Annotated in this window: 55 protein-coding genes and 2 pseudogenes (2 of these 57 cut by a window edge); 13 read left to right on the top strand and 44 right to left on the bottom strand. The window is 67.9% G+C overall.

Annotation, left to right across the window (positions count from 1 at the left end):
* Nucleotides 1-378: the 3' portion of a nucleotidyltransferase family protein gene (locus AC1RJ9_RS07640; protein WP_492837791.1), read on the top strand. Its footprint begins 243 nt before the window's first position; the window shows 378 of its 621 coding nt (coding positions 244-621); the start codon falls outside the window, past its left edge; it ends in the stop codon at nucleotides 376-378.
* A 48-nt stretch (nucleotides 379-426) separates the two neighbouring features.
* Here the strand turns inward: AC1RJ9_RS07640 and AC1RJ9_RS07635 are convergent, their stop codons facing one another.
* The 7 genes and pseudogenes from AC1RJ9_RS07635 to AC1RJ9_RS07605 all read right to left on the bottom strand — a co-directional run bounded on the left by AC1RJ9_RS07635 (nucleotide 427) and on the right by AC1RJ9_RS07605 (nucleotide 4,717).
* On the bottom strand, nucleotides 427-651 hold the full coding sequence (locus AC1RJ9_RS07635; RefSeq protein WP_492837792.1) for a hypothetical protein: 225 nt from the start codon (nucleotides 649-651) through the stop codon (nucleotides 427-429).
* The gene (locus tag AC1RJ9_RS07630) at nucleotides 629-1,057 is read right to left on the bottom strand and encodes a hypothetical protein (RefSeq protein WP_492837793.1); all 429 of its coding nucleotides are present in this window, start codon (nucleotides 1,055-1,057) and stop codon (nucleotides 629-631) included. Before AC1RJ9_RS07630 ends, AC1RJ9_RS07635 begins: the two co-directional genes overlap by 23 nt.
* A gap of 147 nt (nucleotides 1,058-1,204) precedes the next feature.
* The gene (locus tag AC1RJ9_RS07625) at nucleotides 1,205-1,339 is read right to left on the bottom strand and encodes a hypothetical protein (protein WP_255414587.1); all 135 of its coding nucleotides are present in this window, start codon (nucleotides 1,337-1,339) and stop codon (nucleotides 1,205-1,207) included.
* The gene (locus tag AC1RJ9_RS07620) at nucleotides 1,336-1,638 is read right to left on the bottom strand and encodes a hypothetical protein (protein WP_492837813.1); all 303 of its coding nucleotides are present in this window, start codon (nucleotides 1,636-1,638) and stop codon (nucleotides 1,336-1,338) included. The genes AC1RJ9_RS07625 and AC1RJ9_RS07620 overlap by 4 nt, the downstream gene beginning before the upstream one ends.
* Before the next feature lie 124 nt (nucleotides 1,639-1,762).
* Nucleotides 1,763-1,942 (bottom strand): annotated as a pseudogene (locus tag AC1RJ9_RS07615) (LuxR C-terminal-related transcriptional regulator); the annotation flags it as partial.
* Between the two features lie 62 nt (nucleotides 1,943-2,004).
* A pseudogene (locus AC1RJ9_RS07610) lies at nucleotides 2,005-4,190 on the bottom strand (xanthine dehydrogenase family protein molybdopterin-binding subunit).
* Complete coding sequence (locus tag AC1RJ9_RS07605; RefSeq protein WP_492837794.1) at nucleotides 4,187-4,717, bottom strand: (2Fe-2S)-binding protein; 531 nt, start codon at nucleotides 4,715-4,717, stop codon at nucleotides 4,187-4,189. The pseudogene AC1RJ9_RS07610 and the gene AC1RJ9_RS07605 overlap by 4 nt, the downstream one beginning before the upstream one ends.
* A 201-nt stretch (nucleotides 4,718-4,918) precedes the next feature.
* Here AC1RJ9_RS07605 and AC1RJ9_RS07600 point away from each other — a divergent pair, with 201 nt between their 5' ends.
* Together AC1RJ9_RS07600 and AC1RJ9_RS07595 are read left to right on the top strand one after the other, a co-directional pair.
* Complete coding sequence (locus tag AC1RJ9_RS07600) at nucleotides 4,919-5,233, top strand: MliC family protein (protein WP_492837796.1); 315 nt, start codon at nucleotides 4,919-4,921, stop codon at nucleotides 5,231-5,233.
* A gap of 14 nt (nucleotides 5,234-5,247) precedes the next feature.
* A complete protein-coding gene (locus AC1RJ9_RS07595; RefSeq protein ID WP_492837797.1) occupies nucleotides 5,248-6,141 on the top strand; it encodes an NAD(P)-dependent oxidoreductase in 894 nt (297 codons plus the stop codon).
* Here AC1RJ9_RS07595 and AC1RJ9_RS07590 read toward each other — a convergent pair.
* The 4 genes from AC1RJ9_RS07590 to AC1RJ9_RS07575 all read right to left on the bottom strand — a co-directional run bounded on the left by AC1RJ9_RS07590 (nucleotide 6,138) and on the right by AC1RJ9_RS07575 (nucleotide 13,882).
* On the bottom strand, nucleotides 6,138-7,778 hold the full coding sequence (locus AC1RJ9_RS07590) for an MFS transporter (RefSeq protein WP_492837799.1): 1,641 nt from the start codon (nucleotides 7,776-7,778) through the stop codon (nucleotides 6,138-6,140). The two genes, AC1RJ9_RS07595 and AC1RJ9_RS07590, sit on opposite strands and share 4 nt — an antisense overlap.
* Before the next feature lie 85 nt (nucleotides 7,779-7,863).
* Nucleotides 7,864-10,572: a PAS domain-containing hybrid sensor histidine kinase/response regulator gene (locus AC1RJ9_RS07585; protein WP_492837800.1), complete on the bottom strand. Its 2,709-nt coding sequence runs from the start codon at nucleotides 10,570-10,572 to the stop codon at nucleotides 7,864-7,866.
* A 99-nt stretch (nucleotides 10,573-10,671) separates the two neighbouring features.
* Complete coding sequence (locus AC1RJ9_RS07580) at nucleotides 10,672-11,355, bottom strand: Fe2+-dependent dioxygenase (protein ID WP_492837801.1); 684 nt, start codon at nucleotides 11,353-11,355, stop codon at nucleotides 10,672-10,674.
* Nucleotides 11,356-11,542: 187 nt separating this feature from the next.
* Nucleotides 11,543-13,882 carry a TonB-dependent receptor gene (locus tag AC1RJ9_RS07575; RefSeq protein WP_492837802.1) on the bottom strand — a complete coding sequence of 780 codons (2,340 nt, stop codon included), beginning with the start codon at nucleotides 13,880-13,882 and terminating at the stop codon, nucleotides 11,543-11,545.
* A gap of 239 nt (nucleotides 13,883-14,121) precedes the next feature.
* Here AC1RJ9_RS07575 and AC1RJ9_RS07570 point away from each other — a divergent pair, with 239 nt between their 5' ends.
* Nucleotides 14,122-14,820, top strand: coding sequence for a ribonuclease T2 (locus tag AC1RJ9_RS07570; protein WP_492837803.1), 699 nt, complete (start codon nucleotides 14,122-14,124; stop codon nucleotides 14,818-14,820).
* A 40-nt stretch (nucleotides 14,821-14,860) separates the two neighbouring features.
* Here the strand turns inward: AC1RJ9_RS07570 and AC1RJ9_RS07565 are convergent, their stop codons facing one another.
* The 6 genes from AC1RJ9_RS07565 to AC1RJ9_RS07540 form a co-directional block, all read right to left on the bottom strand.
* On the bottom strand, nucleotides 14,861-15,364 hold the full coding sequence (locus tag AC1RJ9_RS07565; RefSeq protein ID WP_492837804.1) for a universal stress protein: 504 nt from the start codon (nucleotides 15,362-15,364) through the stop codon (nucleotides 14,861-14,863).
* 47 nt (nucleotides 15,365-15,411) lie between these two features.
* A complete protein-coding gene (gene trpS / locus AC1RJ9_RS07560) occupies nucleotides 15,412-16,461 on the bottom strand; it encodes a tryptophan--tRNA ligase (RefSeq protein WP_492837805.1) in 1,050 nt (349 codons plus the stop codon).
* 90 nt (nucleotides 16,462-16,551) lie between these two features.
* Nucleotides 16,552-16,599 carry a hypothetical protein gene (locus tag AC1RJ9_RS07555; RefSeq protein ID WP_370450218.1) on the bottom strand — a complete coding sequence of 16 codons (48 nt, stop codon included), beginning with the start codon at nucleotides 16,597-16,599 and terminating at the stop codon, nucleotides 16,552-16,554.
* Between the two features lie 32 nt (nucleotides 16,600-16,631).
* Nucleotides 16,632-18,275 carry a murein biosynthesis integral membrane protein MurJ gene (gene murJ / locus AC1RJ9_RS07550; RefSeq protein WP_492837806.1) on the bottom strand — a complete coding sequence of 548 codons (1,644 nt, stop codon included), beginning with the start codon at nucleotides 18,273-18,275 and terminating at the stop codon, nucleotides 16,632-16,634.
* 914 nt (nucleotides 18,276-19,189) lie between these two features.
* Nucleotides 19,190-19,726, bottom strand: a complete 537-nt coding sequence (gene thpR / locus AC1RJ9_RS07545) for an RNA 2',3'-cyclic phosphodiesterase (protein WP_492838824.1) — start codon at nucleotides 19,724-19,726, stop codon at nucleotides 19,190-19,192.
* 13 nt (nucleotides 19,727-19,739) lie between these two features.
* Nucleotides 19,740-20,807, bottom strand: coding sequence for an aldo/keto reductase (locus tag AC1RJ9_RS07540; protein WP_492838825.1), 1,068 nt, complete (start codon nucleotides 20,805-20,807; stop codon nucleotides 19,740-19,742).
* Between the two features lie 246 nt (nucleotides 20,808-21,053).
* On the opposite strand from AC1RJ9_RS07540, the gene AC1RJ9_RS07535 reads away from it, so the two are divergent.
* A complete protein-coding gene (locus tag AC1RJ9_RS07535) occupies nucleotides 21,054-21,806 on the top strand; it encodes a Bax inhibitor-1/YccA family protein (RefSeq protein WP_492838826.1) in 753 nt (250 codons plus the stop codon).
* A gap of 138 nt (nucleotides 21,807-21,944) precedes the next feature.
* Nucleotides 21,945-22,289 (top strand): hypothetical protein, encoded by a 345-nt coding sequence (locus AC1RJ9_RS07530; protein WP_492838827.1) that lies wholly within the window; start codon nucleotides 21,945-21,947, stop codon nucleotides 22,287-22,289.
* 3 nt (nucleotides 22,290-22,292) lie between these two features.
* Here AC1RJ9_RS07530 and AC1RJ9_RS07525 read toward each other — a convergent pair whose 3' ends face one another.
* The 3 genes from AC1RJ9_RS07525 to acnA all read right to left on the bottom strand — a co-directional run bounded on the left by AC1RJ9_RS07525 (nucleotide 22,293) and on the right by acnA (nucleotide 26,785).
* Nucleotides 22,293-22,625 carry a DUF2794 domain-containing protein gene (locus AC1RJ9_RS07525; protein WP_492838828.1) on the bottom strand — a complete coding sequence of 111 codons (333 nt, stop codon included), beginning with the start codon at nucleotides 22,623-22,625 and terminating at the stop codon, nucleotides 22,293-22,295.
* 570 nt (nucleotides 22,626-23,195) lie between these two features.
* Nucleotides 23,196-23,927 (bottom strand): DUF1223 domain-containing protein, encoded by a 732-nt coding sequence (locus AC1RJ9_RS07520; protein ID WP_492838829.1) that lies wholly within the window; start codon nucleotides 23,925-23,927, stop codon nucleotides 23,196-23,198.
* A 167-nt stretch (nucleotides 23,928-24,094) separates the two neighbouring features.
* The gene (gene acnA, locus AC1RJ9_RS07515; RefSeq protein WP_492838831.1) at nucleotides 24,095-26,785 is read right to left on the bottom strand and encodes an aconitate hydratase AcnA; all 2,691 of its coding nucleotides are present in this window, start codon (nucleotides 26,783-26,785) and stop codon (nucleotides 24,095-24,097) included.
* A 183-nt stretch (nucleotides 26,786-26,968) separates the two neighbouring features.
* On the opposite strand from acnA, the gene ccmA reads away from it, so the two are divergent.
* Together ccmA and ccmB are read left to right on the top strand one after the other, a co-directional pair.
* Nucleotides 26,969-27,598, top strand: coding sequence for a heme ABC exporter ATP-binding protein CcmA (gene ccmA / locus AC1RJ9_RS07510; RefSeq protein WP_492838833.1), 630 nt, complete (start codon nucleotides 26,969-26,971; stop codon nucleotides 27,596-27,598).
* Entirely contained in the window at nucleotides 27,595-28,260 is a 666-nt protein-coding gene (gene ccmB / locus AC1RJ9_RS07505; RefSeq protein ID WP_492838834.1) for a heme exporter protein CcmB, read from the top strand. Before ccmA ends, ccmB begins: the two co-directional genes overlap by 4 nt.
* A gap of 112 nt (nucleotides 28,261-28,372) precedes the next feature.
* On the opposite strand, the gene AC1RJ9_RS07500 is transcribed toward ccmB, so the two are convergent.
* Nucleotides 28,373-29,266: a DMT family transporter gene (locus tag AC1RJ9_RS07500; protein WP_492838835.1), complete on the bottom strand. Its 894-nt coding sequence runs from the start codon at nucleotides 29,264-29,266 to the stop codon at nucleotides 28,373-28,375.
* A 239-nt stretch (nucleotides 29,267-29,505) separates the two neighbouring features.
* Here AC1RJ9_RS07500 and AC1RJ9_RS07495 point away from each other — a divergent pair, with 239 nt between their 5' ends.
* The 4 genes from AC1RJ9_RS07495 (at nucleotide 29,506) to AC1RJ9_RS07480 (ending at nucleotide 31,677) form a co-directional block, all read left to right on the top strand.
* Nucleotides 29,506-30,138: a Spy/CpxP family protein refolding chaperone gene (locus tag AC1RJ9_RS07495; RefSeq protein ID WP_492838836.1), complete on the top strand. Its 633-nt coding sequence runs from the start codon at nucleotides 29,506-29,508 to the stop codon at nucleotides 30,136-30,138.
* A 107-nt stretch (nucleotides 30,139-30,245) separates the two neighbouring features.
* Nucleotides 30,246-30,989, top strand: a complete 744-nt coding sequence (ccmC, locus tag AC1RJ9_RS07490) for a heme ABC transporter permease CcmC (protein WP_492838837.1) — start codon at nucleotides 30,246-30,248, stop codon at nucleotides 30,987-30,989.
* Nucleotides 30,986-31,168, top strand: a complete 183-nt coding sequence (gene ccmD / locus AC1RJ9_RS07485) for a heme exporter protein CcmD (RefSeq protein WP_492838838.1) — start codon at nucleotides 30,986-30,988, stop codon at nucleotides 31,166-31,168. The genes ccmC and ccmD overlap by 4 nt, the downstream gene beginning before the upstream one ends.
* Nucleotides 31,165-31,677, top strand: a complete 513-nt coding sequence (locus AC1RJ9_RS07480) for a DsbE family thiol:disulfide interchange protein (protein WP_492838840.1) — start codon at nucleotides 31,165-31,167, stop codon at nucleotides 31,675-31,677. The genes ccmD and AC1RJ9_RS07480 overlap by 4 nt, the downstream gene beginning before the upstream one ends.
* 45 nt (nucleotides 31,678-31,722) lie before the next feature.
* Here the strand turns inward: AC1RJ9_RS07480 and AC1RJ9_RS07475 are convergent, their stop codons facing one another.
* The 14 genes from AC1RJ9_RS07475 to rimP form a co-directional block, all read right to left on the bottom strand.
* Nucleotides 31,723-32,559 (bottom strand): alpha/beta fold hydrolase, encoded by an 837-nt coding sequence (locus tag AC1RJ9_RS07475; RefSeq protein WP_492838841.1) that lies wholly within the window; start codon nucleotides 32,557-32,559, stop codon nucleotides 31,723-31,725.
* Between the two features lie 125 nt (nucleotides 32,560-32,684).
* Nucleotides 32,685-32,948, bottom strand: coding sequence for a hypothetical protein (locus AC1RJ9_RS07470; RefSeq protein ID WP_492102370.1), 264 nt, complete (start codon nucleotides 32,946-32,948; stop codon nucleotides 32,685-32,687).
* 126 nt (nucleotides 32,949-33,074) lie between these two features.
* Nucleotides 33,075-35,213: a polyribonucleotide nucleotidyltransferase gene (gene pnp, locus AC1RJ9_RS07465; protein WP_492838843.1), complete on the bottom strand. Its 2,139-nt coding sequence runs from the start codon at nucleotides 35,211-35,213 to the stop codon at nucleotides 33,075-33,077.
* 313 nt (nucleotides 35,214-35,526) lie between these two features.
* A complete protein-coding gene (gene rpsO / locus AC1RJ9_RS07460; protein ID WP_099581985.1) occupies nucleotides 35,527-35,796 on the bottom strand; it encodes a 30S ribosomal protein S15 in 270 nt (89 codons plus the stop codon).
* 14 nt (nucleotides 35,797-35,810) lie between these two features.
* A complete protein-coding gene (truB, locus tag AC1RJ9_RS07455; protein WP_492838846.1) occupies nucleotides 35,811-36,743 on the bottom strand; it encodes a tRNA pseudouridine(55) synthase TruB in 933 nt (310 codons plus the stop codon).
* 2 nt (nucleotides 36,744-36,745) lie between these two features.
* Nucleotides 36,746-37,243 (bottom strand): 30S ribosome-binding factor RbfA, encoded by a 498-nt coding sequence (rbfA, locus tag AC1RJ9_RS07450; protein WP_492838848.1) that lies wholly within the window; start codon nucleotides 37,241-37,243, stop codon nucleotides 36,746-36,748.
* Between the two features lie 109 nt (nucleotides 37,244-37,352).
* Complete coding sequence (locus AC1RJ9_RS07445; protein ID WP_492838849.1) at nucleotides 37,353-38,138, bottom strand: dienelactone hydrolase family protein; 786 nt, start codon at nucleotides 38,136-38,138, stop codon at nucleotides 37,353-37,355.
* A gap of 103 nt (nucleotides 38,139-38,241) precedes the next feature.
* Complete coding sequence (locus AC1RJ9_RS07440) at nucleotides 38,242-38,598, bottom strand: YciI family protein (RefSeq protein ID WP_492838851.1); 357 nt, start codon at nucleotides 38,596-38,598, stop codon at nucleotides 38,242-38,244.
* A gap of 95 nt (nucleotides 38,599-38,693) precedes the next feature.
* Complete coding sequence (locus AC1RJ9_RS07435) at nucleotides 38,694-39,260, bottom strand: hypothetical protein (RefSeq protein WP_492838853.1); 567 nt, start codon at nucleotides 39,258-39,260, stop codon at nucleotides 38,694-38,696.
* Nucleotides 39,257-39,772 carry a DUF2939 domain-containing protein gene (locus AC1RJ9_RS07430; protein WP_492838854.1) on the bottom strand — a complete coding sequence of 172 codons (516 nt, stop codon included), beginning with the start codon at nucleotides 39,770-39,772 and terminating at the stop codon, nucleotides 39,257-39,259. The genes AC1RJ9_RS07435 and AC1RJ9_RS07430 overlap by 4 nt, the downstream gene beginning before the upstream one ends.
* Nucleotides 39,773-39,902: 130 nt before the next feature.
* Entirely contained in the window at nucleotides 39,903-42,992 is a 3,090-nt protein-coding gene (gene infB, locus AC1RJ9_RS07425; RefSeq protein ID WP_492838856.1) for a translation initiation factor IF-2, read from the bottom strand.
* A gap of 295 nt (nucleotides 42,993-43,287) precedes the next feature.
* Nucleotides 43,288-43,935: an RNA-binding protein gene (locus tag AC1RJ9_RS07420; protein ID WP_492838858.1), complete on the bottom strand. Its 648-nt coding sequence runs from the start codon at nucleotides 43,933-43,935 to the stop codon at nucleotides 43,288-43,290.
* 98 nt (nucleotides 43,936-44,033) lie between these two features.
* Nucleotides 44,034-45,722, bottom strand: coding sequence for a transcription termination factor NusA (gene nusA / locus AC1RJ9_RS07415; protein ID WP_492838860.1), 1,689 nt, complete (start codon nucleotides 45,720-45,722; stop codon nucleotides 44,034-44,036).
* Nucleotides 45,723-45,724: 2 nt separating this feature from the next.
* Nucleotides 45,725-46,300, bottom strand: a complete 576-nt coding sequence (gene rimP, locus AC1RJ9_RS07410) for a ribosome maturation factor RimP (protein WP_492838862.1) — start codon at nucleotides 46,298-46,300, stop codon at nucleotides 45,725-45,727.
* Nucleotides 46,301-46,657: 357 nt separating this feature from the next.
* Between rimP and ppa the strand changes: the two genes are divergently transcribed.
* Nucleotides 46,658-47,191, top strand: a complete 534-nt coding sequence (gene ppa / locus AC1RJ9_RS07405) for an inorganic diphosphatase (protein ID WP_013077233.1) — start codon at nucleotides 46,658-46,660, stop codon at nucleotides 47,189-47,191.
* A gap of 47 nt (nucleotides 47,192-47,238) precedes the next feature.
* Here ppa and trmB read toward each other — a convergent pair whose 3' ends face one another.
* From trmB to AC1RJ9_RS07360, 9 genes are all read right to left on the bottom strand, one after another.
* The gene (trmB, locus tag AC1RJ9_RS07400) at nucleotides 47,239-47,919 is read right to left on the bottom strand and encodes a tRNA (guanosine(46)-N7)-methyltransferase TrmB (RefSeq protein ID WP_492838864.1); all 681 of its coding nucleotides are present in this window, start codon (nucleotides 47,917-47,919) and stop codon (nucleotides 47,239-47,241) included.
* A 90-nt stretch (nucleotides 47,920-48,009) separates the two neighbouring features.
* Nucleotides 48,010-49,233 carry a methionine adenosyltransferase gene (metK, locus tag AC1RJ9_RS07395; protein ID WP_492838866.1) on the bottom strand — a complete coding sequence of 408 codons (1,224 nt, stop codon included), beginning with the start codon at nucleotides 49,231-49,233 and terminating at the stop codon, nucleotides 48,010-48,012.
* Between the two features lie 113 nt (nucleotides 49,234-49,346).
* Nucleotides 49,347-49,781, bottom strand: coding sequence for a helix-turn-helix domain-containing protein (locus AC1RJ9_RS07390; protein ID WP_492838868.1), 435 nt, complete (start codon nucleotides 49,779-49,781; stop codon nucleotides 49,347-49,349).
* 40 nt (nucleotides 49,782-49,821) lie between these two features.
* Nucleotides 49,822-51,402: an apolipoprotein N-acyltransferase gene (lnt, locus tag AC1RJ9_RS07385; protein ID WP_492838870.1), complete on the bottom strand. Its 1,581-nt coding sequence runs from the start codon at nucleotides 51,400-51,402 to the stop codon at nucleotides 49,822-49,824.
* On the bottom strand, nucleotides 51,399-52,304 hold the full coding sequence (locus AC1RJ9_RS07380; RefSeq protein WP_492838871.1) for a hemolysin family protein: 906 nt from the start codon (nucleotides 52,302-52,304) through the stop codon (nucleotides 51,399-51,401). The genes lnt and AC1RJ9_RS07380 overlap by 4 nt, the downstream gene beginning before the upstream one ends.
* Before the next feature lie 8 nt (nucleotides 52,305-52,312).
* The gene (gene ybeY, locus AC1RJ9_RS07375; protein WP_492839138.1) at nucleotides 52,313-52,780 is read right to left on the bottom strand and encodes an rRNA maturation RNase YbeY; all 468 of its coding nucleotides are present in this window, start codon (nucleotides 52,778-52,780) and stop codon (nucleotides 52,313-52,315) included.
* A 36-nt stretch (nucleotides 52,781-52,816) separates the two neighbouring features.
* On the bottom strand, nucleotides 52,817-53,761 hold the full coding sequence (locus tag AC1RJ9_RS07370; protein WP_492838873.1) for a PhoH family protein: 945 nt from the start codon (nucleotides 53,759-53,761) through the stop codon (nucleotides 52,817-52,819).
* Nucleotides 53,758-55,125 carry a tRNA (N6-isopentenyl adenosine(37)-C2)-methylthiotransferase MiaB gene (gene miaB / locus AC1RJ9_RS07365; RefSeq protein WP_492838874.1) on the bottom strand — a complete coding sequence of 456 codons (1,368 nt, stop codon included), beginning with the start codon at nucleotides 55,123-55,125 and terminating at the stop codon, nucleotides 53,758-53,760. The genes AC1RJ9_RS07370 and miaB overlap by 4 nt, the downstream gene beginning before the upstream one ends.
* Before the next feature lie 63 nt (nucleotides 55,126-55,188).
* Nucleotides 55,189-55,257: the 3' portion of a Fur family transcriptional regulator gene (locus AC1RJ9_RS07360; protein WP_125158899.1), read on the bottom strand. 339 nt of this gene lie beyond the right edge of the window; only the last 69 of its 408 coding nucleotides appear in the window; the start codon falls outside the window, past its right edge; its stop codon occupies nucleotides 55,189-55,191.

The following is a 55,257-nucleotide window of genomic DNA, read 5'->3' as shown; positions in this document are numbered from 1 at the left end:
CAGGTCGAGGACGCCGATGAGGGCATGGGCGCTTCGCTGAGGGCGGCGGTGTCGGCCCTGCCCGACGACACGGCGGGCGTCTTCGTGTTCCTGGGCGACATGCCGGCCGTCGATCCGGCCACGCCGGCGCTGCTTGCCCGGTCCCTGAAGAGCCCATACGACATCGTCGCGCCCACGCATCTGGGCCGTCGCGGCCATCCGGTGCTGTTCGGCGCGACCTGGCTGCCGGCCCTGCGGGCGCTGTCCGGAGACGAAGGCGCCCGCGCCCTCCTGGAGAACGCGGGCGCCCGGTTGGCGCGGATTCCCGTGCAGAACCCAGGGATCCACCTCGACGTGGATCGACCCGAGGACCTTGCCCGCGCCCTCGAAGGCCGCTGACGCCGGGGCTCTCCCCCGAGACCCGGCCACGACCTTCGCCCGTTAGGTTCAGTGCAGCGGCTCCTCCTCGCCGATGACGATGCGCTTGATCTCCGCGATCAGCCGCAGGGCGGCCGCGCAGTCGCCGCGCTCCTGCAGGGCGGCCAACCTGGGCAGCAGCACCCGCAGGATCCGGCGATGGTCGGCATTGACGCCGACCAGGTTGCGCTTGAACTCGGCGGTGTCCTCGGCGTCGGCGATCGCGTCGAGGTCAGGATCGAACTGCTCCCTCATCGGCCCGTCCCCGGGCGCGCACGGTCAGCACGGTGGCGACGACCATGACCGCGAGGAGCAGGTAGCCCAGCACATTGTAAGCGCTCTGCCAGTAGAACCGGTGGAAATGCGCCGGGTAGGCGACAAACGGCGTCAACACCTGCAGGAAGCTCAGAGCGACCATCACGGTGCTCCACAATCGCCGCCACCGCAGCGAGATCCAGGTCAAGGCAAGCGTGGCGTTCAGGTCGACGACGATCGTCGGCAGGTTCCAGCCCTGCCACCAGTGGCTGACCAGCGGCGTGATGCTCCAGAAGAAGATGCTGACCGCCGCCGTCGCCTTGAGCGGTCGGTCGCCCAGCCAGAAGGCCACGCCGCAGATCGCCCACATGAGGACGTAGGTGACTGACGCGAGATATTCGAACAAACGCTGATCCCGAAGAGCACCACACCCCGTGGTCGCGGAGGGCCGATGATCTGGCGCTAGACCGTTTCATGCAAAGGAAATCCTGTCGCGCGGCGCCGGCCGCGCGTTGGAGACGCTGGGATTTCGGAGAGACGACCGGACAGGCGCCTAGCTGTAGTGCGGCGCCATGATCCGTTCGACCGCCTTGATGAACTGGTGCAGCCCGATGGTGGTCACCGCCAGCAGCACCGCGGTCACGGCAGTCACCACGAGGATCAGGCCGAGCCATTGGACGTTGGTCAACTCATGGCGCCAATCCCGCCCATTGGCCCGCCCATTGGCCCGCCCATTGGCCCGCCGAGCGGCCGGTCGTCCGTCAGGAACGCCGTCGCCGCCAGGACCCTCAACAAGGTCCGCGAAGACGGCTCGCCAGTCGCCTGGGCCTTGCGCAGCGCCGACACCGTCTCCGGCACCAGGGCGCCTCGCTCCGGCGTGACCGCCAGCAAGGTCAGGCACGCCTCCAGCGACACCCAGCTGGCCACGAAGCCGGTCGTGTTCGCCGCGTGTCGAGGGGTTAGAAAACTCAGGTCTTGGTCGTGCATCGCCGCTCCCTGCCTCTCGCTCAGAAGGCGGCAGGCCGGCAAGCGCTGCCAGACCGTCTGGCTGCTTACGGTAGTCATTGCCGGGGTCGCCGCCCTCCCAGGCCACGAAGGCCAGGGCGGCGTCGCGGCGGCTCAGGCCCGACAGGCGGCGGCGGGCGCTGAGCACGTGCATCTCGACGGTCTTGGGCGACAGGCCCAGCGCGCGGGCGATCTCCTTGGACTGGAGATGGCCCGCGACCAACCGCAGGATTTCCCGCTCGCGCGGGGTAAGCTTTTCGAACGCGGTACTGACGCCCTGAACCATGCGCCTAGGATGGGCGGCCCAATTGTTCCCGTCTAGCGAGCGAAACGGGTAATTGCAGTGGATCAGGTTTCCGAGCGCACGAACGGCAGGCGGGTGGTCGCCGTCTTGTTCAGGGCGAACAGGGCGTTGGCCACAGCCGGACCGATCACCGGCGTGCCAGGCTCGCCGACTCCGCTGGGCGGATTACCGGACGGCACGATGTTGGTCTCGACCATCGGCGCTTCGTTGATGCGCAGCACGCGATAGCGGTCGAAATTGGTCTGGTCGACCTGGCCGTCGGTCAGGGTCACCTCGCCGAACAGCACCGCCGAGAGGCCGTAGCAGGTCCCGCCCTCCATCTGCGCCGCGATCTGGTCGGGCGAGATGGCGACGCCGCAGTCGATGGCGGTCACCACGCGGCCGACGCGCGGGACGCCGTCCTCGAGCTTGACCTCGGCCACCTGGGCGACGACCGAACCGAAGCTCTCGTGCACGGCGACGCCGCGCGTCCAGCCGACCGTGGGGGTCGAGGCCTTCTCGACCGCCAGGTTCAGGGCCGCCAGGTGCCGGTCGGCCCCGGCCTTGGTGTAGAGGGCCCGGCGGTACTCGATCGGGTCCTTGCCAGCCTTGGCGGCCAGCTGGTCGATCGTGTGCTCCATGACGAAAGCGGTGTGGGTCGCGCCCACCGAGCGCCACCACAGCACCGGCACCCCGACATCGGGCAGCGCCACCTGGGCGTCGACGATCGGGGTGGCCTTCAGGTACGGCGAGCCGGCCGTGCCCTCGATCGCCGTCTGGTCGGGGCCTTTGCCGCCCATCGGCGAGCCCTTCATGATCGACTGGCTGACGATCCGATGGCGCCAGGCCGCTGGATAGCCGTCCTTGTCCAGCTGAACCTTGACGGCGTGGATGGTCAGCGGCCGGAAATAGCCGGCCCGCATGTCGTCCTCGCGGGTCCAGACCAGCTTCACCGGCCGGCCCTTGCCGACCTTCTTGGCGATGTGGACGCACTCGGCCACGTAGTGGACTGGAAGTTGGCGCGCCGGCCGAACGAGCCGCCGGCGAACAGGGTCTCGATCTCGACCGAGCCCGGCAGGCAGCCGACGATCTTGGCGGCGGCCAGTTGGTCCAGGGTCTGGCCCTGCGAGCCGAAGGTCAGCTTGACCTTGCTGCCGTCCACGGCCGCGACGCAGTTCATCGGCTCCATGGTCGCGTGGGCCAGATACGGGAATTCGTAGGTGGTCTCGAACACCTTCTCGCCCTTGGCGGACGCGAGCGTCGTGGCGTCGCCGCGCTGATCGAAGGCTTCCCACTTGGTCTCGGTGTTCTTGCCGGCGGCGACGTCATGGAAAAGCTGGGCGATCGCCGCCGAACCGCGCTTCTCGGCCTTGTCCTCGTCCCACTCGAGCTTCAGCGCCTCGCGGCCCATGCGGGCGGCGTAGGTGGTCTGGGCCACCACCGCCACGCCGGTCGGGATCTCGAAGACGTCGACCACGCCCGGCACTTTCTTGGCGTCGACGGCGTCCAAGCTCTTCACCTTGGCGCCGAAGCGCGGGCCGTGGGCGACCACCGCCGTCAGCATGTCGGGCAGGCGGACGTCCTGGGTGTAGCGGGCCGTGCCGTCGCTCTTGATCTGGGCGTCCTTGCGGCGCACCCGGTCGGTGCCGATCAGGGTGAAGGTCTTGGGATCCTTCAGCTTGACGTCGGTCGGCGGGGGAACCTTGGCCGCGTCGGCCAGCAGCTCGCCGAACCCGGCGGTCTTGCCCGAGGTGTGGGTGAGGACGCTGTCCTTGACCGTGATCTCGCCGACCGCGACGTTCCACCTGTTGGCGGCGGCCTGGACGAACATGGCCCGTGCGCCGGCGCCGGCCTTGCGCAGCTGGTCCCACGAGTTGGCGATCGCCGACGAACCGCCGGTCAGCTGCGCGCCCAGGGCGCCGTTGGCGTAGAGCTTGGCGTTGGCCGGGGCCTGCTCGACCTGGACCTTGGTCCAGTCGGCGTCCAGCTCTTCGGCGACGATGGCCGCGAGACCGGCGTGATTGCCCTGGCCGAACTCGATGTGCTTGGAGATCACCGTCACCACGCCATCGGGCGCGATCTTGATGAAAGGCCCGAAGGCCCCGACCTCGACTTTGGAGCCGGCGCTCATGATGTCGGCCGGCGAGCAGCCGACCAGCAGCGTTCCGCCGACCAGGGCGGAGGCCACGACCACGTCGCGGCGGCTGGGCCGGGCCTGGGCGAGGTCCTTGGGACTGACGGGCGCGTTCATCGGCCAGCTCCGCGATTGGTCGCGCCCGAGGCGGCCACGATGGCCTCGTCGATGTCGGCGTGCTTGTCACCCTGCGGCGGGCCGAAGTCGGCCGCGTCCTTGATCGCCGCGCGGATGCGCTGATAGGCGCCGCAGCGGCAGATATTCCCGGCCATGGCGTTGTCGATGTCCTCGTCGGAGGGCTTGGGCTTCTGGGCCAGCAGAGCGCAGGCCGACATGATCTGCCCCGACTGGCAGTAGCCGCACTGCGGCACGTCGTGGCGCACCCAGGCCTGCTGCACCGGATGCTGGCCGCCCAGGCCCTCGATGGTGGTGATCTTGGCTGTTCCGACCGCCGCGATCGGCGTCACGCAGGAGCGGATCGGCTGGCCGTCCAGGTGCACCGTGCAGGCGCCGCACTGGGCCACGCCGCAGCCGAACTTGGTGCCGGTCATGCCCAGTTCGTCGCGCAGGACCCACAGCAGCGGTGTCTCCGGCGCGGCCTGGATCGCGGTCGGCTTGCCATTGATATCGAGCGTCACGGCCATGCGTCTTCGTCTCCAACGATAAGGTCTCGCCGATATCGAAACCTAACACCGTTCACTCCGGGCTTGACCAGGGGATTTCGCCAGGGGGGCGGGCAGGGAAACGCGCGGCATTGTAAAAACGCTTCCGCGGATGCGAAGGCGGGCGGGCGCCGTCTTCGAAACCCGCTATGCTTTGGCCGCACCCGTGTGGAGATCTCCGTCTTGCGCCGCGTCCTCGTTTCCTTCGCCGTCCTGGCCGTCACCCTGGCCGGCTGCGCCACCGTGGCTCCGATGGACTCCACGGACGCGCCGATCCGCTACAGCTGCAAGGCCGGCAAGCGGTTCACCAGCGCCTACGCCTTGCACGGCAAGACGGTGGTGGTCACCGCCGGCGGCGCGACCAAGACGCTGAAGCTGGCCCGCTCGGCGTCCGGCGCGCGCTACGCGGCCGGCGAAGCCGAGCTGTGGAGCAAGGGCGCGGACGCCATGCTCAAGGGCTTCCCCGGCGGTCCTTACGCCGATTGCCGCTCGCAATAGTTCCGAGGTTCCCGTTGGATTCCTTCCCCGCCTATTTCCCCCTGGCCGGCCGCAAGGTGGTGATCGCCGGTTCGGGCGACGCCGCCGACGCCAAGGCCCGCCTGTTCGAGGGCTCGCCCGCCACGGTGATCCGCCTGGACGGCCATGAGGCCTATCTCCCCGGGTCCTACACCGGCGCGATCCTGGCCTTCGTCGCCAGCCAGGACGAGGTGTTCGTCCAGGCCGCCGCCAGCGCGGCGCGGGCGGCGCGGGTGCTGGTCAATGTCGTCGACCGGCCCGAACTCTGCGACTTCAACACCCCCGCCGTGATCGACCGCGGCGAGGTGGTGGCGGCGGTCGGCACCGGCGGCTCGGCCCCGGTGCTGGCCACCATGCTGCGCAACAACATAGAGGCCCAGGTGCCCGAGGGCATGGGTCGTGTCGCCGCCCTGCTGCGGAAGTTCCAGAGCGAGGTGCGCGGCGCCCTGCCGGCCCTGCACGAGCGCCGGGCCTTCCTGCGCGACGCGGTGCTGGGCGAAGCCGCCCAGGCCGCCCGCGACGGCGATATGGAAAAGGCCGGCCAGCTGTTCCGCGAGGCCCTCGCCAAGGGCACGGCCCGCAAGGGCGTGGTGCGCTTCATCGCCGGCAAGGGTCCCGCCGATCTGCTGACGCTACGCGCCAGCCGGGCCCTCGGCGCGGCAGACGTGCTGGTCCTGGATGGCGACGCCGAGCCGGAGGTCGTGAAGATGGCCCGTCGCGACGTCGAACGGCTCGACCCGTCGCAGGCCGACGCCGATCACCTGGTGCAGCTGGCGCGCGAAGGTCGCCAGATCGTGCGGCTGATCACCCACGCCATCGACCCGGCCCTGGTCCATGCCTTGACCCAGGCCGGCGTCACGGTCGAGGTGCTGCCGGCGGCGACCGCCTAGTCCAGCGACCGTCCCCTCGTCTCCGGCAGCAGAAAGGCCGTGGTCAGCACGCTGATCAGGGTGAAGGCGATCGGATACCAGAGGCCGGCATAGATGTTGCCGACCGCCGTGACGATGGCGAAGGCGAAGAACGGCACGAAGCCGCCCACCCAGCCCGTGCCGATGTGATAGGGCAGCGACAGGGCCGTGTAACGCACCCGCGTCGGGAACAGCTCGACCAGGCAGGCCGCCAGCGGGCCGAACAGGGCCGTCGCCCCGAGCACGAAGACGAACAGCACGCCCAGCATCAGCGGCTTGTTCATTCGCGCCGGATCGGCCTTGGCCGGATAGCCGGCCTCGGCCAGGGCGGCCTTGATCTGGGTTTCGACGCCGGTCTTCACCGCCTTCACCTCGGCCTTGGGCAGGCCCTTGGCGCTCCTGGAGGCGATCTCGGCGCCGCCGATCTTCATCACCGCCACGGAGCCAGCGGGGGCCTTCTGGTTGGCGTAGGAGACGCCCGCATTGGCCAGAGCGCTCTTGATGATGTCGCACGAGCTGACGAAGGCGGTCTTGCCGACCGGATCGAACTGCAGCGAACAGTCCTTGGGATCGGCCACGACCACGACGGGGGACTTCGCCGAAGCTTCGGCCAGGGCCGGGTTGGCGGCCTTTTCCAGCAGGTGGAAGCCGGGGAAATAGAACAGCAGGGCCAGGGTCATGCCGCCCAGCATCACCGGCTTGCGGCCGATCCGGTCCGACAGCCAGCCGAAGACGACGTAGAACACCGCGCTGATCGCCGTGGCGGTCATCATCACGCCATTGATCGTCGCGGCGTCGACCTTCAGGAACTTCTCCATGAAGGTCTGGACGTAGAAGAAGCTGGTGTACCAGACCGCCCCCTGCGCGCACATCATCGACAGGAAGGCCAGGATGACGAGCTTCAGGTTCTTCCACTGGCCGAACGCCTCGGCATAGGGCGCCTTGGAGGCCTGGCCTTCTTCCTTCATGGCGGCGAAGGCGGGGCTCTCGGTCAGCTTCATGCGCATCCAGACCGACACGCCCAGGAGGCCAATCGAGACCGCGAAGGGGATTCGCCAGCCCCAGGCGTCGAAGGCTTCCACGCCGACGGCCGCGCGCGCGCCCATGATCACCAGCAAGGCCCCGAACAGGCCGAAGGCGGCCGAGGTCTGCACCCACGAGGTCGACCAGCCGCGCTGGTTCGGCGGCGAGTGCTCGGCGACATAGATCGCCGCCCCGCCGTATTCGCCGCCCAGGGCGAAGCCCTGCACGCAACGCATCAGGATCAGCAGGATCGGCGAGATGATGCCGGCCTGCTGATAGGTCGGCAGGAAGGCGATGGCGAAGGTCGCGCCGCCCATCAGCAGCACGGTGGCCAGGAACGCGCCCTTGCGGCCGGCCTGATCGCCGATCTTGCCGAACACCAGGGCGCCCAGCGGCCGGAAAGCGAAGCCGACGCCGAACAGGGCCAGCGCCGCGATATAGCCGGCCGTGTCGTTGAGGCCCGCGAAGAAGGTCTTGGAAATGACCTGGGTCAGGCTGCCGAAGATGAAGAAGTCGTACCATTCGAAGGCCGTGCCGGCCGACGAGGCCGCCACCACCGTGCGCATCGAGGCGCGTCCCTGATCGGCTTCGGCCATCTCTGTTCCCCCGTATTTTGACCCTGCTTAGCGTGGTTCAGGGCCCAGGGAAAAGGGGGCGGGGAAAGAGCTTCGGAAGCGGAGGTTAGGCGACCGCGCCCCGGCTGTCGTCGCCGGCCTGGGACAGGCGGAGGATCTCAGCGACAAGAGCGGCGGGCGCGATCGGCTTGGCGGCGACCCCGTCCATGCCGGCGGCGCGGTAAGAGGCCCGCTGGTGGGCCATGACATTGGCGGTCAGGGCGATGATCGGCGCGCGCGCCGCGGCCCCCGGCAGGGCCCGGATGCGGCGGGCGGCTTCCAAGCCGTCCATGCCCGGCATCTGGACGTCCATCAGGATCAGGTCGAAGGCGCCGATGCGCGCGGCCTCGACGCCCGCCGCGCCGTCGTCGGCGACGCTGACCCGGGCGCCCAACTGCTCGAGGATCCGGCAAGCGACCAATTGGTTGGTCGGGTTGTCCTCGACCACCAATACCTTGAGGCCCGCCAGCAGGTCGTCGGCCGCCGCCTCGATGGCGGCGGGCGCGACGGCCGGCGGGGCGGCGATGGTCAGGGTGAAGGTCGAACCCTCGCCCGGCGTCGAGCGGAACGACACCTCGCCGCCCAGCATCTGGGCCAGCTTGCGGGTGATGGCCAGACCGAGACCCGAGCCGCCGAAGCGGCGGGTCGTGCTGGCGTCGGCCTGCTGGAAGCGCTCGAACAGGCTGCCTTGCGCCTCCAGCGGCACGCCGATGCCAGTGTCGATCACATCGAAGACCAGGCGCTGGCCCTCCGCCGTCATGGCCTTGCGGGCCCGGACGGTCACCGAGCCCTTCAGGGTGAACTTCACCGCGTTGCCGATCAGGTTGAACAGGGCCTGGCGGACGCGGGTCGGGTCGGTCTCGATCCAGCCCAGGTCGTCGGCGAGATCGAGCTCCAGCCGCAAGCCCTTGTGCGAGGCCTGGCCAGCCAGCAGACGAGCCACGCCCCGGGCCAGCTCGCGCGGATCAACCGGCTCCCGGTTCAGATCCAGGCGTCCGGCCTCGATGCGCGAGATGTCGATCACGTCGTCCAGCAGGGTCGACAGCATTTGGCCAGCGGCCAGGGCCTCCGCCAAAAGGTCGGCGCTGTCACCGGCCGGCAGCTCGCGGCGAAGCACGTGCATGACCCCCAGCACCCCGTTCATCGGCGTGCGGATCTCGTGGCTCATATTGGCCAGGAACTGGGCCTTGGCCTCGTTGGCGGCCTGGGCGGCGCGCTCGGCGGCCACCAGGGCCAGCTCGGCCTTCTTCTTCTCGTCGATGTCGAGGACGAGGCCTACCGCCTTGCGGGCGATGCCGCGGGCGTCGCGGCGCACGTCGTGGAAGATCCGCACCCAGCGCGTCTCGCCGTCAGGCGACAGCACGCGCACGTCATATTCCTGGGTTCCGCCGAGATCGTCGCGCCACCACTCGGCGGCGGCCTTGTAGACGTGGGCGCGATCCTCGGGGTGGACCATCGGCAAGATGGCCTCGCGAACATCGTCATAGACGACCCGGCGCCCCATGATGCGGTGGAACTCCGGCGAGCCCCAAAAGCTCTCGGCCTCATGGTCGATCTCGTAGACGCCGGCCCGCGCCGCGCCCAGGGCGACCTTCAGGCGGCGGGCGTTGATCCGCGCCTCGCGCCGCGCCGCCGTCAGGGCGGTGATGTCGTCCATATAGGTGATGACGCCGACGATCTCGCCGGCCGCGTCCAGCCAAGGCCGGGCCTCCCACCGGAAAGCGCGCTCCACGCCCTCGGCGTCGAACAAGCGATCCTCGCGTCGGGAGACCACCTCGCCGGACAGGGCCCGGGCGACCCCGGCCACGAAGCGGCCGCGCCCGCTGTTGGTCAGCTCCGTCAGGGTCTTGCCGATGACCTGGGCCTCGGTCGACCGGAAGATCTCCAGGAAGCGTGGGCTGACCAGCCGCAGGCGCATGTCCAGGTCGTAGACGGCGACCGCGAACGGAGCGTCCTCGACCAGGCGGCGGGCCCGGCGCTCGCTCCAGATGGCCTTGTCGCGGCTGCGCGCCACGTCGGTGATGTTCTGGGTGATGCCCTTCAGGGCGAACAGCGCGCCACGCCGGTCGGCGGCCCGATAGGTGCTGCGGAAGGTCTCCCACCGGCCGTCGTCGCCGCGCAGGCGGAACTCGATCGCGCCGCCTTCGCCGGTGCGGGTGGCGTGGCCGAAGGCCTCGCGCACCGTCTCGCGCTGGTTGTCGGGCAGGCGGGCCAGAAACAGATCCGCCGTGGCCACGTCGGCCGGCGATAGGCCCAGCAGCGCCAGCACGTCGGGCGACCAGTCGATGCGCTCGCCCTCGGGCTCGTAGCTCCAGATCCCGACGCCGGCCTCCTCGGCGAGGATCTGATGCGTGCGGCGCGCCGACTCCAGTCCGGCCCGGACCGCCACCTCGGCCGAAATGTCGTGCATCAGTCCGATCAGCTCACCGTTCGGACCCAACCGCGAACGGCCCTGCACCCAGATCGTACGGCCGTCCTTGCAGCGGATCTTCAGTTCGTTGATCGCCTCGCCGGTCGCGCGCAGGCGAGAGCCGCTCTCGATCAGCTCGGCCTGGCTGTCGGGATGGGCGAACTTCAGAGTGGGCTGACCGATCAGCTCCTCGGGGGTCCAGCCCGTTAGCGCGGTCCAAGCGCCGTTGACGCTGACGAAGCGGCCCTCGGGCGAGACCACGGCGAAGAGATCGCTGGCGTTCTCGAACAGCCAACGCGCGGCCTCGGCCTCGCCAAACGGCGATGGCGCGTCCGCGACCCCTTCGTTATCTCGTCCCTGGGACATCAGGTCTCCGCCAAGTTGGGCGGATCGTGGGACGCAACCGTAAACTTATGGTTCGCAAGAAGGACCCGCGTTCCGCGAACACGCTATTTCAATCGACTTTCACACCTCGGCCCATTGGCGCAACAGGTTGTGATAGACGCCGGTAAGCGACAGGACGCCCTCGTCGTCGGCCTCGACCTTGCGGGCCAGGCGCTGGATCGCGACGTCCATCTCCAGCAGCATCGTGCGCTTGGCGTCGTCGCGGACCAGGCTCTGGATCCAGAAGAAGCTGGCTGTGCGCCTACCGCGCGTCACCGCGGTGACATGGTGCAGGCTGGAACTGGGATAGAGGATCATGTCCCCGGCCGAGAGCTTGACGACGTGATCGCCATAGAGGTCGTTCACGACCAGCTCGCCGCCGTCGTAGTTCTCCGGCTCCTCCAGGAAGAGGGTGGCCGACAGGTCGGTGCGCAGGCGCCGGCCGCTGACCGGGTCGCGACGGATGGCGTTGTCGACATGATCCCTGAAGCCCATGCCCTCGCCGTAGCGGTTGAACATCGGCGGCAGGATGAACTGCGGCAGGGCGGCCGAGACGAACAACGGATTGGCCTCCAGCGCCTGGAGGATCGCCTCGCCGACCCGGAGGGCGGCCTCGCAGTCCTGCGGCAGCTGCTCATTGGTCTTGGCCCGCGCGGCCTGGAAGCCCGAGGTCAGATTGCCGTCCACCCACGGACCCGCGTCCAGGATCGCCCGGCACTCGGCGACCTGGGCCTTGGTCAGCACCTCGGGAATCTGCAGCATCATGGGGACGTCCTTGTTGCGACTCGTTCCTAGCACGCCGCGCCGCGTCTTGTTTGATCCGGATCAGACCGAAACCAAATCGCCCCGCCCGGCCATGGAGGGGCCGGACGGGGCGCGGAGGCAAGGTTTCAAACCTTTCCTCCCGGGGGGGCTCTGAGCCCGTGACGCCGTCACGCTGTTCAGGGGAGACCTAGTACTTCACGTTGACGGTCAGGATCGCCTGGCGGCCCGGCGCCGGATCGGCGTGGTGCACGCCATTGGTGCGGGCGATGTAGCGTTCATCCGTCAAGTTCTGGATGTTCAGCTGCAGGTCGACCTTCGGGTTGATGCTCCACGAGGCGAAGGCGTCGTAGCGCGTGTAGGACGGCGCATAGATGCGGTTCGTACCGCCGCCGGCCCCGCCCTGGTTGCCGCCGAAGCTGGTCGACACGTAGTAGGCGCCGCCGCCCAGGGCGATCTGGCGGGTGATCTTGTACGTCGTGAAGGTCGAGAAGGTATGCTTGGGCGTATTGGCCAGCGGGTCGCCCTGGTTGACGCTGGTATAGGCGCCGCGGACCAGCTCGCTGTCCATGTAGGTATAGCCGCCGAACACCTGCCACTTGGGGGTGACGTTGCCCGAGAAGCCGAGTTCGAAGCCCTTCACCTCGACCTCGCCGACCTGGGCGTAGGTGTTGGCGTCGATCAGGATCTGGGCGTTCTTGCGGGTGGTCTTGAAGGCCGCCGCCGACAGGGCCAGCGTGTCGTGGAACACATTGGCCTTGGCGCCCAGTTCGAAGCTTTCGCTGTCTTCCGGCTCCAGCTGCACCGTGGCCAGGTTGCCCGTGCCGGTCGAGGTGTTGCTGTTCTGGTCGCCGCCCGAAATGCCCGGAGGCGTCGAGGAGGTGCCGTACGAGACATACAGGCTGGAACTGGTCGTCGGCTTGTAGACCAGGCCGACCTGGTAGTTGGTGAAGTCCCACGAGCCGCCGCGCGGCGTGTAGGTCACGGAGGTGACGACGCCGTTGGCGCTGGTCGAGGACGCGTCGACGCCACGGCTCTCGTAGCTGTCGTGGCGCAGGCCCAGGTTCAGCAGGACCTTGTCGCCGAGCTTGATGGTGTCGAAGCCGTAGATCGCGGCCGTCTTGGTCAGGTTGCGCGTGAGCGGCCCCTTGTTCAGCGTGCCGACCCAGACGTCGTTGGCGTTGGGCTTGTAGACGAGCGTGCAGTCCCCGCCGCCGACGCTGGTCAGGGCCGTCGCGGCGATCACGAAGCCGGTCGGGCAGGCCGAGGTCGTCGTACCGTAAGGCAGGTAGGCGGCGTTGCGGTTTTCCTCGCGGCTCAACTCGATGCCGACATCGAAGCTGTGTTCCAGGCCGGCGAAGACCTTCTTGCCGTGCAGGTCGGTGACCGCGGCGACCGTCTCGGTCGGGTTCCAGCGGCTCTTGGTCCCCCGCTTCATCCACCACTGGCCCTGGACGAACTGGGCCGCGCCGCCGTCGCCGGGGTTGGTGACCAGATAGTCGTTCACGCTCTTGGAGTAGCGAACCACCTGCCGGACGTTCAGGTCGTCATCGATCTTGTGGTCGATGGCGAAGGTGGCGATGTCCGACCTGGTCTTCTGGAAGTCGCGGCTCTTGATGCCGTAGAAGCTGCGACGGTCGACGTTGAGGATGCCCGAGGCCGTACGCGGCTCGGTCGTCTTGGTCATCAACGGGATGCCGTAGTCGGGCGTCTGGTTGGTGTCGAGGTGGTAGTAGGCGACGGTGATCTGGGTGTCGCCGTTCAGGCCGATGGCCAGCGAGGGCGCGACGCCCCAACGGTCGAAATCGACGGCCTTGCGGCCAGGGGTGTTTCCTTGCGTGCCCAGCACGTTCAGGCGCACCGCGACGCTGTCGTTGATCGCGTAGTTCAGGTCGGCCGTGGCGCGGACATAGGCGTCGGTGCCGACGCCGACCGAACCGCGTGCGAAGGTGTCGGCCTTGGGGGTTTTGGACGACAGGTTGATGCTGCCGCCGCCCGAGCCACGGCCACTATAGGCGCTGTCCGGACCTTTCACGACCTCGACCTGCTCGAGGTTGAAGATCTCGCGGGCCTGGCCGCCGCTGTCGCGGACGCCGTCGACGAAGATGTTGTTGGCCGAACTGGAGCCCCGGATGAACGGACGGTCGGCCAGCGGCTGGCCGCCTTCGCCGGCGCCGAAAGTGATGCCCGGCGAGGTGCGCAGGATGTCCTGCAGCGAGGTGGCGGCGGTCTGCTCGATGATCCGCGACGGGATGACCGTCACCGACTTGGGGGTGTCGACCAGCGGCGCGGTGAACTTGCTCGACGAGGGGTCGGCGACGCGGCGAGCGTCGATCTTGACGGTCGAGACCTCGGTCCTGTCTTCGTCAGCCGTTGGCGCGGCGACAGCCGGCGCGGTCGCGATGGCGGCGGCCCCCTCGCCAGCAGCGGCGGCGTGGGCCCAGCCGAGGCCCGCCAAGCCGGCGACGGCGGCCGCGCCCAGGGCGCGACGAGGCCGGCTGACAACGCCGGCGGAGTTCAAATTACGCATGATCGTCCCTATTCCCCGAGGACTCGCCGTGAGAGCCCCTCCTGAAATTGCGAGGCGTTCTTAGCGATCCTGCGATGCAGTCGCAATGATAATCGTTCTCAGTCGCGGTGAATGTGGCGGATGCCGGGCGGCTTGACCGTGCGGATGGCCACCGAGGCGCGTCCTAGGCGTCGCCAAAGGGTTTCTTGACGCCGCCGCCGCCGCGGGTCCCTATCCGCGCCGCTGTTCCGGAGTTCATGATGAAGACCGCCCTCGCCACCGCTTTCGCCATCCTCGCGCTTGCGACCGGCGCCCAGGCCTCCAACCTGAAGGCCTGCGCGGTCCCGCCCGTTGTAACCCCCGCCCCGGCCGAGGCGCCTCCGGCCGACGAGATCCACACCAACGTGCCGATCGCCGCCTATCTGCTGGCGCTGTTCTGGTCGCCCGAGGCTTGCCGCGCCGGCATTGCGGAGTCCGACAAGGTCATCCAGTGCCAGAACAACCGCTTCGGCTTCACGGTGCACGGCTTGTGGCCGAACGGGCCTGACAAGGTCCACCCGCGCTACTGCAAACCCAGCCCGCCGATGAGCCCGGCGACGGTGAAGGCCAATCTCTGCATGACCCCTTCGCCCTGGCTGCTGCAGCACGAGTGGCAGGCGCACGGCACGTGCAACTGGGACAGCCCCGAGGCCTATTTCAAAAAGGCCCAGAAGGTCCGCAAGGGCCTGAACGTTCCCGACCTGGCGCCCGTCGGCGAGACCATGACCGCCGGCCAGATCCGCGACGCCTTCCTCAAGCGCAACAGGGGCATGACCCGCGAGGGTCTCAATATCCGAGTCAAGGACGGCCGCCTGACCGAGGTCTGGGTCTGCCTGGACCTGAAGTTCAAGCCCGCCGCCTGCCGCGGCGGCAACGGCGCGCCGGACGCCTCGCCGGTGCGGGTGACGCCGCGGGGCTAGAGCTGTCCCGTTCAGATGGAGCCGCCCAACGGGACGGGCTCTAGGCCAGCGCTTCGATCTCCGCGTCGGTCAGGTCGCCTGGCACCACGGTGACGGGCAGCTTGCGCCCCGCGAAGCCGACGCCTTCCTTGGCGATGGCCGAGATCAGGGGGCCGGGGCCCCGGCCGGCCGTGGAGGTCGCCAGGATCAGGATCTTGATGGCCGGGTCGGCGGCGATGACCTGCTTCAGCGCCGTGCGGACGCCGTCGGCGTGCTTGATGATGAACTCGGGCGGCAGGCCGGTGGCGGCGACCACCTGACCGGCGAGGCTCTGCAGCAGGGCCTCGGCCTCCTCGCGCTCCTGGCGTTCGATCTCTTCGCGCACGCCGCTCCAGTGCTCGAACTCGGCGGGAGAGATCACCTTCAGCAGCGCCACGTGACCGCCGGTCGAGCGGGCGCGGCGGCAGGCGTATTTCAGCGCCGCCGCGAACTCCGGCGAGTCGTCGGCGACGACCAGGAACTTGCGGCGGCTGCCCAAGGCGTTGGATGAAGCGGCGTCGGTCATTTCGCGAGATGACGCCGCTTCATCGCCAACCTCAAGTCCCCCAAGAACTAGGCCCCCCAGAAGCCGACCAGCTTCTTGACCTCGGCCAGGGTCGGGGCGGCGGCCTCGGAGGCCTTGGCCGCGCCCTTGGCCAGGATGGCGTCCAGCACCGCCGGGTCACCGAGCAGGCCGCGCATCTTGTCGCCGACCGGGGCCAGTTTCTCGACCGCCAGCTCGGCCAGGGCCGGCTTGAAGGTCCCGAAACCCTTGCCAGCGTACTCGGCCAGCACCTCGGCCTTGGTCCGGCCGGCCAGCGCCGCGAAGATTCCGACCAGGTTGTCGGCCTCGGCGCGGGCGGTCAGCTCCTCCAGGGTTTCCGGCAGCGGTTCCGGATCGGTGCGGGCCTTCCTGATCTTGGCGGCGATGGTGTCGGCGTCGTCGGTCAGGTTGATGCGCGAATAGTCCGACGGGTCGGACTTGCTCATCTTGGCCGCGCCGTCGCGCAGGCTCATCACCCGCGCGCCCGGACCCTGGATCAGCGGCTCCGGCTGCGGGAAGAAGCCCGGCGCCCCGTAGTCGTGATTGAACTTCTGGGCGATGTCGCGGGTCAGCTCCAGGTGCTGCTTCTGGTCCTCGCCGACCGGCACTTGGGTGGCCTTGTAGATCAGGATGTCGGCCGCCTGCAGCACCGGATAGGTGTAGAGACCCACCGAGCTGCGCTCCTTGTGCTTGCCGCTCTTCTCCTTGAACTGGGTCATGCGGTCCAGCCAGCCGAGGCGGGCGACGCACTGGAAGATCCAGGCCAGCTCGGCGTGCTCGCGCACGGCCGATTGCGGGAAGATCGTCGCCTTGTCCGGGTCCAGGCCCGAGGCGATGTAGGCGGCCGCGATCTCGCGGGTCTGCTGGGCCAGGGCCGCCGGGTCCTGCCAGACGGTGATGGCGTGCAGGTCAGCCACGAAGATGAAGGTGTCGATCTCGTGTTGCAGGCGGCTGAACTTCACCAGCGCGCCGAGATAGTTGCCCAGGTGCAGGGCGCCGGAGGGCTGGACGCCCGAGAGCACGCGGGCGGGACCCGTATAGGCGATGGGGCCCGGGTCGACGGGAGCTTGGTCGGTCATGGCTTTAAGCCTTGTTGTCGAATTCGAGACGGATGGCGGGCGCGGAAACGCGCTTCTCGCGCCCCAGGGAGGAGCGCGCGATGATCGAAGTCAGAAAGAGCCGCGCCATCGCGGCGCGAGGGGACCGATCGGAGCCATGCCCCGCTGGTTAGCCTCCTCGCGGGCATGGATCAAGCCTTGCCACGTCGCAGCACCGCCTTCAGTTCGGCCGGCTTGACCCCGCCGAACAGGAACAGCAGCGGCGGATAGACCGCCACGCCGGCCAGGCAGGTCAGGGCCAGGGCGAACTCCTTGGCGCCGATGGCGTGGCCGGTCAGGCCAAGGCCGCGCAACGGCGCCTCGATCAGGTCGCGATAATGCGCGGCGGCGGCCAGCAACAGGCCCATGCCCAGGCTGGCGGTCAGGATCCGCGCCAATCGCGACCAGGTCCGCGACGAGGGGCCATATTCCTTCTTGGCCGAGAGCGCCCAGGCCATCTGGCCGACATTGATCCACGAGGCGATGGCCGTGGCCGCCGCGATGCCCTTGACCCCGACCAGTTGGAACAGGACCACGCCGAAGGCGATGTTCACCGCCACCGAGATCAGGGCGAACCGCATCGGGCTCTTGGTGTCGCCGCGCGCGAAGAAGGCCCGCGAATAGAGCTGCTGCAGCACGAAGGCCGGGGTGCCCAGGCCGTAGAAGAACAGCGCCGCCGCCGTCTGGCTGGCGTCGAAGGCGGTGAACTGGCCACGCGTATAGAGGCCGTCCGACAGGAAGCCGGGCATGGCGATCAGGGCCGCCGCGGCCGGCAGGGTCAGGGCCATGGCCAGGGTGATCCCCTGGTCCATGGCGCTCTGGGCGTCCGCGCGGTCGCCCGAATGCACGGCCCGCGACAGGCGCGGCAGCAGGGCCACGCCGATGGCCACGCCCACCAGGCCCAGGGGCAGCTGGTAGAGTCGGTCGGCCGTGGCCAGCCAGGTGCGGCCGCCCGGCACGTGGCTGGCCAGGTTGCCGGAAATGAAGATGTTGACCTGGGTGGCGCTGGCCGCCAGGGCGCCGGGGATGGCCTTGCCGATCAGCTCGCGCACTTCCGGCGTCAGGCGCGGCAGCCGCCAGTGGACCTTGGCGCCGGACTTGTTGACACCCCAGGTCAGCAGGGCGGCTTGCGCGACACCGGCGACCACGACGCCGATCGAGCCCCAGCGGGCCGCGTCGATCGCGGTGCTCTGCGGCAGGATGAACGCCAGGGTGCAGAGGTTCAGCAGGATCGGCGCGCCGGCCGACAGAATGAAGCGGTCGCGGGCGTTCAACACCCCCGACAGGTGGGCCACGATCGCCATGCAGGGCAGGTAGGGCATGGTGATCTGGGTCAGCAGCACCGCCAGCTTGTACTTCTCGGTGCCCCAGCCGAAGCCCGGGCTGATCAGCATCATCAGCCACGGCATGGCCAGCTGGCAGACGACGGTGATGAGGATGGTCGAGGCCGCCAGGGTCGCCATGGCGTCGGCGGCCAGGATGTCGGCCTTCTCCTCGCCGTCGCGCTGCAGCGACTTGGCGTAGGCCGGCACGAAGGCCGCCGCGAAGGCGCCCTCGGCGAAGAACCGGCGGAAAAGGTTCGGGAAGGCCAAGGCCGCGTTGTAGGCGTCGGCCGCCGGGGTGGCGCTGGCCCCCATTCGGTACGAGACCGCGAGATCGCGCGCGAAGCCCATGAACCGGCTGACCAGGGTCAGGCCGGAATAGATCGCCGACGACTTGAGCAGCCCGCCCGTCTTTGGCGCGGGAGGGGGCGCGGGCGGCGTATCGGCGGAGGCGGGGGGAACGGCGTCGGTCACCAGCGGCTTCTGGGGTCTCGGGCGAGGGGCGTCAAGGGTGGCGCTGCCCCCCTCCACCGGCTCCGCCGGTCCCCCTCCCCCAAGAGGGGAGGAGAGAGAAGAGGACGCGGTTCCCTCTCCGCCCCGCTTGGGGGCGGACAGACCTGCGTGAGCAGGTCAGGTGGGGGCCTGTGCTGAGCCGGCACGGCTTGGCGGCTTCACGCGGCGCGGCCGCTGAAGATGTATGGGGAGGCGACGGAGCGGCCGGGCGAACCCGGAGACCGTGAGGGTTTGTTTGTGTTTCGGCTCGCGAGTCCGCTCCGCCAGGCTGTTCTTGCCCGTGAGGATGGGGGGCGTGAGCGTCTTTCAGCTCGGGACCCCACTAGCCCCCGGACGGGCGCGGACCAAGTCGATCGGCTACATCCGTCTCGACCCCGACGATCCACGATAGGCGGCTTGTACGATCACCGCCCTGTCGCTCCGCTGATGGCTTTGATCCCGAAGACCGCCCGTTCGCCAACCGATCCGCCTAAAGAGTACGGACGGGGCGACTTTCGAACCTCCAGGAACCGCCAGCGGCCCCGCTCAACCTATCCCCGCCGCCGTCTTGGGCCGGATCCAAACGCCCTCCCCCGCGACGGGGACGCATTGAGTATCGCGGCGGATTCAACGCGGATCATTCAGGGGTGTGAAAAAGTGGGAAGCCGTTGATTTCGTGGGGTTCGGCGCCGTGAACACCGGGGATACAGCGCCCTCAATCCCCACAAACAACCGTCATTCCCGCCCTTGTGGCGGGAACTCCTGGTTCAGCTGACACGTGAGACGCCTTGGCGGGCCGGCCCGCCACACCTCCGCCCTTGCGGCGGACAGAGGGGTTCCCGCCACAAGGGCGGGAATGACGACGGTTATGGGGTCTCGGGATCACCAACCCTCCTTCACCCCAGCGGGTATTCCCGTTCCAGCCGGTAGGCCGAGCCTTCGCTGGTTTGCCAGCTGGAATAGAGGCCGAAGCGGTCGACCGGGAAGGCCGGCGAGCGCAGCAGGTTGTTGGCCTGGATCCAGGCGCCGACCTCCTGGACCGAGGCGCGCTTCAGATAGGCCAGGGTGACGTGGGGGGTGTAGAGGCGGCTCTCGGGCTGGAGCCCCACCGACCGCGCGGCGCGCTCATGGGCCTTCTGCAGGCGGCGCAGCGGCGCGCCGTCCTCGACCCCGGCCCAGACGGCGTGGAGGTCGGCGCCCTCGCCGAAATGGCCCACGCGAGCCAGCTCCAGGTCGAAGGCCGGCGCGGCGATCTCGGCCAGCGCCTCGTCCAGCTCGGCGGCCACCGGCTCCTGCACGTCGCCGATGAACTTCAGCGTGATGTGGAAGGCCGCCAGCGGCCGCCAGCGCGCGCCCTCGATCCCGTGCTGGCGCGAGAGCAGGCCCTGACCGATCTCCGGCGGGATGGCGATGGCGGTGAACAGGCGGATCATTGGCCGATAAGCGTTACGGGCAGGGATTGGGCTGGCGGGCGTGGATGTCGTTGACGGCCTTTTCCAGCTCGTCGGTCCAGGTCAGGTCGAAGGCGTCGATGTCGGTCTTCAGCTGGGCCATCGAGGTGGCGCCGATGATCGTGGCGGTCACGAACGGGCGCGCATCGCAGAACTTCAGCGCCAGCTGGGCCGGGTCCAGGCCGTTGGCCTTGGCCAGCGCGACATAGGCGCGGAACGCCTCCACCGCGCCCGGGCCCTCATAGCGCTGCATGCGGTTGTAGAGCGCCTTGCGCGAGCCCTCGGGCAGGCCGCCGTCCAGGTACTTGCCGGTCAACTGGCCCTGGGCCAGCGGCGAATAGGCCAGCAGGCCGACCTGCTCGCGCATGGCGATCTCGGCCAGGCCGAACTCGAACGTGCGGTTGGCCAGGTGGTAGGCGTTCTGGATCGAGGCGATGCGGGGCAGGCCCCCACCCCCGTTCTTTGGGGTCTCGCTCTCGGCCAGGAACTTCATCACGCCCCAGGGGAACTCGTTCGAGACGCCGACATGGCGGATCGAGCCCTTCTTCACGTGGGCGTCCAGCGCCTCGAGGATGTCGCCGAACGCTTCGAAGTCCTGCTCGTAGTCCCGGTAGGACTGGCCGCCGAACACCCGCACTTTCCGGTCGGGCCAGTGCAGTTGGTAGAGGTCGAGATAGTCGGTCTTCAGGCGGCGCAGCGAGCCCTCGACGGCCTCGTCGATCTGGGCCTTGGTCTGGCGCGTGGTCGCGCCGTCCTTGCGCATCCACGACAGGCCGCCGAAGGCCGCGCCCTGGCCGGCGACCTTGGAGGCCAGCACGATCTCGTGGCGCTTGCCGGTCTTTTCCAGCCACGTGCCGATATACTGCTCGGTGCGTCCCTGGGTCTCGGGGCTGGGCGGGCTGGCGTACATCTCCGCCGTGTCCCAGAAGGTCACGCCGCGCGAGAGCGCGTAGTCCATCTGTTCGTGAGCCTCGGCCTCGGTGTTCTGCGAGCCCCAGGTCATGGTGCCCAGGCAGCAGCGCGAGACCGACACGTCGGTGCGGCCGAGCTTGACGTACTGCATGGGCGAGCCCCTCTTTCGCCCTATTGGGCGGGTTTCTTGGCGCCCCATTGGGCAAGCTTTGTCAGGCAAGCGTTCTAAGGGCTGTCATCGCGTCACCGCAAGACGCGTCGATGGCCGCGTCAGGGAACCGGCCCCTTCACGAACGCATACCATGAACACTTTCGTGAGGGGATTGCGCGACCGGTCGCGACACCCGATATTCGTCTAGCGTCCACCGTGGACGCTCTAGCTCAAGGGCTTACTTCGATGAACGACTTCAACCGCGGCTACGCGCGCTCGATCCCGGCGGATCGCGCCGACATGTCGGTTGACGCCGGCCTGCGTACTTTCATGCTCGGCGTCTACAACAAGGTGGCGCTGGGCCTCCTGCTGTCGGCCGGCCTGGCCTTCCTGACCAGCGCCTATACGCCGGTCGCCAGCCAGCTGTACGTGCTGACCCCGGACGGCCGCCTGGCCGGCTTCACCATGCTGGGCACCATCGTCCGCTTCGCGCCGCTGGCCATGATGCTGGTGGCCATGTTCGCCATGAAGAACCCGACGGCGCGTTCGTCGGGCATCCTCTACTGGGCCCTGGTCGCGTCGATCGGCGCGGGCGCGGGCGTGTGGCTGCTGGCCTATACCGGCGCCTCGGTGGCCTCGACCTTCCTGATCACCGCCATCGCCTTCGGCGGTCTGAGCCTGGTGGGTTACACCACCAAGAAGGACCTGACCGGTCTCGGCAGCTTCCTGATCATGGGCCTGATCGGCCTGGTGCTGGCTTCGCTGGTCCAGATGTTCCTGCACCTGCCGGGCCTGAGCTTCATCATCAGCGTCCTGGGCGTGCTGATCTTCGCGGGTCTGATCGCCTACGACACCCAGCGCCTGAAGATGACCTACTACCAGTTGGGCGGCGAGCAGCAGTCGATGGCCGTGGCCACCAACTATGGCGCGCTGAACCTCTACCTGAACTTCATCAACCTCTTCCAATTCCTGCTCAGCATCCTGGGCAGCCGTCGCTAAGACGGCCACCGGTCCGACCGAAGGGGCGGACCGGAGACTGGAAAGAACCGAGATCGAAACGACGAAGCCCCGGCGGGAAACCGCCGGGGCTTTTTCTTTGACCGCATCGCGCCCACAGTGTCGGGGATGGAGACGACCATGATCCGAACCCTCGCCCTGACCGCCGCACTGCTGTTCGCCATCGGCGCCCATGCCGAGACGACGCTCCCGGCCTATCCGCCGGTCGCCAAGACCCCGAACCTCTCCACGCCCCTGAACCTCAAGCCCGTCGGTCCGGTGGAGCTGCGTTACGCCCAGGCGCGGCCGCCCTTGCCGCGCGGCGTGGCCCGGACGGCGATCGAGCGGCGCGAGGGCGGAGTCTCGGGCGGGATCGGGGTTCTGTGCGGCATCCAGCCCAGCGCCGACACCAGCGGGGTGGGCGCCGCGCGGGGCTACGACAATGAAGGCCGCTTCGTCGGCGCCAAGCTGGGTTTCTCGTTTTAGCGGTCAGTCGACGACCGAGAACTTGCCCTTCTCGAACACCCGCAGCACCTGGGCCAGTTCGTGGCCGCGCTTGAGGATCTGGCCGCCCTGGCCGGTCACCGCCCAGGCGCCCTGCTTGCGGGCCAGGGCCGGACGCTTCTCGACCCGATAGAGCGGCGCTTCGGCCGTGTGGCGGAAGATCGAGAAGACGGCGTGGTCGGACAGGCCGGCGATGCCGTAGTCGCGCCACTCGCCGGCAGCCACCATGCGGCCGTACAGGCGCATCAGCTGATCCAGCTCGCGCCGTTCGAAGAAGACGACGCCGCCGACGGGCGCGGATTGGGATTCCAAGGCCATCGGCGGAATCTAATCCCAAATCGGACGATTGGAACAGCCTGGCGCCACGAAACCCCGGCCTTCGTGTCACGCCGGTCACGCCCGGCCAAAAAGACACGCCACGGCCATGCTGCGCCCCGATATGACCTTATTTCGGTCGTTCGCCCGCCTGTTTGCGGGTCGATAAAGTGATTGTCGGCTGATCGGACACCCTGTGGTCCAGGATCCTGAACAGCCCCCCCCAGCCCCCCAGATCGCGGGCCGGTCAGCCGACAAACTCTATATCCCCTCCCCCAAATGAGCCCGCGCGGATCCCCCCTGCCGCGCGGGCTTTTTTGCGCGCGCGCCTCATCCATGACGTGTCTCATCCATGACACAGCCCGCCCAGAAACGACCTTTGTTTGGTCCAGTCCTCGCCTGTTTGGGCGGCGATAAGGGATGTGTCGACGAAGAGCGGACCGGGTTCCTGTCCAGCCCCCCCAGCCCGCCCGGTCACGAGACGCTTCTCGTCGGCATGCAAAGGAACCCGCGTGGCCCGTCCCCTCCGGCCACGCGGGTTTTCTTTTGACGGGCTCTTGAAGTTCAGAGACCTCAGCGCTCGGGGGTGGTGGTTTCCAGCACGCCCAGGATGCGGCCGCCCTTGGCGCCCTGCACCAAGACCACGCTCTCCAGACCGTCGTCGGTCGAGGCCGGCAGGCGATAGAGCTTGGGCCGGCCTGCCCAGGGACCCAGCTTGACCAGTTCGCGCACCACATTGCGGTGAACCAGGGTCTGGCCCTTGTTGTCGCCGCGCTTGACGGCGATGTCCTGTTCGCGCGGGTCGTAGCGCACCAGCCAGACCTCGGCCCCGCCGCGCGGCGCCGGACCCGAACCGACGGCGACGCGCGTCTTGCCGACGAACTGCATGTCCGGCGGATCGATGGGCGAGCGCCTGGCGGTCTTGACCAGGCCCTCGACCGCCTCGGCCTTGGCGCCCGACACCTGGACGCGGCCGCCCACCACCATCTGGGGCGTGGGCACGTCGCGCAGGGCGAACTTCTTGGCGTAGGCGCGCTGGCGCTCGGCGAAGCTCGGCTTGGCGAAGGTGTCCTTCCAGCCGAGATAGTCCCAGTAGTCGACCGAATAGGTCAGGGCCAGGACGCCGTCCTGCTTGGAAAGATCCGCCGCCAGCTGGTTGGCCTTGCCGCAGGACGAGCAGCCCTGGGCCGTGAACAGCTCGACCACCACCGGCGGCTTGGCGGCCCACGCGGCGGGCCCCCAAGACAGGGAGATGGCGACGCCGGACAGGGCCAGGGCGAGCAGGGAGAGGGCGGCCTTACGCATTGCGGGTCACTTAAGCCAAGAACGCCCGAGATAGCCGTTCACGAGGCCGTGAATAGCGTCGGTCATGGGGAGAAAAGGTGGAGACATCGTTGTCACGCGCTCCTCCAACGAAAACGGCCGACCCCCGAGGGAGCCGGCCGCCTTTTTCGTGCGCCTGAACGCTTCGCTTAGCTAGCCGACTTGGCCAGGTTGCGCAGCACGTAGTTCAGCACGCCGCCGTTCTTGAAGTACTCAAGCTCGGTCGGCGTATCGATGCGGCAGCGCACCGGGAAGCGGGCGATGCGGCCGTCGGTCGGGCGATAGAGCTCGACGATCAGCTGCTTGCGCGGCGCGAGGTCCGTGAGGCCGCGGATCGAGACGATCTCCTCGCCGGTCAGCTCCAGCTTCTGCCAGCCGTCCTGGACGAACTGCAGCGGCAGCACGCCCATGCCGACCAGGTTCGAGCGGTGGATGCGCTCGAAGCTTTCGCAGATCACCGCGCGGACGCCCAGGAGCTTGGTGCCCTTGGCGGCCCAGTCGCGCGACGAGCCGGTGCCGTATTCCTTGCCGCCGAACACGACCGCCGGACGACCTTCGGCCTGGTACTTCATGGCCGCGTCGTAGATCGGCATCACTTCACCGGTCGGGAAGTGCTTGGTCACGCCGCCTTCGATCTCCGGGGTGATCTTGTTGCGGATGCGGATGTTGGCGAACGTGCCGCGCATCATGACCTGGTGGTTGCCGCGGCGGGCGCCGTAGCCGTTGAAGTCCACCGGCTGGACGCCGTGGTCGATCAGGTACTGACCGGCCGGGCTGGAGGTCTTGATCGAACCGGCCGGGCTGATGTGGTCGGTGGTGATCGAGTCGCCGAACACGGCCAGGATGCGGGCTTCCACGATGTCGGTGACCGGAGTGGGGGTCATCGAGATGTCGGGGAAGTACGGCGGGTTCTGGACGTAGGTCGAGTCGCCTTCCCAGGCGTAGGTCTGGCCGCCGGTCACCTTGATGCCCTGCCAGTTCTTGTCGCCCTTGAAGACGTCGCCGTAACGGGTGGCGAACATCTTCTCGTTGATGGCCTTGCGCTGCAGGGTCGCGATGTCTTCGTTCGAAGGCCAGATGTCCTTCAGGAAGACGTCGTTGCCCTTCTTGTCCTGGCCGATCGGCTGGGTGGCCAGGTCGATCTTCATCGTGCCGGCCAGGGCGTAGGCCACCACCAGCGGCGGCGAGGCCAGGTAGTTGGCGCGCACGTCCGGGTTCACGCGGCCTTCGAAGTTGCGGTTGCCCGACAGCACCGAGCAGGCGACCAGGTCGTTGTCGTTGATCGTCTTGCTGATGGCTTCCGGCAGCGGGCCCGAATTGCCGATGCAGGTGGTGCAGCCATAACCCACGAGGTTGAAGCCGAGCGCATCGAGGTGCTTGGTCAGGCCAGCCTTGGCCAGATAGTCGGTGACGACTTGCGAGCCGGGGGCCAGCGAGGTCTTCACCCACGGCTTGACCTTCAGGCCCTTGGCCACCGCGTTCTTGGCCACCAGGCCGGCGGCGATCAGGACCGAGGGGTTGGACGTGTTGGTGCACGAGGTGATGGCGGCGATGACCACGTCACCGTGGCCGACGTCGAAGTTTTCACCCTCCACCGGGGCGCGCAGGTCAGGCTGATCGGCCTTGCCGAACTCGCCCGCCAGCGATTCCTGGAACTTGTAGGAGGCTTCCGACAGCAGGACGCGGTCTTGCGGGCGCTTGGGGCCGGCCAGCGACGGGAGCACCGACGACAGGTCGAGTTCCAGCGTGTCGGTGAAGGTCGGCTCGGGCGTGCCCGGCTCCCACCACAGACCCTGTTCCTTGGCGTAGGCTTCGACCAGGGCGACGCGCTCGGGCGTGCGGCCGGTGCCCTTCAGATAGGCCACGGTCGAGGCCGAGATCGGGAAGAAGCCGCAGGTGGCGCCGTATTCCGGGGCCATGTTGGCGATCGTCGCCTGGTCTTCCAGGGTCAGGTTGGCCAGGGCGTCGCCGTAGAATTCGACGAACTTGCCGACCACGCCCTTCTTGCGCAGCATCTGGGTGACGGTCAGCACCAGGTCGGTCGCGGTCGCGCCTTCCGGCATGGCGCCGGTCAGCTTGAAGCCGATGACTTCCGGGATCAGCATCGGGATCGGCTGGCCCAGCATCGCGGCCTCGGCCTCGATGCCGCCCACGCCCCAGCCCAGGACGGCCAGGCCGTTGACCATGGTGGTGTGGCTGTCGGTGCCGACGACGGTGTCGGGATAGGCGACTTCATCGCCGTCGACTTCGTTCGTCCAGACCGTTTGAGCCAGATATTCCAGGTTCACCTGGTGGCAGATGCCGGTGCCGGGCGGCACGACGCGGAAGTTGTTGAACGCCGACGAACCCCAGCGCAGGAAGCGATAGCGCTCGATGTTGCGCTCATACTCGCGCTTGACGTTGTCGTCATAGGCCTTCGGGTTACCGAAGTTGTCGACCATCACCGAGTGGTCGATGACCAGATCGACCGGGTTCAGCGGGTTGATCTTGGCCGGGTTGGCGCCCAGGGCGACCATGGCGTCGCGCATGGCGGCCAGGTCGACGACGGCGGGAACGCCGGTGAAGTCCTGCATCAGCACGCGGGCCGGACGGAAGCTGATCTCGTGCTCGACCGAGCCCTTGTTCTGCAGCCAGGCGGCGACGGCCTTCAGGTCGTCTTCCGACACCGAAACGCTGTCTTCGTTGCGGAGCAGGTTCTCCAGCAGCACCTTCATCGACACCGGTAGCGACGAAGTTCCGGTCAGACCGGCTTCCTCAGCGGCGCGAAGGCTGTAATAGACGTAAGACTTGTTGCCGACCTTCAGTTCGCGGCGGGCTTTCAGGCTGTCAACAGACGCCATGCTCAAGGATCCTTCTCTGTCCACGGCCGTCCGAAAACCGCTCCCGGGATCACGCGCTGATCGAAAGGGACACACAGGTTCCGCCTCCGCGCCGCGTACCACCCAAAACGACTGGAGGGGGACGACCGCGCGCTTATTAGCGCCGCCGTCGTCGAACGTCCATGTCGCGCGCGGGGTCTTGACGTGTTGAGAGTTGTTCTCATTAAGGAACTGGCGATCACGCGGGGCGAGCGCACGCTGTTTTCGCGCCTGGATCTGACGCTGCGCGCCGGCGAGGCGGCGGTGCTGATGGGCCGCAACGGGGCCGGCAAGACCAGCCTTTTGCGGGCCGTGGCGGGACTGCTGCGCCCCGCCGAAGGAACGATCGCCTTCGAGAGCGAGACCGGACCGATCGAGGCCGACACCGCGCGGGCCGAGCACCTGCACCTGCTGGGCCACCAGGACGGGCTGAAGTCCAGCCGGACGGCCTGGGAGGAGCTGCGCTTCCAGACGCTGTGGACCGGCGGAACCGAGGATAACGCCCGGGCGGCGGCCAAGCGCTTCGACCTCAATCGCCTGCTGGACCTGGAAGTCCGCCGCCTGTCGGCCGGCCAGCGCCGCCGCCTGGCCCTGGCGCGGCTGGCGGCCAGTCCGCGGACGCTATGGCTGCTGGACGAGCCGATGGCCCCGCTGGACGCGGGCCAGCGCGCCGCGTTCGGCCAGGTGATGGCCGAGCATCTGGCCGGTGGCGGCATGATCCTGGCCTCGGTGCACGATCCGCTGCCGATCCCGACCCGGTCGGTGCCCATTGGAATGGAAGGAGCCGGGCGATGAAAGGCTTCGGCATCCTCCTGCGGCGGGAACTGGCCCTGGCCTGGGGCAAGGGCGGCGGGCCGCTGCTGGCCCTGACCTTCTACGCCTGCGTCGTGGTGCTGCTGCCGATGGCCTCGGGCCGAGCGCCCGAGCGCCTGGCCGCCATCGCGCCCGGGATCGCCTGGCTGGCCCTGGCCCTGGCGGCGCTGCTGTCGCTGGAGCGCCTGTTCGAGCGCGACTACGAGGACGGGACCCTGGACCTGCTGGCCCTGGGTCCCGCGCCCTTGGAGGCCGTCGCCGTAGCAAAGTGCCTGGCCCAGTGGCTGGCCACCGGCGCGCCGCTCGCGCTCGCCGCGCCGATCGCGGCGCTGATGCTGGGCGCGGATCTCAAGGTCATGCCGCTGCTGGTGCTGTGCGCCCTGGCCGGCGGCCTGGCCTTCGCCTTCCTCGGCGGTCTCGGCGCGGCGCTAGCCCTGGGCAGCAAGCGCGGCGGCCTGCTGGTGGCGGTGATCGTCCTGCCGCTGTTCGCCCCGCCGGTGATCTTCGGAGCCGGGGCGCTGGACGGCTATTCGGCCGGCCTGCCGTGGACCGGCGGGCTGCTGCTGCTGCTGGCCTACTGCGTCGGCGCGATCGCCCTGTCGCCGCTGGCCATGGGCGCGGCCTGCCGGAACGCCTTGGATTGAGCCAAACATGTCATCCCTGGCGAAGCGCAGCTACGACCCAGGACCGCGACAGGCTCGGAGCTTCCGGCGGTCCCGGCTCGGCGCGCTCCGCGCTTGGCCGGGATGACAGTTTTCAGGGAGTCGGCGCCACCGTCGCCTGGATGTCGCCCAGCGCGGCCTTCTTCTCACCCAGCACCACCGCCAGAGAACCGCCGATGATCAGCAGGCCGCCGGCGAACAACGCCGCGGTCAGGTGGTCGCCGAACAGCAGCACGCCGCAGCAGGCGCCGATCAGCGGCTCGATATTGATGAACACCCCGGCGCTGGCCGCGCCGACGCGGGCCGCGCCATATTGCCAGGCGGCCGTGGCCAGGAGAGTGGCCAGGACGCCCTGGGCCAGGATCGCGGTCCAGACCGGGGCGCTCAGGGTCAGTTTCGGCGGGCCGTGCATGACGAAGGCGATCGGCAGGACGGTCGCGGCCGCGATGATGATCGACACCGCCGGGATGGCCATGGCGTTCGGGGCCTTCGGCGCGCGGCGCAGGGTCAGCAGCCAGGCCAGGAACAGGAACAGCGCGCCCAGCGACAACGCCACGCCCAGCGGCGAGCTGGCCCCATCCGGCTTGCCGGCGATCAGGGCCGCGCCCAGGGTCGCCGCCGCCACGCCCGCCCAAGACATCCGCGAAACCTTCTCGCCCAGCACCTTGGCGCTGACCGCGATCAGAGCCGGCATGGCGCCGACCAGCAGGGCCGCGACCGTGACGCTGACATGGGCAAGGCCCTCGAACTGGACCATGAAGGCCACGCCGTAGAGCACGCCCGCCAGAAGCACGACCGGCGACTTGAACAGGGCCCGGACCTCGGGCGAGCGCAGGGCGAACGGCGCGGCGGCCAGGGCGGCGACCACGAAGCGCAGCAGCACCATATGGGCCGCGTCCATCTCGGTCAGGATCAACTTGCCGGTCGGAAAGCCCAGGCCCCAGCACAGTCCCGCCAGCGCCAGGGCGACGAAAGCGATCGACTTCATAAAAGGACTCCGGGCCGGAAACGCGGGCAGACCGGCGCGGACGCACGGCGGGACCGGCGTCCTCTAGATCACGACGATCCCGGAACTGGCAGCTGACATAAAGCACGCCAGCTTGAGCGCAAACACGGAACCTTTCGCGGACTTCGTCAAACATGGAACATTGTTCATGTTTTCTGACATTTTCGCGCCATATCCCGATGGCCAAGCTCTCGCCATCATACGACAGGGAGCTCACAACCATGCGTAAAACCCTTACCCGCCTGGCGTTTGCAGGGGCTGCCACAACCCTTCTCGCCGGCGCGGCCCTGGCCCAGGTTCCGCCGCCTCCGGCCCCGCCCGCCCCGCCGCCGCCGCCGGAAGCGCCCCTGCCTCCCATGCCCCCGATGGACATGATGATGGCGATGGGTCCGGACATGATGTTCATGCGCCAGGACCGCCACGCCGACCCGGAAAAGCGCGCCCAGCGCCTGCGCGACATCCTGCAGCTGCGCGGCGACCAGGACGGCGCCCTGAAAGCCTATGTCGAGGCCACCACGCCCAAGACCGTCATCGAGAAGCGCCAAGTCTCCAAGAACGACAAGAAGGACGGCGACTCCAAGCGCGAGGGGGGCGAATGGGCCGAGCGCAAGCCGCTGACCACCCTGGAGCGCCTGGACCGCGTGACCAAGGCCGCCGACGCCATGAAGACGCGCGCGGAAGCCACCCGCGCTTTCTACACCGCCCTGACTCCGGCCCAGCAGAAGACCTTCGACATCCTGGGCATGGGCGAGGGCGAAGGCGATCAGCGCGTCTTCGTGCGTCGCTTCGAAACCCGCGGCCCGATGATCAAAAGCGACGACCGTAGGGTCGTCATCCAGCGCAAGGTCGGCTGACCCCGACCGAGCACGAAGGCGCGTCGGGCCTGCAACCGACGCGCCTTCTCCTCTTCAGTAACGATACGACCATTGCCCGCGCTCTCGCCGCGCTCTAAGCAGCCGATATGGACGCGCGCCACACGTTCGATTTCCTGACCAACCCCGAGCGGTTCATGGCCTTCTCGCGGTGGGCCGCGCCGTGGCTGGGCGCGCTGTCGGCCCTCGCCGGGATCGCCGGCCTGGTCATGACCTTCCTGGTCCCCGAGGACTATCAGCAAGGCGACACGGTGCGGATGATGTTCATCCACATTCCGGCCGCCTCGCTGGCCATCTTCATCTATGTCTGCCTAGGCGCGGCCAGTTTCCTGGCCCTGGTTTTCCGCCAGGCCCTGGCCGACCTCGCCGCCCAGGCCTGCGCCCCGATCGGCGCGGCCTATACGGCCCTGGCCCTGATCACCGGCTCGCTGTGGGGCAAGCCGATGTGGGGCGCCTGGTGGGTGTGGGACGCGCGTCTGACCTCGGTGCTGGTGCTGTTGCTGTTCTATCTCGGCTACATGGCCCTGCGGGGGGCTCTGGAAGATGAGCAGAAGGCCGCCCGCGCCGCCGCGATCCTCGCTTTGGTCGGCCTGATCAACCTGCCGATCGTCAAGTTCTCGGTCGAGTGGTGGAACACCCTGCACCAGGGCTCCTCGACCTTCATGGCCAAGGATGGCGACGGCCTGCCGGCCATCTACGCCTGGCCGGCCGTCCTGATGGGCCTGGCCTATCTCGGCGGCTTCGGCGCGCTGTGGCTGGTCCGCATCCGCGGCCTGGTGTGGCGGCGCAAGGCCCGGAGCCTGGCCATGAAGCTGGCGGAGGGCGCGCGATGAGCTTCGACTTCGACGCCGGCAAGTACGCCGTCTATCTGTGGCCCGCCTTCGCCATCTCGGCGGCGGCTTTCGCCTGGATGATCGCCGACAGCCTGCTGACGACCCGCCGGTGGAAGCGCGAGGCCGAACGCCTGCAGGCCGAGTTGAACGAGGTCGGCCAAGAAGGTGTTGGGCCGTGAGGCGCTGGCTGGCCTTCACGCCGCTGATCATCCTGATCGCCCTCGCGGCCCTGTTCGCGGGTTTCGCCCTGAAGCGTGATCCGCACGTCCAGCCGCACGCCCTGGTCGGCAAGCCGATGCCGGCCCTGTCGTTGCCCGAACTGGACAGCGGCCGCCCGGCCCCGATCCGGGCCACAACGGACGGCCCGATCCTGGTCAACTTCTTCGCCTCGTGGTGCGCCCCCTGCGAGGTCGAGCACCCGCAGTTGATGGCCCTCAAGGCCCAGGGCGTGAAGGTGGTGGGGATCGCCTACAAGGACGCGCCGGCCAACACCCAGGCCTTTCTGACCCGCCTGGGCGATCCCTTCGCCGAGCGGCTGGTCGACCGCGACGGCCGCGCGGGCCTGGAGTTCGGCGTCACCGGCGTGCCGGAGACCTATCTGGTGGGCTCGGACGGCACGATCCTGGCCAAACACACCGGCCCGCTGACGCCCGACGCGGCCGAGGACCTGCTGAAGAAGGCCCGCTAGACCGCGCCCTTCCCGAAGGAAGGACGCGGCCCCAGAGCGTCGGCCTCAGCCCTGGATGAAGGCCAGCAGGTCCTTGTTGATCGTCTCGGCCTCGGTGGTCGCCATGCCGTGCGGGAAGCCCGGATAGGTGATCAGCTGACCGTTCTTCAGCAGCTTGATCGCCTGGCGGGCCGAGGCGTCGATCGGCACGACCTGATCGTCCTCGCCGTGCAGCACCAGCACCGGCACATCGATGACCTTCAGATCCTCGGTGAAGTCGGTTTCCGAGAAGGCCGCCACACAGTCGTACAGCGCCTTGACGCCGGCCATCATGCCCTGGCGCCACCAGTTGTCGATCACGCCCTGGCTGACCCGCGCGCCCTCGCGGTTGAAGCCGTAGAACGGGCCGGCGGCGACGTCGCGGAAGAACTGGGCGCGGTCATTGGCCGTGCCATTGCGGAAGCCGTCGAACACCTCCAGCGGCAGGCCGCCCGGATTGGTCTCGGTCTTCAGCATCAGCGGCGTCACGGCGCCGACCAGCACGGCCTTGGCGACACGGCCGGGCTCGGCCCGGGCCACGTAGTGGGCGACCTCGCCGCCGCCGGTCGAGTGACCGATGTGGATGGCGTTCTTCAGGTCCAGATGCTTGGCCAGGGCGATGACGTCGGCGGCGTAGGTGTCCATCTCGTTACCGGTGTCGGTCTGGCTGGACCGGCCGTGGCCGCGACGGTCATGGGCGATGACGCGATAGCCCTTGGCCAGGAAGAACATCATCTGCGCGTCCCAGTCGTCCGACGACAGCGGCCAGCCATGGTGGAAGACGATCGGCTGGGCGCTCTTCGAACCCCAGTCCTTGAAGAAGATCTGGGCGCCGTCACTGGTGGTGAAATAGCCGCTGCTCATGTCCGTTTTCCCTCTGACTGGGAGGCCGTCTGGCCCGTCCCGTTGTTCCGATGAGGAGAGAATGAACGCGGACGATCATCGCGGATATGGAAACTATGCAAACCCATCGTTTCTGATTTTGAACTTTATCCGCCGACGCCCTTGAGCACCCAGTCGTAGCGCTGGGCCGGCTGGTAGCCGACGATCGGACTGGCGCGGACGATTTCCCGCAGGTTCTCGTCGAGATCGCGCATGACGACGTCGATCAGAGAACTGCGGGCCACCCGGATGGCCTCATCCTTGGGCGCGGTCCGGGCGCAGGCCGGACAGCGCGCGGCAAAACCATCGCCCTCTCGCACGACCTGGACATCGACGCGGCACGCTCCGCACTGCACGACATGGTCGGCCATCGCTCGCCTCCTGTTCCGCAATTCAGAATGGAACAAAGAGAGAACTATGAAAAGCCAAAACGCAAAACGGGCAGCCCCTTTCGGAGCCGCCCGCCTGATAGCGTCCGGAATGGAAGCTGAAGAAGCTTACGCTTCTTCGGCCGCCGCTTCCTTCTTGGACAGGTCTTCGCCAGTTTCCTGATCGACGACCTTCATCGACAGCTTGGTCTTGCCGCGATCGTCGAAGCCCAGGAGCTTCACCTTGACGATCTGGCCTTCCTTCAGCACGTCCGACGGCTTGGCGACGCGTTCGTTGCTGATCTGGCTGACGTGGACGAGGCCGTCCTTGGCGCCGAAGAAGTTCACGAAGGCGCCGAAATCGACGACCTTCACGACCTTGCCGTCGTAGATCTTGCCCACTTCGGCTTCGTCGGTGATCGACTTGATCCAGTCGATCGCGGCCTTGATCTTGGCGCCGTCCGAGGCCGAGACCTTCACGGCGCCTTCGTCGTTGATGTCGACCTTGGCGCCGGTGGTGGCGACGATCTCGCGGATCACCTTGCCGCCGGTGCCGATCACTTCGCGGATCTTGTCGGTCGGGATGGTGATGGTCTCGATCTTCGGCGCGTAGTCGCCGACGTCTTCACGCGGGGCGTCCATGGCCTTGTTCATTTCGCCCAGGATGTGGGCGCGGCCTTCGTGAGCCTGGGCCAGGGCCTGCTTCATGATCTCCGGGGTGATGCCGGCGATCTTGATGTCCATCTGCAGCGAGGTCAGGCCTTCGCTGGTGCCGGCGACCTTGAAGTCCATGTCGCCCAGGTGATCTTCGTCACCCAGGATGTCCGACAGAACCGCGAAGCCGTCCTTTTCCAGGATCAGGCCCATGGCGATGCCCGAGACCGGACGGATCAGCGGCACGCCGGCGTCCATCATGGCCAGCGACGAACCGCAGACCGTGGCCATCGAGGACGAGCCGTTCGACTCGGTGATCTCCGAGACCAGGCGGATCGTGTAGGGGAAGTCTTCCTTGGCCGGCAGCATCGGGCGCAGAGCGCGCCAGGCCAGCTTGCCGTGGCCGATTTCGCGGCGGCCCGGGCTGCCCATACGGCCGGTTTCACCGACGCTGTAAGGAGGGAAGTTGTAGTGCAGCAGGAAGGATTCCTTGTAGGTGCCTTCCAGCGCGTCGATGAACTGCTCGTCGTCGCCGGTGCCCAGGGTGGCGACCACGATCGCCTGGGTCTCGCCGCGGGTGAACAGGGCCGAACCGTGGGTGCGCGGCAGGATGCCGACTTCGCCCAGGATCGGACGGACGGTGCGGACGTCGCGGCCGTCGATGCGGATGCCGGTGTCGAGGATCGAGCGACGGACGATGTCCGCTTCCAGTTCCTTGAAGACCGAGACCAGCTTCAGCGGGTCGATGCCGGCCGGGTTGGTGTCGCTCTTGGCGAAGGTCTCGATGGCCTTGGTCTTGGCGGCGCCCAGGGCGGCGACGCGTTCGGCCTTGCCACGGATGGTGTAGGCTTCGGCCAGATCCTTGCCGACGGCCTTCTTCACTTCGGCCTTCAGGGCGTCGGTGTCTTCCGGTTGGAAGTCGAAGGGCTCCTTGGCGGCGTGCTCGGCCAGGTCGATGATCGCGTCGATCACCGTCTGCATTTCCTTGTGGGCGAAGTTGACGCCGCCCAGCACGATCTCTTCCGAGAGCTCCTGGATTTCCGATTCGACCATCATCACGGCGTCGGCGGTGCCGGCCACGACGAGGTCCATCTTGCTTTCCTTCAGCTCGTCGAGCGTCGGGTTCAGCACGTAGGCGCCGTCAACGTAACCGACGCGCGCGGCGCCGATCGGGCCCATGAACGGGGCGCCCGACAGGACGAGGGCGGCCGAGGCGGCGACCATGCCCAGGATGTCGGGATCGTTCTCGAGGTCGTGCTGCAGCACGGTGACGACGACCTGGACTTCGTTCTTGAAGCCCTTGACGAACAGCGGACGGATCGGACGGTCGATCAGGCGGGAAACCAGGGTTTCCTTTTCCGACGGACGGCCTTCACGCTTGAAGAAGCCACCGGGGATCTTGCCGGCCGCGAAGGTCTTTTCCTGATAGTTGACCGTCAGCGGGAAGAAATCTTGACCGGGCTTCGCCTTCTTGGCGAACACGGCGGTGGCCAGGACGACGGTTTCGCCCATGGTGGCCAGAACGGCGCCGTCGGCTTGACGGGCGATGCGACCGGTTTCGAGGACCAGCGTCTTGCCGCCCCACTCGATCGTCTTGCGCTTGATATCGAACATTTTTGCTTCTTTCGGTTCCGAAGGACCCATTTCCTTCAGGACGGACAGGGGCGGGCGGCCGAAGGGCGGTCCCGAGATTTCCTCATCCAGTTCGACAGGCGTCCGGAGATCGTGATCTCCGGCTTACGTGTTCAGATCGCGCATACAGCGGACCCGCGGCGACCTTTCGTTTCGGCCTGTCTCGAAACGAAGGCTTAGACTTGTCGCGTGACGAATATCGAAGCCGGAAACCACTTTCGGCAAACCAGCTCGACCGGCACGCTCCAAAAAAGCATTCGGCCGCTCTACGAAAGCAGAGCGGCCGAATTGTGCCTTAGCGACGCAGACCCAGCTTTTCGATCAGGGCCTGATAGCGACCGGCGTCGGACTTCTTCAGGTGGTCGAGAAGCCGGCGACGCTGGGAAACCAGCTTCAGCAGGCCACGACGGCTGTGGTTGTCCTTCTTGTGCGTCTTGAAGTGCTCGGTCAGGTTCGAAATGCGTTCCGAGAGGATCGCGACCTGGACTTCAGCGCTGCCGGTGTCGCCAGTGGTGCGGGCGTGTTCGGCGATAAGAGCGGCTTTGCGCTCGATGGTGATCGACATCGGGTTGTCTCCGCTCAGGTGAGTTGGAAGACCCGCACCGGATTGAGCTTCCCGGCGCGCATCTCGCACAGGGCCACCAACCTGTCGCCGGACATGGCGGAAACGGTGCGATCGCCGGGCGTGAGCTCGGCTTTCAGCGTTTCAACCTGCCTCGGAAGCAGGACGATGGCGCGTCCCTGTGCAAGCCGGAAGGCGTCTTCGTCGGTCACGGCCAACGCCGGGATGTCGTCCAGCGCGGTCTCGACCGGAAGCAATGCCTCCGACAGCCGGGCCTCATAGCTCAAATTCTCAAGGGTTTCCAGCGATATCGCGGTCGCCTCGGCGAAGTCGCCCACCCGCGTCCGGCGCAGCTCGGCGACGTGACCGCAGGTTCCCAGCGCCTTGGCCAGGTCCCGGACCACGGCCCGGACATAGGCGCCCTTGCCGCATTCCATCTCCAGGGTCAGGTGATCGGGATCGGGAATGTCGGCGATCCGGAGGTCGTGGATTTTGATCTTGCGGGTCGGCAGCTCGAACTCGACCCCGTCACGCGCCAGGTCATAGGCGCGCTCGCCGTCGACCTTGATGGCCGAGAAGTTCGGCGGGACCTGGTCGACCTCGCCGATGAAGGCGGGAAGGGCGGCTTCGACCTGCTCGCGGGTCGGCCGCACGTCGGAGGTTCCGGTCGTCTCGCCCTCGCGGTCCAGGGTCGTGGTGTCGCGGCCCCAGGCGATGGTGAAGCGATAGGCCTTGTCGGCGTCCATCAGGAACGGGACGGTCTTGGTCGCCTCGCCCAGGGCGATGGGCAAGATCCCCGTGGCCAGCGGGTCCAGCGTGCCGGCATGGCCGCCCTTCTGGGCGTTGAAGGCGCGGCGCACCCGGCTGACGGCCGTGGTCGAGGTCAGGTCGTAGGGCTTGTCCAGGCAGATCCAGCCCGAGACGGCGTCACCCTTCTTGCGGCGAGCCATGCCTAGTGCTCGTCCCCATGGCCCTGATCGTCTTCGCCGGCGACGTCCGCGAGGGTGCGCACGTCCTGCTGCACGCGCGGGTCGTCGAACAGGCGGTCCATGTAGGCGGCGGCGCCGAAGCTCTCGTCGTGGATGAACTTCAGGTCCGGCGTGAACTTCATGTCGATCACCTTGCCCAGGCGCCCGCGCAGGAAGCTGGCCCCCCGGTTCAGGGCCTTCATGACCTCTTTGATGTCCTCGTCCCCGCGGCCAGCCTCGCCCTTCAAGCCGGCGCCGAGGGGTTCGACGAAGCAGACGGCGTGGCGCAGATCGGGGCTCATCCGCACCTCCGACACCGTGAACGAGACGTTGACCAGCACCGGATCGGCCAGGCCTTCCTCGCGGAAGACATCGACCAGGGCATGGCGGATCAGTTCGCCGGCGCGGAGCTGGCGTTGCGAAGGGCCCGTCGGGGAGGCCTTCTTGGTTTCGGCCTTCTTGGGGCCCGAGAGGCGCTTCATGGCGCGGAATCCTTGTGGCCCGGCCGGCGGATCGAACGCCGGTGCGCGGGGAAAATCGGAGGCGGGTGTCTAGGCGCGTAAGCGGCGGAAGTCCAGCCCCGCCCCTTCTCTAGGCTCCAACCCGATCCTTGAAGAACGCGATCACCTTGTCCCGCGCCTTCATCGACCCGCTGTCCGGGACCGAGCGGTGCAGGTGCAGGGTCAGCACCGAGTGCGGGGCCATGGGCACGCCCGGCGCGGCGTCCGCGTCATCCAGCTCGACCACCTCGACCTTGTCGCCGAACTCGGCCTTCAGCCGCGCGATACGGGCATCGGGCACCAGCTTGTCGGCGGAAAAGCGCAGGGCCAGCAGCGACAGATCCTCGTCCTTGAACCGCCGCTTGGCGCAGGCCAGCTCGGAGGCCGAGCAGTCCAGGCCGCCCTTGTCCTTCAGCGGCAGGGAGGGTTGGGACAGCACGGGGGCCACCACGGCCGGTTCGGTCATCATCGCCAGGGCGAAGCCACCGGTGAAGCACATGCCGACCGCGCCGACGCCCTTGCCGCCGCAGTCCTCGTGCGCCTTGCGGGCCAGGGCCCGCAGCCAGTCGACGATCGGACTGGAGCGGCCATCCTTCCAGACGCTGAACTCGCGGCGCACGCAGATGTTCTTGAGGATCTCCCCGATCGCATAGCCGCGCGTGACTTGCTTGGCGGGCTTGCCGAACAGGCTGGGGCAATAGGCGGTCAGGCCCGAGGCGGCCAGGTCGCGGGCGAAGGCCAGCACGCCCGGATGCAGGCCCGGCGCCTCGTGGATGACGATCACCGCCGGCCCGGAGCCGATCTTGTAGACCTCGCGCGTCCAGCGCCCGTCGTCGAACTCGAAGCGCTCGAATCCCGACAGCCCGTCGTCAGCCATGCCCGCCCCCTCTTTGTTTCGAGAAGGCTAGAGCATTTTCCGACGAAGTGGATACCGGTTCGGCGTCGGAAAATGCGTCAAAGCAAAAGGCTCCCGGTCAGGATCAGAAGGCCATCGCCCGCTTCCAGGCGGGCCGCGGCCTGCCCGGCTCGGGACGTTCGGAGAGATCGCCCGGCTCAAGCAGCAGGCGGATCTCGATCTCGGCCGAACCGTCCGCCGGCGCGGGACAACGGCGCACCCAGGCGGCGGCGTCCTCGCGCGAGGCGACATCGAAGACCCAAAAGCCGGCCAGGGTTCGACCTTCAGCGGAGGCGTCGGCTTCCATCCGCGCGCCGCGGGCCGACAGCCTCGCCCGGTCCGCCACGCCGGCCCTGACGAGTTCGGCGTCATAGTTCCGCATGGCCTGGCCCAGTTCCGGCCCGACGTCGGTTTCGACCTTCAGCAACACCATGAACCGCATCGCGCGTCTCCCGCCGGGAAATCGCCGGCCTCATCCTAAAGACGCACCAGCCCCTGTTGTTGCGACATGCGGCGGCTAAATTCTTGAACGATCGCCTAGTTGGTTGTGTCGGGATGCTGGGGATTGTCGGTCCAGTCCGACATCGGGTCCGGTCCGTCGCGGCCGCGCGGCAGGCGCCACTCGCCGCGATACGAGAAGTCCAGCGTGCCACAGAGCCGCGCCTTCCCCTCCGCCTTCGGATCGTCGCCGAACGCCTGGATCCGCAGGTCGCGGCGCAGGGCGATGGTGCTGAACGACAGCCACAGCCGCGTCGAGCCGGGGCAGAAGGCGCGGACATAGATCTTGCCTTGGGCCGCCGTGGCGTCGACCTCGTAGAGCGAGGCGTCGGCGTCGACGCCCTCCATGCCCGAGAGGCCGCCTGGACCCAGATCCTTCTGGCGGCCGTCCTTCAGCCGCGCCTCGGCCGGCACGCCGGTGGCCAGCACCTTGATCGGCCGGCTGGCGCCCATGAAGCCCTGGTTGAACAGGATGGTCACGCCAGCGCCGGTCAGTCGCTTGGCGTCGGCCGAGATCGGGTCGTACGAGAACAGCCGGGTCTCGGCCCGGGCGGCGGAGGCCGACAGCAAGGCTAGGGCGACGCCCCCCCAGACGACTGGCTTCATCGTTTCAGATGCAGGTTCGCGGCCTCGGCGTCGAAGCTCGTCAGGCGCCAGGTCGCCCCCTCTTGAGTGAAGGTCAGCAGGCAGGGGCCGTCCTTCTTGGCCGCGCAGACCCGGCCGTCGCCGACGGGGCGTAGCGCGCCGGCGATCGCCACCCGGCCCGGGATCGGCCGATCAGGCGTGTAGCCATAGTAGTTGGCGGCCGCGTGGAAGGTTTCCGGCCGGATCAGCGCCTCGCCGGCCGCGTCGGCCAACGGGCCCGCCGCCAGGGCGGCCAGGGCCATGACCCCGCTGCTCTGCCCGCCGCGCTGACGCGCCTCTTCCATCAGCCGCGTCTCGATCTGGGCCTTCAGCGCCCGGCGATCGACATGCGCCTCGAACGTCGCCCGGTCGTTGTCGCGGATGGCGACCAGCAGGTCGTGCACGTCACCGCCGGCGTCGAGACGATTCACGGTCGCGCAGGCCGCGAGCGATGCGGCGACGGCGGTGAGAGCGAGGAGGGCCTTGATACGCATGCGAAAGGGGTAGCGCCGGATTGGGGCGATTTCCAGTCTCGCTTCGAGTCCCCAAGCAATACCCGGACAAAGACAAAAGGCGCGGACCTCGCGATCCGCGCCCTTCGAATTTTCGATCTCGCGATCAGCCCTAGTCGAGCTGGCGCTTGATCTCTTCGACGGTGAAGCACTCGATGGTGTCGCCGACCTTGATGTCCTGGAAGCCGGCGAACAGCATGCCGCACTCCTGACCGGACGGGACCTCGTTGACCTCGTCCTTGAAGCGCTTGAGCGTCGCCAGGGTGCCCAGTTCCAGAACGACGATGTCGTTGCGGATGATCCGGACCTTGGCGCCCTTGCGGACCACGCCCTCGGTGACCCGACAGCCGGCGACCTTGCCGATCTTCGAGATGTCGAAGGCCTGCAGGACCTCGGCGTTGCCGAGGAAGGTTTCGCGCTGGATCGGGGCCAGCATGCCCGAGAGCACGCCTTTGATGTCGTCCAGCAGGTCGTAGATGATCGCGTAGTAGCGGATCTCGACCCCTTCGCGTTCGGCCAGGGCCCGCGCCTGGGCCGAGGCCCGGACGTTGAAGCCGATGACCGGCGCGCCGGCGCCCTTGGCCAGCATGACGTCGCTTTCGCTGATCGCGCCGGCGCCCGACAGGATGATCCGCGCACGGACCTCGTCGGTCGACATCTTGTCCAGCGAACCGATGATCGCTTCGGCCGAACCCTGCACGTCGGCCTTGATGACCAGCGGCAGTTCCTTCAGCTTCTTGTCCTGCAGCTTGGCCATCATGTCGGCCATCGAGGCGCCGGCGCCCACGGGGGCCATCGACTTCTCGCGCTTCTGGCGGATGCGGTACTCGGTCAGTTCACGGGCGCGGGCTTCGTTCTCGACCACGGCGAAGGCTTCGCCGGGCGAGGGGACGCCGTCCAGGCCCAGGATCTCGACCGGGGTGGCCGGACCGGCTTCGGTCAGCTGCTCGTTGCGCTCGTTCAGCAGGGCGCGAACCCGGCCGAACTGGGCGCCGGCGACGACGATGTCGCCGCGCTTCAGCGTCCCGCGATTGACCAGCACGGTCGAAACCGCGCCGCGACCCTTGTCCAGCTTGGCCTCGATCACCACGCCGTCGGCGGTGCGGTCGGGGTTGGCCTTCAGGTCCAGCACTTCGGCCTGCAGCAGGATGGCGTCGAGCAGCTCGTCGAGACCCGTGCGCGCCTTGGCCGAGACCTCGATGATCTGGGTGTCGCCACCCAGGCTTTCGACGACGATCTCGTGCTGCAGCAGCTCATTGACCACGCGGGTCGGATCCGAGCCCGGCTTGTCCATCTTGTTGACGGCGACGATGATCGGCACGTTGGCGGCCTTGGCGTGTTTGATCGCCTCGATCGTCTGAGGCATCACGCCGTCGTCACCCGCCACCACCAGCACGACGATGTCGGTGATGTTGGCGCCACGGGCGCGCATCGCCGAGAAGGCGGCGTGGCCGGGCGTGTCGAGGAACGTCACGCGCTGGCCGTCCTTCAGGCGAACCTGATAGGCGCCGATGTGCTGAGTGATGCCGCCGTGTTCGCCGGCCGCCACGTCCGTGGAGCGCAGGGCGTCCAGAAGCGACGTCTTGCCGTGGTCGACGTGACCCATGATCGTGACGACCGGGGGGCGCGGTTCCAGGTGATCGTCGATGTCCTCGGCGCCGATGAAGCCTTCTTCGACGTCGGCTTCCGACACGCGGCGCACGGTGTGACCGAATTCGGTCGCCACCAGCTCGGCGGTGTCGTTGTCGATGACGTCGTTGATCTTCAGCATCACGCCCTGACGCATCAGGAACTTGATGATCTCGACGCCGCGCACGGCCATCCGGTTGGACAGCTCCTGCACGGTGATGACGTCGGGAATGACGACTTCACGCGCGACGCGGGTCTGTTCGGCGACGCCGCCGCGACGCTTTTCCTTTTCACGTTCGCGGGCCCGGCGAACCGAGGCCAGCGAGCGCATGCGGTCGGCGGAATCCCCATCACCGGCCACGGCCTGGATGGTCAGACGGCCTTCGCGGCGCTGCGGAGCGCCCTTGACGCGCGAGACGGCCTTGTTGGGCGCGTTGGCGGCCTTGCGGCGATCATCGTCGTCGTCCGGACGGCGGCTGACTTCGCCGCCGGGACGCGGGGCCGAACGCATGGCGCGTTGGATTTCCGGCGTGGCCGGAGCCTGAGCCGGCACGCCCGGACGAGGACCGCGCGGCGGGCCGCCGGGACCCGTGCGGGCGCCGGGCGCCGGGCGCGGGGCCAGGGCCGAATAGCGGACGGTCTGCTGCGGGCGGTCGCCTTGCGGACGATCACCCTGCGGGCGGTCGCCACGATAGCCGCCGCGGTCGCCCTGCGGACGATCGCCGTCGGGACGCGGACCGCGCGGGCGGTCGCCTTCCGGACGCGGGGCGCGTTGACCAAAGTTGGCGCCGGCGTCGGGGCGCGGCGCGCGCTGGTTGAACGGACGGTCGCCTTGCGGGGCCGGACGATAGGTCGTCGTGCTCGGACGATCGTCGCGGCGCTCGCGGCTAGGCTCGTAGGTGCGGGTCTGGCCAGCGGGAGCCGCCGGGCGAGGCCCGTCGTGACGCGGACCTTCATGACGGGGCGCGTCCTGGCGCGGAGCCTCGGCGCGCGGCGCCGCCGGAGCCTGGGCCACGGGACGCTGAACCGGCGCGGCCGGTGGCGGCGTCACCGGTGCGGCGGGCGCGACTGGAGCCGGCGCCGGAGCCGGTGCTTGAGCGGCGGGCGCTTGAACCGGCGGCGCGGCGGCGGCGCGTTCGGCCGCGGCCTTGGCGGCGGCTTCGCGCTGAGCGGCTTCCTGGGCGGCGCGGGCGCGCGCCTCGGCGGCGGCCTGGTCGGCCGCCTGACGCGCTTGGTTTTCGCGCGCGGCGTCGACGACGCGCTGGCGAGCGCGCAGTTCTTCCTGCGAGAGACCACCGGCCGAACCGCCGCCCGACGGGGCGTGGCCGCCGCCTTGCGACGACTGCTGGCGCGGCGGCGGCGCGTCATGGCGACGCTCAGCCGAAGACGGCGCGGCGAGATTGCCCGTCGCGGACGCGTGCGGACGCGTGCGCTTGGTTTCGACCACCACCGTCTTGGTCCGGCCGTGGCTGAAGCTTTGCTTCACGACCCCGGCGCTCACCGAGCCCTGGCGGGGCTTCAGGGTGATGGGGGCTCGTCCGCCGGGTCGGCCGTTTTCGTTCTCGTCGCTCATGCGCTCGCTTGTACTTCCGCCAGGCGGTACCTGGCTAAAAAACCGCATTTTCCATGTGAGAAAGGGGCCTGGACGTACCTGCCGAGGCAAGCGCGTTTCCCGACCCTTCACTCACGAACGCGACCCGAATAGCCGCGCCCAACGTCTAAGATTCTAGAGCTTTTCCATCGCACTGAAGCGGATCCAGTGGGATGCAAAAGCCCTAGAGCCTGTCCCGGCCGGCTGACCGACCAGGGCGAACAGGCCCGCCCTCTTAGTCCAGCAGCCTTCTCATCCGCCGAGGGCGGGAAGGCCGCTAGCCGTCCTCACGTCCGTTCGCCGACCATTCGGGAGGCAAAAGCGGGCGGAAACCTGACAAACGCTCGACATCCAATGTCCAACGTTCGGCGCCGCGCCCGGCGAGGAGTGCGGTGTGTATCACATTCTCCCCGCCCAAGGCCAAACTCAATTCATCCGAATTGAAGGCGCCCAGCAAACGAGGCGGCGTGGGGGCCTTTCGGGCGGCGTTAAGTATCTTGCGGCGACCATCGGCGGCCGCGTCGGACGCCTCGATCAGCCAGGCCACCTTGCCCGTTCCCAGGGCGGCGACCACCTTTTCGTATCCCGAGATAATGCTTCCAGCCTTGCGCGCAAGACCCAGGCTGTCCAGCAGCCGGCGAACCAGCAAGGCCTCGACCTGGTCGGCGAGATCCGCCGGAACCGTCAGCTTGGTCTTGGCCGCGCGCGAGAACAGGCCCTTCTTGGCCGCCGTGGCGATCGAGTCCCGGTCGGCGCCGACCCAGATACCTCGGCCCGGCAGCTTGCGCGCCACGTCCGGCGTGACCGTCCCGTCCGGCCCCGCCACGAAGCGGACCAGGCGCGCTTCGTCCGTCGCCTCGCCCAGGACGATGTCCTTGCGCAGACGATTGGCCTCGGCGTGGGTTTTGGGGTCGGTCTCGGTCATCTTGTCTTTTGCTTGGAGCGAGGCGAACGCCGCGCTCCGGAATGGCGAACGGCCCCGCGGATCGCTCCGCGAGGCCGTCGTTTCACGCTCCGAAGGGCTTAGGCCTCTTCTTCGGAGGCGGCTTCTTCGGTCGCGGGGGCCTCGGCGACGGCTTCGCCTTCGCCGTCAGCTTCGGCTTCGGTTTCGGCCTCATACTCGGCTTCCGCTTCGTATTCCGGTTCCGGCGGCGCTTCGACCCAACCCATGGCGACGCGGGCGCGCATGATCAGGGCCTCGGCGTCTTCCGGCGACAGGTTGAAGCTTTCCAGGATGCCCGGCTCGCGCACGCGCTCGCCGTTCTTGGTCTCGAACCAGCCGCGCATGTCGTCCGGCACCAGACCCGCGAGGTCTTCCACCGTCTTCACGTCGCCTTCGCCCAGGGCCACGGCCATGGCCAGGGTCACGCCCTCGACGGCCAGGAGTTCGTCCTGCACGCCCAGCTCCAGACGCTTGGCGTCCAGGGCGGCGGCTTCCTTGTCGAGGAATTCGCGAGCGCGGGCCTGCAGTTCCTCGGCGGTCTCCTCGTCGAAGCCCTCGATCGAGGCGATCTCGTGCGGTTCGACGAACGCCACGTCTTCCACCGCGGCGAAGCCTTCGGTGACCAGCAGCTGGGCGATGACCTCGTCGACGTCCAGGGCTTCCTGGAACAGGGTCGTGCGCTCGGCGAACTCGCGCTGACGGCGCTCGCTCTCCTGGCTCTCGGTCATGATGTCGATCTGCCAGCCGGTCAGTTGCGAGGCCAGGCGGACGTTCTGGCCGCGGCGGCCGATGGCCAGCGACAGCTGCTCGTCCGGCACCACGACTTCGACGCGCTCGTCTTCCTCGTCCATGACGACCTTGGAGACCTCGGCCGGGGCCAGGGCGTTGACGATGAAGGTGGCCTCGTCTTCCGACCACTGGATGATGTCGATCTTCTCGCCCTGCAGCTCGGCCACGACCGCCTGCACGCGCGAGCCGCGCATGCCGACGCAGGCGCCGACGGGGTCGATCGAGCTGTCGTTGGAAATGACGGCCATCTTGGCGCGCGACCCCGGGTCGCGGGCCACGGCGCGGATCTCGATGACGCCGTCGTAGACTTCCGGCACTTCCTGGGCGAACAGCTTGGCCATGAAGCCGCCGTGGGCGCGGCTCAGCATGATCTGCGGGCCCTTGGTCTCGCGGCGGACGTCGTAGATGTAGGCGCGGATGCGGTCGCCGACGTTGAAGTTCTCGCGCGGGATCGACTGGTCGCGGCGCATGATGCCTTCGCCGCGGCCCAGGTCGACGATGACATTGCCGTATTCGACGCGCTTGACGCTGCCGTTGACGATCTCGCCGACGCGATCCTTGTACTCTTCGTGCTGACGCTCGCGCTCGGCTTCGCGGACCTTATGCATGACGACCTGGCGGGCCATCTGGGTCTGGACGCGGCCGATCTCGAACGGCGGCAGAACTTCTTCGTAGATCTTGCCGACCTCCGCGTCGCGCCAGGTGCGCTTGGCGATCGAAAGCTGCATCTTGCCGATCTCGCCTTCCAGCTCGGCGTCGTCGGGCACCACCTCGATCACGCGCTTCTGCGTCATTTCGCCCGTGCGCGGGTCGATCTTGACGCGGATGTCGTGCTCGGCGCCGTAGCGGGCGCGGGCGGCCTTCTGCAGGGCGTCCTCGATGGCCTCGATGACGACTTCCTTCTCGATGCTCTTTTCACGCGCGACCGCGTCGGCGATCTGCAGGAGTTCGAGCCGGTTGGCGGAGATGCCGATGGCCATGGTCAGTCCTCTTCACTTTCGGACAGGTCGTCGTTGTCGGATTGAATGCGGGCGGCGCGCTGCTTCGCGCCCCGCTCCATCAGGGTGTCGGTCATGACGAGCTTGGCGTCGATGATCCAGGCGAAGGGGAAGTAGACGGTGACGTCGTCCTCGCCCTCGATGTTCAGGCCGACCTGGTCGTCTTCGATCCCGGCCAGCTCGCCCTTGAAGCGCTTGCGGCCCTCGGCCACGCGGTCGAGTTCGATGCGGGCCTCGAGGCCGGCATAGTCGGCGAAATCCTTCAGGCGGGTCAGCGGCCGGTCGATGCCGGGGCTGGAGACCTCCAGCGTATATTCGCCGGCGATCGGGTCGGCGGCGTCGAGGATTTCGGAGATCCCGCGCGACAGCTTCGCGCAGCCCTCGACGTTCATGTCGCCGCCGCTGCCGTCTTCCTGCAGCGGATGTTCAGCCATGATCTGCAGGCGACGCTGCTCGGCGCCGCCCATCAGGCGCAGCCGGACAATCTCGTAGCCAAGGGTTTCGGCCACGGGATCGAGCATGTCGATCAGATCACGGTCTTCCTGCGTCTTGCCGCGCACGTTCTTCTCAACTCGATACGGCTGGCGGGAAAACTCCCGTTCAGCCAAACAAAAAGCGGCAGCCTTTCGGCCGCCGCTCGAAAGCGCCATCTAGCGCTAACGGACGATGTAGGACGCTTTATAGGCGAATTGAAAAACCTTGTCGACTCCATCGGCGTACGCCCCTTCCGCGCCGCAGCAATTTTAGGAAGAGCCTGTCCTTTTTGGATGCCTGCATCCAAAATGGATAAACAGGCTCGTTTTGAAAAAAGTAGAGCGTGATGGCCGCCAAAACCGCTCACACTTTTGGCTATCACGCTCTATAAGCCAGCCCGCGCAGGCCGCCTCCCCGCGGACCTCATAAGACGAAGAGTCACAATGGACCTCTCCAAGATCCCCACCGGGGCCAACCCGCCTTACGACCTCAACGCCATCATCGAGATCCCGCAGGGCGGCGAGCCGGTGAAGTATGAGATCGACAAGGAAAGCGGCGCCCTGATGGTCGACCGCTTCCTGCACACCGCGATGTTCTATCCGGCCAACTACGGCTTCATCCCGCACACCCTGGCCGACGACGGCGACCCGGCCGACATCATGGTCGTGGGCCCGACCCCGGTGGTGCCGGGCGCGATCATCCGCTGCCGCCCGATCGGCACCCTGATGATGGTCGACGAAGCCGGTTCGGACGAAAAGATCCTGGCCGTGCCGGTCGACAAGCTGCACCCGTTCTATACCGGCGTGTCCAGCTGGCGCGACCTGCCGACCATCCTGACCGAGCAGATCGCCCACTTCTTCCAGCACTACAAGGATCTGGAAAAGGGCAAGTCGACCAAGATCAGCGGCTGGGCGGACATCGAGGAGACCGCCGACATCATCCGCACGGCGATCAAGCGCTACAACGAAACGTACTAGGCCAGACGATGACGCCCCTCCCCCTCGTGGGGAGGGAAGGTCAGCGCCTATGCCCTGACGAAATCCAGGAACACCGGGGCGCAATCGCCCAGCTTCTTTTCTTCGTAGCGCGTGGTCACGTGGTCGGCCGGGATCGCGTTGCGGTCGGCGTCCGGGTCGGCGAAGCGGAAGTTCGGATCAGCCAGGACCCGCTCGGTGGTCCACTCGCCGTAGTCGGCCCAGTCGGTGGCGAAGCGCAGGGCCGCGCCCGGCTTCATGACGCGCGCCAGCTTGGCCACGAACTCCGGCTGGATCAGGCGACGCTTGTTGTGGCGCGCCTTGTGCCAGGGGTCGGGGAACATGATGAACACGCGATCGAGGCAGGCGTCGGGCAGCCAGTCGACCACGTCGCGAGCGTCGCCCTCATGGATGCGCACGTTCTTCAGCGCCTGCTCTTCCACATGGCGTACGGCGCTGGCCACGCCGTTGACGAACGGTTCGGCGCCGATGACCAGGGTTTCGGGAACGCGGCCGGCCTGGGCGGCCATGTGTTCGCCGCCGCCGAAGCCGATCTCCAGCCACACGGCCTTGGCGTCGGGCATCAGGTCCAGGGGCTGGAACGGGCCCTGCGGCACGGCGATCTCGGGCAGCAGTGTGTCGAGCAGAGCCTGCTGGCGCGGCTTCACCGGGCGCGCCTTGATACGACCGAACGAGCGCAGCGGTCCGTGAGGAATGGGAGCGGAAGTCATGGCGGCGTCTTAGAGCTTTGAAAGCGAAATGAAAACGGGCTCCGACCCAGATGGATCGGAGCCCGTTTCGCGAGGGGTCGAAGGTGAGGCTTACGCCAGGCCCTTCAGTTCGCCCACGAGGTCGGTCTTCTCCCACGAGAAGCCGCCTTCGTTGTCCGGCGTGCGGCCGAAGTGGCCGTAGGCGGCGGTGCGGGCGTAGATCGGGCGGTTCAGCTGCAGGTGCTCGCGGATGGAGCGCGGGGTAGCGCCGCCGATCAGCTGCGGCAGAACCTTTTCCAGCACCGCCGGATCCACCTTGCCGGTGCCGTGCAGGTCGACGTGGAACGAGACGGGCTGGGCCACGCCGATCGCATAGGCGATCTGGATGGTGCAGCGGTCGGCCAGGCCCGAGGCCACGACGTTCTTGGCCAGGTAACGGCAGGCATAGGCCGCCGAGCGGTCGACCTTGGTCGGATCCTTGCCCGAGAACGCGCCGCCGCCATGCGGAGCCGCGCCGCCGTAGGTGTCGACGATGATCTTGCGGCCGGTGACGCCGGCGTCGCCGTCCGGGCCGCCGATCTCGAAGCGACCGGTCGGGTTGACCAGCCACTGGGTCTTCTTGGTGATCAGGCCGTCCGGGAAGACCGGCAGGATGTGCGGCTTGATCAGGTCCAGCACGCGCTTGGAAGTCGCGGCCTTGCCGTCGATCTTCTTCTTGTGCTGGTGGCTCACGACGATCGAGACGACGCGCACGGGACGGCCATTGCCGTCATATTCCAGGGTCACCTGGCTTTTGGCGTCCGGCTCCAGCGCCGAGAGCTCGCCGCTGTGACGCAGCTCGGCCAGGCGCTTCAGCACATTGTGGCTGTACTGCAGGGTGGCCGGCATCAGTTCCGGGGTCTCGGTGCTGGCGTAGCCGAACATGATGCCCTGGTCGCCGGCGCCCTCGTCCTTCTTCTCGGTGGCGTCCACGCCCTGGGCGATGTGCGCCGACTGGCCGTGCAGGAAGTTCGAGTACTTCGCCTTCTGCCAGTGGAAGCCCTTCTGCTCGTAGCCGATGTCCTTGATCGCCGCGCGAACCTTGGGCTCGAGCGAGGCGAGGATGTCCTTGGTCAACTGCTTGTTGGCCTTCTTGTCGCCATCCGGCTTGCCGGCGCGGACCTCGCCGGCCAGGACGATACGGTTGGTCGTCACCAGGGTCTCGCAGGCGACGCGCGCCTCCGGATCGACGGTCAGGAAGGCGTCGACGACGGTGTCGCTGATACGGTCGGCGACCTTGTCGGGGTGACCTTCAGAGACGCTCTCGCTGGTGAAGATGTAGGACGAACGGCTCAAGAGACAGCTCCGGTCATGAAATTCCGCGCAGGCGGACAGGCGCCCGGTACGGCGTCAGTTAGACCGGAACCATATAAAGATATGTTTATGCGATCAAGCGGCGCCTGAGAGACTTACGCCTCGTCGTCGCCGGGTTCCTCTTCCTCGGCCATCGAGCGAACCAGCTCCAGGATCCGCCGGCGCACCTTCGGCTTGGTGATCCGAGGGAACAGGCTGGCCAGTTCCAGGCCCTCGGGCGTCATCAGGAAATCGTGGACGAACACCTCGCCGCCCTCGGCCACGCCCTCGCTGGCGGTATCGGCCAGGCCCTCGAAGAAATAGGCCACCGACGACTGCAGGCTCTTGGCGATTTCATAGAGCTTGCTGGCGCTGACCCGGTTGGCGCCGCGCTCGTACTTCTGGATCTGCTGGAAGGTCAGACCCAGATGCTCGGCCAGTCGCTCCTGGCTGACGCCCAGAATCTTCCGGCGCATGCGGATACGCGCCCCGACGTGCAGGTCGATGGGGTTGGGGTGGCGCTCGGTGTGCGGCAGGTCGCTCATACCCACGCTTGATAGCTGAAATTGCGGTTTTAATTCAGCCTAAGTCTTACAAGCGCGCAATAGAGGAAAAGGATTTACCTGCCCGCGGGCGAACTGACGCAACCGCAGATGTCAGTAGAAGCGCGAGAAACGCGAGATCCCCGAAGTTGTCGAAGGGTGTAACGTCACCCATCCCCGGTATTGACGCGTCGATGACGCCGCTTTTGCCTAGGTCGAGGCGGGCCCCAGTGATGATTCTACCACGCGCGTCGATGATAGCGCTAACGCCGGTCGGCGTGGCGCGCAGGATCGGCTTGGCGCTCTCGATGGCGCGATAGCTCGCGAGATTGAGGTGTTGCAAAGGTCCGGACGTCACGCCGAACCAGGCGTCGTTCGACACATTGATCAGGGCGCGGACGTTCGGATCGCTTTTAGCCAAGCCGGGAAACAGGCTCTCGTAGCAGATCAGCGGCTGGACCAGCAGGTCGGGCGCGATGCGAAGGGGGGCCGGGCGCGGGCCCGTGGCGAAGCTGTCGCCCAGATGCGTCAGGCTCTTGAAGCCGATGAGGGTGAGGAACTTCTCCGCCGGCAGGTATTCGCCGAACGGCACCAGCCGATGCTTGTCATAGATCCCGACCACCGCGAGATCCGTGGCCGTGCGACGCAGGGCGATCAGGCTATTATAATAGACTGGCGCCTGAATCGGCCCTTCGTAACGATAACCGCCGATCAGCAGCAGCTGCCCAGGCTGGAGACTGTCGACAATCGCCTGGCGGACCCATGTCCCCGGCGCGAGATAATCGTTGGTCGCCGCCGGCAAGGCGCCCTCGGGCCAGATCACGATGTCCGCGGGCCTGTCCTTGTACGGCGCCGCGGTCAGCGAGACATAGGACTGTACGATCCGCGAGAAGCGGTCGGCGTCCCACTTGGCGTCCTGCTGAATGTCGGCCTGGACGATCCGCACGGTCGTCGACGGCCCCTCGGCCAGCGGTCGCGACTGCGCCACCGCGCCGTAGGCGTAGAGCGCGACGAGGCCGGCGCCCGCCGCGCCCAGCGCGACCTTCCCGGCCTTGCCCTCGCGCCACGCGGCGGGAGCGGCGGCGATGGCCAGCGTGATCCAGGTCAGGCCGTAGGCGCCGACCAGGGCGGCGGCCTGGGACGGCCAGGAGCCCGCGCGCCAGGTCTCGCCCGGGAGGTTCCAGGGAAAGCCGGTCAGGACGTGGCCGCGCGCCCATTCCAGCGCCGCGAAGGCCCCGGCGAAGGTCAGGACTCGCCAGGCGCTGGCCGGCCGAACCCAGCGGTAGAGCAGCGCCGCGAGGCCCCAGAACAGCGCCAGGCCCGAGGCCATGGCCGCCACGGCGAACGGGGCCATCCAGCCCTGGTTGGCGGCGTCGACCATGAAGGCCTCGGCGATCCACCAGGTGCTCAGGCCGAAATACCCCACCCCGGCCAGCCAACCGCGCCAGAAGGCCGAACGCAGCGGCTTGGCCGGATTGGCGTCGTCCAGCAGGAAGAGCAGCGCGGCGTAACCCAGCAATCCCGGCAGCAAGCCGAACGGCGGGTGGGCCAGAGCGGCGGCCAGACCCGCGAGCAGCGCCAGAACCGGGCCGCTCCAGGCCTTCGCTCGGAAGTCCTGCCAGGCGGTCACGAAGCGGAAACATCCTCGGCGACCGGCGCTGCCTGCGGTGACGAACCGCCGCGCACACGCACCCGGCGCACCCGGCGCGGATCGGCCTCGACCACCTCGAACTCGTAGCCGTCCGGATGGGCGATGACCTCGCCCCGCTGCGGCACACGGCCGGCCAGGGCCACGACCAGGCCGGCGACCGTGTCGATGTCCTCTTCCATGTCCGAGGGGGCCAGCTCGCGGCCGAGGGCGGCCTCCAGTTCTTCCAGCGGCGCGCGGGCGTCGGCGTCGAAAACCCCGCCCGGCCGCGCCACGATCGCGACGGCGGCCGCGTCATCGTGCTCGTCGTCGATCTCGCCGACCACCGCCTCGATCAGGTCTTCCATCGAGACCAGGCCGTCGGTGCCGCCGAACTCGTCGATGACCAGGGCCATGTGGATACGGCTGGTGCGCATGCGGAGCAGGAGGTCGGCGGCCTTCATCGAAGCGGGCACGTACAACGCGTCACGGCGCAGCTTGTTCAGCACCAGATCGCCCGCCGCCGGCCGTTTGGCCTCGTCGGAGAGCAGGCGGAAGATGTCCTTGACGTGGACGACGCCGACGGGATCGTCGAGGGTCTCGCGATAGATCGGCATCCGCGAGTGCTCGGCCTCGGCGAACTGCGCCACCACCATTTCGAATGGGGTCGAGAGCTCGACCGAGACGATGTCGGCGCGCGGGGTCATGACGTCGGCGACCCGCAAGGTCTGGAAGGCCTCGGCCTGGTCGACGATGTCGACGGCGCCGGTCGCGGCTGGGGGTTCGGGCGGCCGCGAGGGCTCGCCGCCGGTCAGTTGCCGGCGCATACGCCGAAGAAACGCCCGCACGCCCCGGCTTCTGCGAGCCGGACCGGCGGGCTGTTGACTAGGCTCGTCGCTGGGCATGGCCCCTGTCAGCGCCCCTCTTCATCACCGGCATAAGGGTCCGGAACGTCCAGACCCGCCAGAATTTCGCGCTCGAACGACTCCATGGCCTCCGCCTCTTCGTCGTCCTTGTGGTCGTATCCTAGGAGATGAAGCACGCCATGCGCCACCAGATGTTGCAGATGGTGGGCCAGGGACTTGCCCTGCTCGGCCGCTTCACGGGCGCAGACGCCATAAGCCAGGGCGATGTCGCCGATCTGACCCTCGGGGTTGGCTTCCGGATTTTGCGGCGAGGGGAAGGACAGGACGTTGGTCGCGTAGTCCTTCTGGCGGAAGTCGCGGTTCAGGGCCTGGACGCTGTCGTCGTCGGTCAGCAGGATCACGATCCCCTGGCCTTCGATGTCCTCGTGCGCGTCCAGCACGGCCTGGGCCGCGCGCCAGACCAGGGCCTCCGTATCGGCTTGCGCCCTGGTCCAGGCCTCGTCTTCGATCTCGATGTCGACGGTGATGGTCATCTAGCGGGGCGTACTCATTTACCTGGGCGTGCTTTGGGCCGCGTCGGCGTCATAGGCCTTGACGATCCGCTCGACGAGCGGATGGCGGACGACGTCGGCCGAGGTGAAGCGCGACACCGACACGCCCTCGACCCCCTCCAGGATCGAGACGGCATGGGCCAGGCCCGAATCCCGCGGGTTCAGAAGATCGACCTGGGTCGGATCGCCGGTCACCACCATGCGCGCGCCTTCGCCCAGGCGGGTCAAAACCATCTTCATCTGCAGGCGCGAACAGTTCTGGGCCTCGTCGACGATGACGAAGGCGTGCGCCAGCGTGCGGCCGCGCATGAAGGCGATCGGGGCGACCTCGATCTCCAGCTTTTCCCGGCGCCGACGCAGCTGATCGGCCCCCATGATGTCGGTCAGAGCCTCCCAGACCGGCGCCATGTAGGGATCGACCTTCTCGTTCAGGTCGCCCGGCAGGAAGCCCAGCTTCTCGCCGGCCTCGACGGCGGGACGGGTGACGATCAGGCGATCGACCTCGCCGCGCATCAGCATGCCCGCCCCATGGGCCACGGCCAGGAAGGTCTTGCCGGTGCCGGCGGGACCGAGGCCAAAGCTCAGCGGATGGCTGGCCATGGCCTCCATGTAGCGGGCCTGGCCCTTGGTCTTGGGCGAGACATTGCCCTTGCGCACCGCGCGGGGCGAGGCCTGGCCGCCAGTCTCGTGGGCCGAGCCGATGGCGATGCGCACGTCGGCCTCGACCACCTCCTCGCCGGCGTCGGCGCGGGCGGCCAGGGTCTGCAGCACCCGCTTGGCGCCGGTGCGGCCGCGCGCGTCGCCGGTGATGGTGACGCCGCCGCCCGGGGTCTCGATCAGCACCTTGAAGGCGTCTTCGATCAGGGCGGCGTGACGGCCGGACGGGCCGGTAACGGCGACGACGGCGTCATCGGACAGCGGCAGGAACTCAGGGGTGCGGCTCAAGCGGTCTCCCAAATGGGCTGGATCGTGTCGGGTTGGGTTTCCAGAACGCCCGCCAAGCTCATCTTGGCGGCGCTTTCGATGCGGACAGGCGCGATCCTACCGATCAGGCTTTCGGGGCCCTCGGCGTGGACGGCCTGCAGATATGGGCTGCGCCCCACGATCTGGCCAGGGTGGCGGCCCGACTTCTCGAACAGCACCGGCATCACCTTGCCGACCTGGCTGGTGTTGAAGGCGCGCTGCTGCTCGTCCAGCAGTTGGTTCAGGCGCTCCAGGCGCTCGGCCTTGACCGCCTCGTCGACCTGGCCGGGCATCGCCGAGGCCGGCGTCCCCGGACGGCGCGAATACTTGAACGAGAAGGCGCTGGCGAAGCCGACCTCACGGACCAGCTCCAGGGTCTTCTCGAAATCGCCGTCGCGCTCGCCGGGGAAGCCGACGATGAAGTCGCCGCTCATGGCGATGTCCGGTCGCGCCGCGCGGATCTTCTCGATCAGCTTCACATAGCTCTCGGCCGTATGATCGCGGTTCATGGCCTTGAGGATCTTGTCCGAGCCCGCCTGCACGGGCAGGTGGAGGTAGGGCATCAGCTCCGGCAGCTCGCCGTGGGCCTCGATCAGGTCCTCGCCCATGTCCCGCGGGTGGCTGGTGGTGTAGCGGATGCGGTCCAGGCCATCGATGTGAGCCAGCCGGCGAACCAGCTTGGCCAGGGTGGAGCCGTCGCCGTCATAGGCGTTGACGTTCTGGCCCAGCAGGGTGACTTCGCGCACGCCCTTCCCGGCCAATTGCTTGGCCTCCTCGACGATGTCGTTGACCGGCCGCGACCATTCGCCGCCGCGCGTATAGGGCACCACGCAGAAGGTGCAGAACTTGTCGCAGCCTTCCTGCACGGTGAGGAACGCGGTCACGCCCGTGACGTGGCGCTCGGCCGGCAGGGCGTCGAACTTCTCGTCGGCGGCGAAGTCGGCGGCCAGGCGCTCGCCGGTCGCCCGGTGGGCGCGGGCGATCAGCTCGGGCAGCTGGTGATAGGCCTGAGGCCCCACCACCAGATCGACCGCCTTCTGCCTTTGCATGATCTGAACGCCTTCGGCCTGGGCGACACAACCGGCCACGGCGATGGTCATGCGACCGCCGCTCTCGGCCTTCCGGTCCTTCATCTGCTTGATATAGCCGAGCTCGGAATAGACCTTCTCGGTCGCCTTCTCGCGGATGTGGCAGGTGTTCAGCACCACCAGGTCCGCGCCTTCCGGGTCGTCGACCACGCCATAGCCCAGCGGGCGCAGGACATCGGCCATGCGCTCGCTGTCGTAGACGTTCATCTGACAGCCGTAGGTCTTGATATAGAGGCGCTTTTGCGGGGTCTCGCTCATGGGCGAGGTTATGGGGTCACGCGGCCCCTGGCGCAAGTTCGCCAGGGTCACACCGTCGCCGGATCAATCCTCCAGCGGAACGCCGTAGAGCTCCAGCCGGTGGTCGATCAGCTTGTAGCCCAGCTTGCGGGC

Source organism: Caulobacter sp. GW822-FHT07D08 (assembly GCF_058798735.1).
This window is presented reverse-complemented; position numbering and strand designations above follow the sequence as displayed.

Coding starts and splice junctions, on each gene's coding strand:
- AC1RJ9_RS07635 (WP_492837792.1), bottom strand. CDS start 651: ATGAGGGAGCAGTTCGATCCTGACCTCGACGCGATCGCCGACGCCGAG.
- AC1RJ9_RS07620 (WP_492837813.1), bottom strand. CDS start 1,638: ATGCACGACCAAGACCTGAGTTTTCTAACCCCTCGACACGCGGCGAAC.
- AC1RJ9_RS07605 (WP_492837794.1), bottom strand. CDS start 4,717: ATGGCCGTGACGCTCGATATCAATGGCAAGCCGACCGCGATCCAGGCC.
- AC1RJ9_RS07590 (WP_492837799.1), bottom strand. CDS start 7,778: ATGGCCGAAGCCGATCAGGGACGCGCCTCGATGCGCACGGTGGTGGCG.
- AC1RJ9_RS07585 (WP_492837800.1), bottom strand. CDS start 10,572: ATGTCCCAGGGACGAGATAACGAAGGGGTCGCGGACGCGCCATCGCCG.
- AC1RJ9_RS07580 (WP_492837801.1), bottom strand. CDS start 11,355: ATGATGCTGCAGATTCCCGAGGTGCTGACCAAGGCCCAGGTCGCCGAG.
- AC1RJ9_RS07575 (WP_492837802.1), bottom strand. CDS start 13,882: ATGCGTAATTTGAACTCCGCCGGCGTTGTCAGCCGGCCTCGTCGCGCC.
- AC1RJ9_RS07570 (WP_492837803.1), top strand. CDS start 14,122: ATGAAGACCGCCCTCGCCACCGCTTTCGCCATCCTCGCGCTTGCGACC.
- AC1RJ9_RS07565 (WP_492837804.1), bottom strand. CDS start 15,364: ATGACCGACGCCGCTTCATCCAACGCCTTGGGCAGCCGCCGCAAGTTC.
- trpS (WP_492837805.1), bottom strand. CDS start 16,461: ATGACCGACCAAGCTCCCGTCGACCCGGGCCCCATCGCCTATACGGGT.
- thpR (WP_492838824.1), bottom strand. CDS start 19,726: ATGATCCGCCTGTTCACCGCCATCGCCATCCCGCCGGAGATCGGTCAG.
- AC1RJ9_RS07540 (WP_492838825.1), bottom strand. CDS start 20,807: ATGCAGTACGTCAAGCTCGGCCGCACCGACGTGTCGGTCTCGCGCTGC.
- AC1RJ9_RS07535 (WP_492838826.1), top strand. CDS start 21,054: ATGAACGACTTCAACCGCGGCTACGCGCGCTCGATCCCGGCGGATCGC.
- AC1RJ9_RS07530 (WP_492838827.1), top strand. CDS start 21,945: ATGATCCGAACCCTCGCCCTGACCGCCGCACTGCTGTTCGCCATCGGC.
- AC1RJ9_RS07525 (WP_492838828.1), bottom strand. CDS start 22,625: ATGGCCTTGGAATCCCAATCCGCGCCCGTCGGCGGCGTCGTCTTCTTC.
- AC1RJ9_RS07520 (WP_492838829.1), bottom strand. CDS start 23,927: ATGCGTAAGGCCGCCCTCTCCCTGCTCGCCCTGGCCCTGTCCGGCGTC.
- acnA (WP_492838831.1), bottom strand. CDS start 26,785: ATGGCGTCTGTTGACAGCCTGAAAGCCCGCCGCGAACTGAAGGTCGGC.
- ccmB (WP_492838834.1), top strand. CDS start 27,595: ATGAAAGGCTTCGGCATCCTCCTGCGGCGGGAACTGGCCCTGGCCTGG.
- AC1RJ9_RS07500 (WP_492838835.1), bottom strand. CDS start 29,266: ATGAAGTCGATCGCTTTCGTCGCCCTGGCGCTGGCGGGACTGTGCTGG.
- AC1RJ9_RS07495 (WP_492838836.1), top strand. CDS start 29,506: ATGCGTAAAACCCTTACCCGCCTGGCGTTTGCAGGGGCTGCCACAACC.
- ccmC (WP_492838837.1), top strand. CDS start 30,246: ATGGACGCGCGCCACACGTTCGATTTCCTGACCAACCCCGAGCGGTTC.
- ccmD (WP_492838838.1), top strand. CDS start 30,986: ATGAGCTTCGACTTCGACGCCGGCAAGTACGCCGTCTATCTGTGGCCC.
- AC1RJ9_RS07475 (WP_492838841.1), bottom strand. CDS start 32,559: ATGAGCAGCGGCTATTTCACCACCAGTGACGGCGCCCAGATCTTCTTC.
- AC1RJ9_RS07470 (WP_492102370.1), bottom strand. CDS start 32,948: ATGGCCGACCATGTCGTGCAGTGCGGAGCGTGCCGCGTCGATGTCCAG.
- pnp (WP_492838843.1), bottom strand. CDS start 35,213: ATGTTCGATATCAAGCGCAAGACGATCGAGTGGGGCGGCAAGACGCTG.
- rpsO (WP_099581985.1), bottom strand. CDS start 35,796: ATGTCGATCACCATCGAGCGCAAAGCCGCTCTTATCGCCGAACACGCC.
- truB (WP_492838846.1), bottom strand. CDS start 36,743: ATGGCTCGCCGCAAGAAGGGTGACGCCGTCTCGGGCTGGATCTGCCTG.
- rbfA (WP_492838848.1), bottom strand. CDS start 37,243: ATGAAGCGCCTCTCGGGCCCCAAGAAGGCCGAAACCAAGAAGGCCTCC.
- AC1RJ9_RS07445 (WP_492838849.1), bottom strand. CDS start 38,138: ATGGCTGACGACGGGCTGTCGGGATTCGAGCGCTTCGAGTTCGACGAC.
- AC1RJ9_RS07440 (WP_492838851.1), bottom strand. CDS start 38,598: ATGCGGTTCATGGTGTTGCTGAAGGTCGAAACCGACGTCGGGCCGGAA.
- AC1RJ9_RS07435 (WP_492838853.1), bottom strand. CDS start 39,260: ATGAAGCCAGTCGTCTGGGGGGGCGTCGCCCTAGCCTTGCTGTCGGCC.
- AC1RJ9_RS07430 (WP_492838854.1), bottom strand. CDS start 39,772: ATGCGTATCAAGGCCCTCCTCGCTCTCACCGCCGTCGCCGCATCGCTC.
- infB (WP_492838856.1), bottom strand. CDS start 42,992: ATGAGCGACGAGAACGAAAACGGCCGACCCGGCGGACGAGCCCCCATC.
- AC1RJ9_RS07420 (WP_492838858.1), bottom strand. CDS start 43,935: ATGACCGAGACCGACCCCAAAACCCACGCCGAGGCCAATCGTCTGCGC.
- nusA (WP_492838860.1), bottom strand. CDS start 45,722: ATGGCCATCGGCATCTCCGCCAACCGGCTCGAACTCCTGCAGATCGCC.
- ppa (WP_013077233.1), top strand. CDS start 46,658: ATGGACCTCTCCAAGATCCCCACCGGGGCCAACCCGCCTTACGACCTC.
- trmB (WP_492838864.1), bottom strand. CDS start 47,919: ATGACTTCCGCTCCCATTCCTCACGGACCGCTGCGCTCGTTCGGTCGT.
- AC1RJ9_RS07380 (WP_492838871.1), bottom strand. CDS start 52,304: ATGCCCAGCGACGAGCCTAGTCAACAGCCCGCCGGTCCGGCTCGCAGA.
- miaB (WP_492838874.1), bottom strand. CDS start 55,125: ATGAGCGAGACCCCGCAAAAGCGCCTCTATATCAAGACCTACGGCTGT.